Below are 55,270 nucleotides of genomic sequence, written 5' to 3'. Positions count from 1 at the left end.
GCGGCAGTGCTCTCCACGGTCACGTGTGCTCCTCCGTCGGTCCGGCCCCCGGGGTTGCCGGTGGGCCAGTGCGGCTCACCTGTTCTCGACCACCGGGCACGGGGTGGGTGCCACTCGACCGGGAACAGGCGTGACAGGTGCCCCGGCGAGCGCCCTGCAAGAGGCACGTTACCCAGTGCTCCACATCTCTGTGAAACCCCTCTGACCTGCGATTTTGCTTGGATTTCCAAGTAAATCGGGGAAGGCGTCGAAGGTGCGCTGGTCACAGCCTCGCAGGAGGCCGGAGCAACGGCACGTTATCCCGGCCACCCCGGGCACGGGAAGGGTCGAGTTTCGTGCCCGGAAGTGGTACACCGCGCAGGGTGAGCGGGGGTGCGGCCGGAGCCGGCCGGGTCAGCCGGCGGTCACGCCTTCGATGCTGCCCGTGCCGGCGTTCTCCGTGCCGGCGTCTCCGGTGCCGCCGTCTCCGGTACCGCCGTCCCCGGTGCCGCCGTCTCCGGTACCGCCGTCCCCGGTGCCGCCGTCCCCGACACCGCCGTCCCCGGTACCGCCGTCCCCGGTACCGCCCGGCTGGCTCGGCGGCGTCGACGACGGCGGGACGCTCGGCGCCTCCGTCTCCGTCTGCGGCGCCGAAGGCATCGTGGGCGGCGTGTACGGCTGGTCCCAGTTCCCGCCGGATCCCGTGCCCGGGTCGGTCTCGGTCTCCGTGCCCGGGTCGGTGGTCTCCTCGGTCGCCTCTTCGCTCGGGCTCTCGCTGGCCTTCTCGTCCTCGGTGCTCCGCGTCACGGACGGGGACGGGTCGGTCTTGCCACCGCCCCCACCGCCGCCGCCGCCGCTGTTCAGCGCCAGCGCCACACCCGCCGCGACGGCGATCACCGCGAACACCGCCAGGATCCACAGCTTGCCGCGACCGCTGCCCTTGTTGCCGTGGCCCTCGAAGCCGCCGTCGTCCCCGCCGCCGTACCCGGCGGGCAGGATGGGCTGCGGGATCGCCGCCGTGCCGGAGACGTCCGGGTGCGGCATCACGGTCGTGCCCGCGAAACCGGCCGCCGGGGTGCGCGGGCCCTCGTGCATCTCCACCGGGCCGGTGTTCCAGGTGCCGGTGTGGCCGCCCTGCTCGTAGAGCATCTGCAGCGCGTACTGGATCAGCCCGCGCATCTCCTCGGCCGTCTGGAAACGGTCGTCGGGCTCCTTGGCGAGGGAGCGCATGACCAGCCCGTCCAGTTCCGGCGGGCAGGCGTCCGAGGCCTCCGACGGGGGCGTGGGGATGTCCTGGACGTGCTGGTAGACCACCGACAGCGGCGTCTCACCGGTGAAGGGGGGCCGCAGCGCCAGCAGTTCGTACATCAGGCAGCCGGTGGCGTACAGGTCGGACCGGTGGTCGACGGCCTTGCCGAGGGCCTGCTCCGGGGAGAGGTACTGCGGGGTGCCCATGACCATGCCGGTCTGGGTCATCGTCGTGGACGCGCCGTGCAGCGCGCGGGCGATGCCGAAGTCCATCACCTTCACGGCGCCGTTGTGGGTGATGATGACGTTGGCCGGCTTGATGTCGCGGTGCACGATGCCGTGCTGGTGCGAGTAGGCGAGCGCCTCCAGGACACCGGAGACGATGATCAGCGCCTGCTCGGGGCCCGGGGCCTCGGCGTTCATCAGCAGGTCGCGGATGGTGCGGCCCTCGACCAGCTCCATCACGATGTACGGCACCGACTGGCCGCCGACGACGTCCTCGCCGGAGTCGTACACGGCGACGATCGCGTGGTGGTTGAGACCGGCCACCGACTGCGCCTCGCGCGTGAAGCGCGCCTTGGAGACGGGGTCCTCGGCGAGGTCGGCGCGCAGCAGTTTGACGGCGACCGTGCGCCCGAGGCGTACGTCCTCGGCGGCGAACACCTCGGCCATGCCGCCCCGGCCGAGCCGGTGGGTCAGCCGGTACCGGCCGTCGCCGACGAGCCCGCCGTTGCCCCAGTTGTCCGGCGCGTCCGAGATGCCGCCGCCAGTCGCCTCGGGGTCGGACGGGCCCTGAGCGCGCTGCTGCTGTGCCATCAGTCCTCGCCGTCGTTTCTGCCCGCGGTGCGCGCGGTGTTGTTACGGTCTTCGTCGGCCACGCTACAGCCTCAGCGTGTGCCCCCGGTCCGGGACGGGCTGCCAGGACCGGCACGAGACGGACCGGCCATGAAACCCTCACTCCGTACTGTCGTGCAAATCCCGTGTACCGGCAGCACGTCCCCTGTAACGCTTCCGCGACGCTTCGTTCGCGTACGGTCACGGAACGGGCACCGCGCTTGACGTGTCAGTGGCCTGCGGCAGACTTGGCCGGGAATAGCGCATCGGATCCACGACGGATCGGTCACGGACGGCGGTGCCGGAGAGGCTACGGGGGAAGCGGAACATGAGCCAGCACGGCGCACAGGGCCGAGGTGCGGGGCGGGCGCTCGCCGGCGGACGCTACCAACTGCGGGACCTGCTCGGCCAGGGCGGCATGGCCTCGGTCCACCTCGCCTACGACAGCGTGCTCGACCGCCAGGTCGCCATCAAGACGCTGCACACGGAACTCGGCCGGGAACAGGCCTTCCGCGAGCGCTTCCGCCGTGAGGCCCAGTCCGTGGCGAAGCTCACGCACACCAACATCGTCTCGGTCTTCGACACCGGCGAGGACGACGTGGACGGCATGACGACGCCGTACATCGTCATGGAGTACGTCGAGGGCCGCCCGCTGGGGTCCGTGCTCGACGAGGACGTGCGGCAGCAGGGTGCGATGCCCGCCGACAAGGCGCTGAGGATCACCGCGGACGTCCTGGCGGCCCTGGAGATCAGCCACGAGATGGGGCTGGTCCACCGCGACATCAAGCCGGGCAACGTGATGATGACCAAGCGCGGCGTGGTCAAGGTCATGGACTTCGGCATCGCCCGCGCCATGCAGTCCGGCGTGACGTCGATGACACAGACCGGCATGGTCGTCGGCACCCCGCAGTACCTCTCCCCGGAGCAGGCGCTCGGCCGGGGCGTGGACGCCCGCTCCGACCTGTACTCGGTCGGCATCATGCTGTTCCAGCTGGTCACCGGGCGGCTGCCGTTCGACGCGGACTCGCCGCTGGCCATCGCGTACGCGCATGTGCAGGAGGAGCCGCCGGTCGCGTCCTCGATCAACCGTTCGCTGCCGCCGGCCGTGGACGCGCTGATCACCCGTGCGCTGAAGAAGAACCCGAACGAACGTTTCCCCAGTGCGGAGTCCATGCGCGGGGAGTGCCTGCGGGTGGCGCAGTCCTTCCACGCGGCCCCGCCGAGCATCGTCCCCGGTACGCAGGCGCAGAGCGGCGCGGGCGTCGGCTCCGCGGTGTTCCCGCCGGTCGACCAGGCCACCCCGGCGCCCGCCGGCACCGTGCAGACGCCGTACCAGCCGGCGCCGGCGCCCCACCCGTACGGCGCCCCGGTGCCGCACGCGCCCTCCCCGGCGTACGGCTATCCGCAGCAGGGCGGCTACCAGGCGCCCGCCCCGTCGCCGTACGCGCCCCAGCCGACGCCGCAGACCCCGCCGCCGTACGACATCACGCCCCAGGCGTCCGGCCCGGGCGGCTCGGGCGGCTCGGGCGGCGGCCGGAACAGGCAGGTGATCATCGGATCGATCGTCGTCGCGCTCGTCGCCGTCGGCGGCCTGGTCGCGGCGCTGCTGATGAACGGCGGCGAGGAGGATCCGCAGGCCGGCGGCGGCGCCTCGGCGTCGGCGACCAAGGCGGAGGGCTACCGCGGGCCGGACACGTCGAAGAAGATCGACAAGGAGGAGTGCGAGGAGCCGGAGGAGTCGTTCAACGACCCCGACATGGTCCGGATGCCGAACCTCAAGTACAAGTACATCGGGTCCGTGAAGGAGTGCTTCCAGGCCGCCGGCTGGAGCAGCATCAAGATCCTGAAGGTGGACGAGAACACCTACGGCGAGGGCTCCGTGCGGGAGCAGTACCCGCCGGCGGGCTCGGACGTCGATCCCGAGAACATGCCCGAGATCACGCTCAAGGTCTCGACGGGCAACCCTCCGTCCTGAACCCCGGCCGTACGCGGCACGGCGAAGGGGCCCGGCAGCGGATGCCGGGCCCCTTCGTGTCGTCCGTGTCGTTCCTCTCGTTCGGGCGGGGTCGGTGGGGCGGTTACAGGTACGGACCGCCCGAGCGGCCGCCCGGGTGCGGGTCCTCCAGGCCGTCGCCGACACCCGGCGGGAGGGCGCGTCGCATCTGCTCCAGCTGGGCGCGCGCGGCCATCTGCTGGGCGAACAGCGTGGTCTGGATGCCGTGGAACAGGCCCTCCAGCCAGCCCACCAGCTGGGCCTGCGCGATCCGCAGCTCGGCGTCGCTCGGGGTGGTCTCGTCCGTGAAGGGCAGGGAGAGCCGCTCCAGCTCCTCGACCAGCTCCGGGGCCAGGCCGTCCTCCAGTTCCTTCACCGAACTGGCGTGGATCTCCTTGAGGCGGACCCGGCTGGCCTCGTCCAGGGGGGCCGCGCGCACCTCCTCCAGCAGCTGCTTGATCATGCTGCCGATCCGCATGACCTTCGCCGGCTGCTCCACCTGCTCCGTGAGCGGGGTCTCGCGCGAGTCCTCGTCCCCGGTGCCGCCGCCGAGCGCCATGCCGTCCTGGCCGACGACCAGGATCTGCGGATTCTCCGGTGACCGTTCGTTCCTCGGCATCTCCATGCCGCCATTGTCGCGCACGCCCGTCCCCCGCTCGGGCGGTGCCCCCGGAAGCGGGGTTCCTCCGGGGGGTCCACCCGACGGCCGTATTCGGAATGCCGGAATCACCCGGGAATGACAGGCTGTTGGGCGTCCATCCGGCCCATCTTGCCGACGGTGTGACCGAGCACCGGTCGGCGCGGGAGGTCACGGTCGTGACTTCATGGCTGCGTGTAGCGGGGGCGACGGTCGTTCTGGCCGCGGGGGCGGCGGTGATGCCGTACGGCCCGGTCACGGCGCCCCTCGGCGCGGGGGCGGCGTACGGGATCGGCGGCGCCGTTCCCGCGTCCCCGTCCCCCTCACCCCCGGCGCCGTCCTCGGCGTCACCCTCTTCACATTCTTCGCCGCCCTCTTCGTCGCGCTCCGGAAAGCCGTCGCGGTCCGGGGACCGGCCGGGCGAGGACCACGACCGGCCGGGCGAGGACCACGACCGGCCGGACGGGGGCCACGACCGGCCGGGGCGGCACGAGGCGGCCGAGCGGGAGTCGCGGGAGCGGGAGCGCGGCGACCGGGACGGGGCGGACGGCGCCGGCGCCGTGCCGCGGAGGCACGGGCACGCCGAGGACGTGGGCGACTGGCCCGACGCGGCCGGCGTGCTGCGCCCGGGGGACGCCGGGGCCGGTCCCCGGGCGCCCGGCGGGGGCGACACCGTCCCGCGGACACCGGCTTCGCCGGCGGCGGTCCCGGTGCCCTCCACGACCTCGCGGGCGGCGGAGCCGAACGCGGCCGCCTCCACCGGGCCCGTCCTGCGCATCCTGCCGCTCGGCAGCGGGCTGATGCTCATCGGACTCGGCTTCGGCCTCGCCGTCGTGGCCCTGCGCATGCGCCAGGGGCGCGGCGCCTCCTGAACACCGGGCGGATCCCCGTCGGGAGCCGGGCGGGCCCCCGCCCGGCTCGCCGGACTCAGTCGGGCGTGACCAGCAGGACCTTGCCGATGTGGCCGCTCTCCTCCACGATCCGGTGAGCGGTGGCCGCGTCCGGCATCGGGATCTCACGGTCGATGACGGGGCGGACCCGGCCGCCGGCGACGAGCGGCCAGACGTGTTCGCGCACGGCCGCCACGATCGCCGCCTTCTCCTCCAGGGGCCGGGCGCGCAGCGAGGTCGCGCTGACGGCGGCGCGCTTGCCGAGGAGGGCGCCGATGTTCAGCTCCCCCTTCGTACCGCCCTGCATTCCGATGATGGCGAGCCGACCGTTGACGGCGAGGGCCCGGACGTTGCGGTCCAGGTACTTGGCGCCCATGTTGTCGAGGATGACGTCCGCGCCGGCGCCGTCGGTGGCCTTCTTCAGCTCGGCGACGAAGTCCTGCTCGCGGTAGTTGATCAGGATGTCGGCGCCGAGCTCGGCGCAGCGCTCCAGCTTCTCCGTGGTGCCGGCGGTGACGGCGACCCGCGCGCCGACGGCCTTGGCGAGCTGGATCGCCATGGTGCCGATGCCGCTGGAGCCGCCGTGCACGAGGAGGGTCTCACCGGGGCGGAGGTGGGCCACCATGAAGACGTTGGACCAGACCGTGCAGACGACCTCCGGGAGCGCGGCGGCCTGGTCGACGGTGAGCCCCTGGGGGACGGGCAGCAGCTGCCCGGCCGGGACGGCGACCTTCTCCGCGTAGCCGCCGCCGGCGAGCAGCGCGCAGACCTCGTCGCCGACGGCCCATCCGCTGACCCCGTCACCGAGCGCGGCGATCCGTCCGGAGCATTCGAGACCGGGGTGGGGGGAGGCGCCGGGCGGGGGGTCGTAGAAGCCCTGCCGCTGGAGGATGTCGGCCCGGTTGACGGCACCGGCCACCACCTCGACCAGGACCTCGCCGGGACCGGCCACGGGGTCGGGGACCTCGTCCCACACCAGCGCCTCGGGCCCACCGGGTTCGGGAATCGTGATCGCGTACATGAAGGGACGGTACCCCTGGGACGGGAGTGCGTGCCGGACCGAGCCGTTCGGAAATCCGTGTGCGGGAGCGATGAGTTTGCGCGACCGTGAAGGTCTGTCCATGCGTAGCCCAGGCATGCGGAAGGACCCCCAGCATGAGCACGCAGACCTCCGGCCCGGCGATCGAGACCGCCGGTCTGGTCAAGACCTTCGGCGAGACACGGGCCGTCGACGGCGTCGATCTCGTCGTGCCGGCCGGCACGGTGTACGGGGTCCTCGGACCGAACGGCGCCGGCAAGACCACCACCGTGAAGATGCTCGCCACCCTGTTGCGGCCCGACGGCGGCGAGGCCCATGTCTTCGGGCACGACATCGTGCGCGAGGCCGACGAGGTGCGCGGCCGGGTGAGCCTCACCGGCCAGTACGCGTCCGTGGACGAGGACCTCACCGGCACCGAGAACCTGGTCCTGCTGGGCCGGCTCCTCGGCCACCGCAAGCCCGCCGCCCGCACCCGCGCCGCCCAGCTCCTGGAGGCCTTCGGGCTCACGGACGCGGCCGGGAAGCAGGTCAAGCACTACTCGGGCGGCATGCGGCGCCGCATCGACATCGCCGCGTCCATCCTCAACACCCCCGACCTGCTGTTCCTCGACGAGCCGACGACCGGCCTGGACCCGCGCAGCCGCAACCAGGTGTGGGACATCGTGCGCGCGGTGGTCGCCCAGGGCACGACGGTGCTGCTGACCACGCAGTACCTGGACGAGGCCGACCAGCTGGCGTCCCGGATCGCCGTCATCGACCGCGGCAGGGTGATCGCCGAGGGCACCAAGGGCGAGCTGAAGGCGTCCGTCGGCGCCGGGTCCGTCCATCTGCGGCTGCGGGACGCCGAGCAGCGGCCGCTCGCCGCCGACCTGCTGCGCCGCGCCCTCGACGCGCGGGTGCAGCCCGAGCCCGACCCGGTGGCGCTGACCGCCCGCCTCGCCGCGGGTCACGACACGGCCGCCGAGCAGGCCGCCCGCGCGCTGAGCGAACTGTCCCGCGCCGGCGTCACCGTCGACAACTTCTCGCTCGGCCAGCCCAGCCTGGACGAGGTGTTCCTGGCCCTCACCGGCCATGACACGGGCGAATCCGACCAGCACGACTCCCACGACCCGAAGGACGAGGTGGCGGCATGAGCACCACGACGACCACCGAGAGCACCGAACTCGCCCCGGTGCGCACCGACTCCCTCGCCGAACTGCTGGTCGCCAAGGAGCGCCCGCCGCGGCCCAGCGCCTGGTCGGCCTCGCTGACCTTCGGCTGGCGGGCGATCCTGAAGATCAAACACGTGCCGGAGCAGCTGTTCGACGTGACGGCGTTCCCGATCATGATGGTGCTGATGTACACGTACCTGTTCGGCGGGGCGCTGGCCGGTTCGCCGAAGGAGTACATCCAGTTCCTGCTGCCGGGGATCCTGGTGATGTCGGTCGTGATGATCACCATGTACACCGGCGTCTCGGTCAACACGGACATCGAGAAGGGCGTCTTCGACCGGTTCCGCAGCCTGCCGATCTGGCGGCCGTCGACGATGGTCGGCTATCTGCTCGGCGACGCCCTGCGCTACACCATCGCGTCCGTCGTGATGCTGACCGTCGGCATGATCCTCGGCTACCGCGCCGACGGCGGGGTGGTCGGAGTGCTCGCCGGGATCGCGCTGCTGGTGCTGTTCTCGTTCGCCTTCTCGTGGATCTGGACCATGTTCGGGCTGATGCTGCGCACCGAGAAGTCGGTGATGGGCGTCAGCATGATGGTGATCTTCCCGCTCACCTTCCTGTCCAACGTCTTCGTCGACCCGCGCACCATGCCGGGCTGGCTCCAGGCGTTCGTCAACAACAGCCCCGTCACCCACCTGGCGTCCGCGGTGCGCGGGCTGATGGCGGGTGACTGGCCGGCCGACGAGATCGCCTGGACGCTGGGCTGGTCCGGACTGTTCGTGGTGGTCTTCGGACCGGTCACGATGCGGCTCTACAACAGGAAGTAGACGCGGTCGTGCGGCCGGAGGCAGCCGGCCTCAGCCGCGGAACGGACGGACGTCGGGCGCGATCTGTGTGCCCGGCGTCGCCCGCACGATCGTGATCAGCCGGTCCGTCAGCTCCAGCGTCCCGACGTCCTGATCGTCGTAGCCGAGCACCCGGTGTCCGCGTACGACGCTCACCACCAGGTCGCCGATCTCCCGGGGCACCTTGCCCACCTCGGCCTTTATGACCGGTCGTTCGACGATGTCGAGCCCGGAGCCCTGCTGGATGAGGTCCTCCATGACCATGCCGGCCGAAGGACTGAGCACGGACAGACCGAGCAGCCGCCCGGCCGCGCTGGCGCTGGTGATGACCGCGTCGGCGCCCGACTGCTTCAGCAGCGGGGCGTTCTCCTCCTCGCGCACCGCGGCCACGATCTTCGCGCCCCGGTTGAGCTGCCGTGCCGTCAGCGTCACGAGGACCGCCGTGTCGTCGCGCTGCGTCGCGATGATGATCTGCCGGGCCCGCTGCACCTCGGCCCGCTTCAGCACCTCGCTGCGCGTGGCGTCCCCTATGACGCCCGCGTAGCCGTCCGCCGTGGCCGCGTCGATCGCCTTCTCGCTGGGGTCGACGACCACGACCTGCTCCTTCCTGAGCCCGGTCGCGCAGACGGTCTTGATCGCGGACCTGCCCTTGGTGCCGAACCCGACGACGACGGTGTGATCGCGCAACGCGGACCTCCAGCGGTTCAGTCGCCACTCCTCCCGCGTGCGTTCGGTGAGGGCCTCGAGGGTGGTGCCGACCAGGATGATCAGGAACAGCACGCGCAGCGGCGTGATGACGAAGATGTTGGTGAGCCGGGCGCCGTCGCTGACCGGCGTGATGTCGCCGTACCCGGTGGTGGAGAGGGTGACGGTCGCGTAGTAGAACGCGTCGAGGAGATCGATGGATCCGTTGGAGTTGTCGTTGTAGCCGTCGCGGTCGGCGTACACGACGAGCGCCGTCACCACCAGTACCACCAGGGCCCACGAGAGCCGTTTGGCCACTTGGCGGACCGGGTGCTCCACCAGTTTCCTCGGGAGTTTCACCCGGTGGGTCACCAGGTGTTCGTCCGCCTGGCGAGCGATGGCGTCCTGGCCCGGAAGTTTCACGTGAAACACCCCCCGATTCCCCCGGACGTCCAGGGCAGGTCGAGCAGTTCCGTCTCCTGGCCGGGCCGTGCTCCGCCGGGCGGCACGACGGCGAGCGCGTCGGCCGCCGCGATGCCGCGCAGCATGGCCGGACCGTTGTAGAGCAGCGGCAGTGCACGGTCGCCGCGCAGGGCGACGGGAATCAGCCGGGTGTCGTGCGGGTGCCCCTGCACTCCGTTCCGCAGCGGCAGCGTGTACGACTCGGGGGCGGGGCGGGCCGCGAGGGTGCGCAGCAGGGGTTCGGCGAGGGTGAGCAGGCCGGACACGGCGGCGAGGGGGTTGCCGGGCAGGCCGACGAGGTGCCGGCCGTCCTTGGTGCGGGCCAGGAGCATGGGGTGGCCGGGGCGCACCTTGACGCCGTCCACGAGGAGTTCGGCCCCGATGCGGCGCAGCGTGGGGTGCACGTGGTCGACCGGGCCCGCGGCGGTGCCGCCGGTGGTGACGACGACATCGGCGTCGGACGCCGTGATGGCCTCGTACAGCGCCTGCTCGGTGTCGCCGATCCGGCGTACGGAGGTCACCTCCGCGCCGAGCGCGCGCAGCCAGGGCGGCAGCAGCGGGCCGAGTGCGTCCCGGATCAGCCCGTCGTGCGGCAGGCCCTCGCCGAGCAGTTCGTCGCCGAGGACGAAAACGTCGGCACGGGGGCGGGGGACGGCGGTGAGCGTGTCGTATCCGGCGGCGGCGGCCATGCCCAGGACGGGCGGGGTCACCGGTGTGCCCACGGGCAGCAGCTGGTCGCCGCTGCGGCACTCCTGGCCGCGGGGGCGGATGTCCTGGCCGTGGGTGACCGTGTGCGGCGGCCGGGCGGCGGCGGTGACGTGCAGTCGGCCCTTGTCGTCGGTGCGGCCGTGTTCGCTGCGGAGCACGGCGGTGGTGTCCGGGGGGATGCGGGCGCCGGTGGCGATGCGGACGGCCTCGCCGTCGGTGAGCGGCGTGTGCGTGGCGTACCCGGCGAGGACGCCCTCGTCCCGTACGGACCAGGGGCCGGGGCCGGACACCGCCCAGCCGTCCATCGCGGAGGTGTCGAAGGAGGGCAGGTCGGTGAGGGCGGTGAGGGGGGCGGCGAGGGTGAGGCCCAGGGCGGAGGCCAGGGGGACGGCGACCGGGGTCAGGCAGCCGGTGCGACCGCCGTGGCGCGGGGCGCGTTCGGCGATGGCGCGGGCGTCGGGCCAGGCGGTGGCGTCGTGGTGCGGGTGCGGGGGGCGGGGGGTGCCCGTGGTGCCGCCGGGGTTCTTCCTCACGAGGGCGAGCGCCTCCTCGACGTCGAGGTCGTCGACGTTCTGGTCGGTCCGGGCGGCGCGCGGGGTCATCAGGCGTCCGGTCGGGTGTCGGGGGTTTCGGGGGTGGCGTCGGGGGTTTCCTCGTCGGCCCAGCGCAGGGCGAGTGCCGCGGCCTTGCGGGCCGCCTCGGCGACGGCCTCCCGGTCGCCGCCCGCCCGTGCGGCCGCGTAACCGACGAGGAAGGTGGTCAGCGGCGCGGCGGGCCGGGCCACCCCGTGGGCGGCGTCGCGGGCGAGGTCGAGCAGTACGCCGGTGTCGACGTCCAGGTCGATGCCCAGCTCGTCCTTGACTGCGGAGATCCATTCATCCAACACGTGTCCATGCTCCCTGATGCGTGCCCTGGCAGTGGCGATGTCGTCCCAGGTGTCGCAGTCGAAGGACGCCACCGGGTCGGAGATACGGGTGAGGTCGAGCGAACCGGTCAGCCGCCGCAGGGGCAGTCCGGTCAGTTCGCCGTGCCGGCCGGTGAGCGCGGCCAGCCCTCGGCGCAGGGCCCCGGTCCGGTACGCGGCGACGAGCGGCTGGTCCCGGCCCTCGGAGTCGGTCAGCAGCACGCCGTCGGCGGTGCCGTGCCGGAGGGGCGTCAGCAGCCCCCGCACCGTGCGGTGGCCGAGGAACGGCAGGTCGGCGGAGAGCACGACGACCTGGCCGGCCGTGGTGTGCCGGAGCCCCGCGGCGAGCGCGGCCAGGGGCCCGCCGCCGGGAGGCTCCTCCCGGGCCCAGACCACGGGCCGGGAGGTGGGGCGGGGGCCGGCGACGACCACAGTGGTCCGGGCGTCGGCGCAGGCGGTGAGCACCCGGTCGAGCAGCGCCCGTCCGCCTACCCGCACCCCGGGCTTGTCCGCGCCGCCGAGCCGCCGTGCGGCGCCGCCGGCGAGCACGACGGCGTCGTACGCGGAGTCGGGTTCCCCGAAGGGGCCGTCGGGAGGATCACCGGAGGGACCGCCGGGTGGCTGATGCTCGGTCACCCTCCGAGTATGCGTGCCCCCCGCGATCACAGGGAACGCGGGGGCGTCGAGACGCGGTCGGGGAGCCCGGCGACTCGAAGCGGGCTCACAGCGTCCGCAGCAGCACCGCCGGTTGTTCGACGCAGTCCGCCACGTACCGCAGGAAGCCCCCCGCGGTGCCGCCGTCGCAGACCCGGTGGTCGAAGGTGAGCGAGAGCTGCACGACCTGCCGCACCGCCAGCTCGCCCTCGTGCACCCAGGGCCTGGGGACGATGCGGCCGACGCCGAGCATGGCGGCCTCGGGGTGGTTGATGATCGGCGTGGAGCCGTCGACGCCGAACACGCCGTAGTTGTTCAACGTGAAGGTGCCGCCGGTGAGTTCCGCGGGCGTCAACGTGCCGGACCGGGCCGCTCCGGTCAGCCGGGCGAACTCGGCCGTGAGCGACTCGGCGTCCCGCGCGTGCGCGTCCCGGACGACGGGGACGACCAGCCCCCGGTCGGTCTGCGCGGCGAATCCGAGGTGCACGTCCGCGTACCGGACGATCTCCCTGGCCCCGGTGTCCACCGAGGAGTTGAGCTCGGGGAAGCGGGCGAGCGCGGCGGTGCAGATCCGGGCCAGCAGGGCGATGACGGATATCTTCGGCCCGCCGGCCGCGTTCATGGCGGCCCGCGTGCGCATCAGTTCGGTCGCGTCGGCGTCCACCCAGCAGGTCGCGTCGGGGATCTCGGTGCGGCTGCGGGAGAGCTTGTCGGCGACGGTCCCGCGGATGCCCTTGAGGGGGACACGGGTGACGCCCGGGGACTCCGCGCCCGGCGCCGGCACGCCCGCCCGGTCGGTCCGCGGGCCCGGTTCACCGGCCGCCGTACCCGTACGGCCCTGGGCGGCGGCGCGCAGGGCGTACTCCACGTCCGCGCGGAGGATCAGCCCCTCGGGTCCGGAGCCGGTCATCTCCCGCAGGTCCAGGCCGTTCTGCCGGGCCAGCCTGCGCACCAGGGGCGAGATCACGGGGACGGGGCCGTCCACCGCGCCCGGGGCACGGGTCCGTGCGCCGGTGGGCTCCCCGCTCCTGACCCGCCCGTTCGCCGCGGGGGCCGCGGATGCGGCAGGGGCCGCGGGGGTCACCCGCGGCGGACGGACGCGGCGGCGCCGGGCCGGTGCCTGGGCGGTGCCGTAACCGACCAGGACGTTGCCGGAGCCCTCGGTGGCCGGGGCCCGGTCGCGCGCCTCCCCGGATCGGTCGGGGCCCGCGTCCCCGGCCGGCCCGCCGTCGGCCGGCTCGCCCACCGCCACCGTCAGCAGCGGGGCGCCGACCGGCAGTTCCGTGCCCTCCGCGCCGAAGCGGGCCGTGACGACACCGCTGTACGGACAGGGCACGTCCACCATCGCCTTGGCCGTCTCGACCTCGACGACCGGCTGGTCCACGGTGACGACGTCCCCGACCTCGACCAGCCAGCGCACGATCTCCGCCTCGGTGAGCCCCTCCCCGAGGTCGGGCAGCTTGAACTCCAGCACCTGTGCCATCAGCTCTCGGCCTCCCATTGCAGACGCCCCACGGCGTCCAGGATCCGGTCCACGCCGGGCAGGTGGTGGCGCTCCAGCATCGGCGGCGGGTACGGCAGGTCGAACCCGGCCACACGCAGCACCGGCGCCTCCAGGTGGTGGAAGCAGCGCTCCGTGACCCGGGCCGCGATCTCCCCGCCCGGACCGCCGAAGCCACCCGACTCGTGGACGACGACCGCGCGTCCCGTCCGTCGTACCGAGGCGCACACCGTCTCGTCGTCGAACGGCACCAGGGAGCGCAGATCGACCACTTCGAGGTCCCAGCCCTCGGCCCGGGCCGCCTCGGCCGCCTCCGTGCAGACGGGCAGCGACGGCCCGTACGTGATGAGCGTGGCGCTCCGCCCCGAGCGCCGCACCACCGCACGGCCTATCGGTTCGACGGCCGTCGGCTCCTCGGGGTTCCAGGCGTCCTTCGACCAGTAGAGCCGCTTGGGCTCCAGGAAGACGACCGGGTCGTCGGAGGCGATGGCGGCGCGCAGCAGTCCGTAGGCGTCGGCGACGGTGGCGGGCGTGACGACGTGGAGCCCCGGAGTCGCCATGTAGTACGCCTCGGAGGAGTCGCTGTGGTGCTCGACGCCGCCGATGCCGCCGCCGTAGGGGACGCGGACGGTGAGCGGCAGGGGCATCCTCCCGCGCGTGCGGTTGCGCATCTTCGCGACGTGCGAGACGAGTTGCTCGAACGCCGGGTAGGCGAACGCGTCGAACTGCATCTCCACGACCGGGCGCAGCCCGTACATGGCCATGCCGACGGCCGTGCCGAGGATGCCCGCCTCGGCCAGCGGGGTGTCCGTGCAGCGGTCCGCGCCGAACTCCTCGGCGAGTCCGTCGGTGACCCGGAAGACACCACCGAGGGTGCCGACGTCCTCGCCCATGACGTGCACGGACGGGTCGGCGGCCATGGCGTCGCGCAGGGCGCGCGTGAGGGCCTGCGCCATGGTGGCCGGCTTGACGGCGACGGTGGTCATCGCTGCGCCCCTTCCGGCTCGGCCTCGGCCGCCAGCTCGGCCCGCAGCTGCTCCCGCTGCTCGAGGAGCTGGGGGGTGGGTTCGGCGTAGACGTGGGCGAAGAGGTCCATGGGGTCCAGCGCCGGGTCCTCGTTCATGCGGGCGCGCAGGGAGGCGGCCAGGGTCTCGGCGTCCTGGCGGGCGGCCTCGACGCCGGCCTCGTCGAGCAGGCCGCGCCCGGTCAGCTCGCGCTCCAGCAGGGAGATCGGATCGTGCCGCTTCCAGGTCTCGACCTCGGCGTCACCGCGGTAGCGGGTGGCGTCGTCGGCGTTGGTGTGGGCCTCCACCCGGTACGTGATCGCCTCGACCAGGGTCGGGCCGCCGCCCGCGCGGGCGCGGCGTACGGCGTCGGCGAGGACCTCGTGCACGGCGGCGGCGTCGTTGCCGTCCACCAGGCGGCCGGGCATGCCGTAGCCGACGGCCTTGTGGGCCAGTGACGGGGCCGCGGTCTGTTTGGCGAGCGGTACGGAGATCGCGAAGCCGTTGTTCTGGACGAGGAAGACCACCGGGGTCTGCCAGACGGCCGCGAAGTTCAGCGCCTCGTGGAAGTCGCCCTCGCTGGTGCCGCCGTCGCCGACCATGGCGAGCGCGACCACGTCGTCGCCCCTGAGGCGGGCGGCGTGCGCCAGCCCGACGGCGTGCGGCAGCTGGGTGGCGAGCGGGGTGCTCAGCGGGGCCACGCGGTGCTCGTGGGGGTCGTAGCCGGTGTGCCAGTCGCCGCGCAGCAGGGTGAGGGCCTCGACGGGGTCCACCCCGCGCGCGATCACCGCGAGGGTGTCGCGGTAGCTCGGGAAGAGCCAGTCACGCTCCTCGAGGACGAGCGCGGCGGCGACCTCGCAGGCCTCCTGACCGGTGCTGGAGGGGTAGACCGCGAGACGGCCCTGCTTGGTGAGGGCGGTGGCCTGCGCGTTGTAACGGCGGCCCTTCACCAGCTCCGCGTACAGCCGGCGCAGCAGCTCCGGGGCGGCCTCGGCGGCCTTCTCGGTGCCGAGCACGCGGTACGGCTCCGCGTCGGGCAGCAGCGGCGCGGGGTCGGTACGGGGCTGCCAGGCGGGCGGCGGGGTCGGCCGGTAGGCCCCCCGCTGCTCCATGACCGTCATACGGCACCTCCTCGTGGGATGTCGGAGGCGCGGCGTCTGTGACGCGCCTCACCAACCGATTGTTCGGTCGTCGGCGCATTTTGGCTACGGGTGGCACCAGGCTGTGGACAAACGGTTCTCCACAACCTGAGATGGGTGCAGGACGTCCACGGCGGAGAGGTGGGGGCGGGTGGCATCTGAACAAATGGCCGAGGGCCGGGAGGGGGACGGGCCGCTCGCTCCGGCGCGGCCCCTGGACGCCATCGACCAGGACATCCTGCGGATGCTCCAGGCGGACGGCCGCGCGTCCGTACGCTCGGTCGCCGAGCGGGTCCACGTCTCCCGCGCGAACGCGTACGCGCGGATCAACCGGCTGGTCGAGGACGGTGTCATCCGCGGTTTCGGGGCCCGCGTCAACCATGAGCGGGCCGGTCACGGGACGTCCGCGTACATCACCCTGAAGATCGTCCAGAACACCTGGCGCACGGTCCGCGAGCAGCTCCGGCAGCTTCCGGGCGCCTCGCACATCGCGCTGGTGGGAGGCGATTTCGACGTCCTGCTGCTGGTGCACACCCCCGACAACCGGGCGCTGCGCGAACTGGTGCTCACCCGGCTCCAGGCGATCCCCGAGGTGCTGAGCACGCGCACCCTGCTGGTGTTCGAGGAGGAGGACCTGGAACCGCAGGGGTGAGCGGCCCCGGCCGAAGGGCCCCGGGGACGGGCTCAGGGCGCCTTGCGCAGCCCTCCGAAGGCCAGCTGGGCCACCGCGTCGGCCACCTCGCGCTCGCTCATGCCGCGCCCGTCCGGCCGGTACCACTCCACGATCGAGTTGATCATGCCGAAGACCAGCCGGGTCACCAGGCGCACCTCTATGTCCTCGCGCACGTCCCCGTCGGCCGCCGCGGCCTTCAGCAGCGCCGCGACCCGGTGGTCGAACTCGCGCCGCCGCTCCAGCGCCCACCGCTCGGTGTCCGTGTTGCCGCGCACCCGCAGCAGCAGCGTCACGTACGGCAGCTCGGCGATCAGCACCTCGACCATGCGCCGTACGACGTACTCCAGCCGTTCGGCGGCGCGTCCCGCGCGCGCGTGCTCCTCGTCGAGGATGGCGAAGAGCCCGTCCAGGGCCCGGCTCACCGCGCGGCGCAGCAGTTCCTCCTTGCCGGCCACATGGTGGTAGATCGACGACTTGGAGATGCCGGCGGCCCTGGAGAGGTGCTCCATGGAGGTGCCGTCGTAGCCGCGCTCGTTGAACACCTGGACGGCGACGGACAGCAGCGTCTCCGGGGTGTACGTGTCGCGTCTGGCGGTGGTCATGAGGAGCCTTCCCGCTGGTCCGAGGCGTAGGCGTGGCGGTACAGGGCGAGGGAGGGCGCGTAGCGGCCGGACGGATCGCACGCGTGCAGGTTGTCCAGCACGGAGCAGGCCCAGCCGCCGCCGAGCCTGCGGCTCCACTCCAGCGGGCCCAGCGGGTAGTTCACGCCCAGGCGCATCGCGGTGTCGATGTCGTCCTCGGTGGCGACGCCCTTGGCCACGGCGTCGTGCGCGAGGTCGATGATCCGGGCCACCGTCCGCGCGACGACCATTCCGGGGACGTCCCCGATGACGCTGACCTTCTTGCCGAGCGCCTGGAACAGCCCGGTGGCCTCGGCGACGGTCACCGGGGAGGTGTTCGGGGCGTGCGCCAGGGCGATCCGCGTGGCCTTGCGGTAGTCGAGGGCGAGGTCGAAGTAGACGACGTCGCGGAACTCCACGGAGGTCTGGCCGTCGGCGAGCACCAGCTGGCCGCCGCCGGGCAGCACCAGACGGGTGCCGTTGTCCTCGTCCTCCTCGCGCACCTCGATGCCCGCCTCGCGGATCAGGGCGAGCAGCTCCGAGGCGGGCCCCAGACCGCCCTCGGCGACCACGTACGCGGGCGGTTCGGCGGGCTCCGCGGTGTGCGGCTCGGGACGCTCGGCGCCCTCCCGGTGGTCGTACCAGCCGCGGCCGGTCTTGCGGCCCAGGCGGCCGGACTCGACCAGACGGCGCTGGGCGAGCGAGGGGGTGAAGCGGACGTCCTGGAAGAAGGACCGCCACACCGAGTGGGTGACGGACTCGTTGACGTCCTGCCCGATCAGGTCGGTCAGTTCGAAGGCGCCCATCCGGAAGCCGCCGGACTCGCGCAGCACCGCGTCGATGGTGGCCGGATCGGCGCCCTGGGACTCGTACACCGCGAAGGCCTCGGCGTAGAAGGGGCGGGCGAGGCGGTTGACGATGAAGCCGGGGGTGTCGGCGCAGGCGACGGGCGTCTTGCCCCAGGCGCGGGCCGTCTCGTACGCGCGCGTGGCGTACGAGACGTCGGTGGCGAAACCGGAGACGACCTCGACCAGCGGCAGCAGCGGCGCGGGGTTGAAGAAGTGCAGGCCCACGAAGCGGCCGGGCACGCGCAGGGCGCCGCCGATCGCGGTGACCGACAGGGAGGAGGTGTTGGTGGCGAGCAGGCAGTCGTCGGAGACGACGTCCTCCAGCGCGCGCAGCAGCTCCTGCTTGACGTCCAGGCGCTCCAGTACGGCCTCGACGACCAGGACGCAGTCGGCGAGATCGGCGAGTCCGCCGACGGGCCGCAGACGGGCACGGGCCGCGTCCCGCTCGGCGGCGGTGAGACGCTCCTTCTCCACCAGTCGGTCGAGCCGGGCGCCGATCGCGTCGGCCGCCTCGCGGGCCCGGCCGTCGACGGCGTCGTACAGCCGCACGGGATGGCCCGCGACCAGCGCGACCTGGGCGATTCCCTGGCCCATGGTGCCGGCGCCGACCACGGCCACGGGACTGCTGAGGTCGAGTGCTGTCATGTGCGCGATCCTCCCGCACGGGGTTTTCCACAGATGCGGCGGACCCCCTTGTCCCGACCGATCGTTCGGTTACTCTAACCCTGACCGCCCGTTCTGACTACGTTTCCGCACAGGTCCACGAGCTCGACGACGAGTTCCTGAGACGAGGAGTTGGTCCCGCATGGCCGCCGCACTCACGGCGCACGAGCTGATCGCCCGGCACCGTCCCACCCTGGACCAGGCGCTGGAAACGATCCACACGCGCGCGTACTGGTCCCCGCACCCCGAGCACCCCAAGGCGTACGGGGAGCACGGCAGCCTGGACACGGCGGCGGGCAAGGCCGCCTTCGACGCCCTGATCGGCACCCGCCTCGACCTCGGCCAGCCCGGCACGGACGGCTGGGTGGACGGTGAGACCTCCCCGTACGGCATCGAGCTGGGCGTGAGCTACCCGCACGCGGACCCGGACGAACTGCTGCCCGCCATGCGAGCCGGGATGCGGGCCTGGCGCGACGCGGGCGCGGAGACCCGCGCGATGGTCTGCCTGGAGATCCTCAAGCGGATCAGCGACCGGACGATGGAGTTCGCCCAGGCGGTCATGCACACTTCCGGCCAGGCGTTCATGATGGCGTTCCAGGCCGGCGGCCCGCACGCGCAGGACCGCGGCCTGGAGGCGGTGGCCTACGCGTACGCGGAACAGGTCCGCACGCCCGGCACCGCGGAGTGGACCAAGCCGCAGGGCAGGCGCGACCCGCTCGCGCTCACCAAGGAGTTCGTCCCGGTCCCCAGGGGCGTCGCACTGCTCATCGGCTGCAACACCTTCCCGACGTGGAACGGCTACCCGGGCCTGTTCGCCTCCCTGGCCACCGGCAACGCGGTCCTGGTCAAACCGCACCCCCGCGCGGTGCTGCCGCTCGCGCTCACCGTCCAGGTCGCCCGCCGGACGCTCACCGACGCCGGCTTCGACCCGAACCTGGTGGCCCTCGCCGCCGAGCGGCCCGGCGAGGGCATCGCCAAGACCCTCGCCACCCGCCCCGAGATCCGGATCGTCGACTACACCGGCTCCACCGAGTTCGGCGAATGGCTGGAGGGCAACGCGCGCCAGGCGCAGGTGTACACCGAGAAGGCCGGCGTCAACTCGGTGCTCGTGGAGTCGACCGCCGACTACCGGGGGATGCTGGCCAACCTGGCGTTCTCCCTGTCGCTGTACAGCGGCCAGATGTGCACCACCCCGCAGAACCTGCTGATCCCGCGCGGGGGCATCACCACCGACCAGGGCCCCAAGTCCTTCGACGAGGTCGTCGCCGACCTCGCGAAGGCGGTCGACGGCCTGCTCGGCGACGACGCACGCGCGAACGCGCTGCTGGGCGCGATCGTCAACCCGGACGTCAAGGCCCGCCTGGAGGCCGCCGCCGGTCTCGGCGAGGTCGCCCTCGCCTCCCGGGAGATCGCCCACCCGGATTTCCCGGGCGCGGTGGTGCGCACGCCGGTGATCGTGAAGCTCGACGGCGCCAAGCCGGACGACGAGGCCGCCTGCATGAGCGAGTGCTTCGGCCCGGTCTCCTTCGCCGTCGCCGTCGACTCGGCCGACGACGCGGTGGAGCTGCTGCGGCGCACGATCCGCGAGAAGGGCGCCATGACGGTCGGCGCGTACACGACCTCCCCGGAGGTCGAGGAAGCCGTGCGGGAGGTCTGCCTGGAGGAGGCCGCCCAGCTCTCCCTGAACCTCACCGGCGGGGTGTACGTGAACCAGACGGCCGCCTTCTCCGACTTCCACGGCTCCGGCGGCAACCCGGCGGCCAACGCGGCCCTGTGCGACGGGGCGTTCGTGGCCAACCGGTTCCGGGTGGTCGAGGTGCGCCGGGAGGCCTAGGGAGCGTGAGGTGCGCCCCCGGTGGCGCTCCAGTGGTACAGCGTCATGGCCACACTGGTCGCGAGGTTGTAGCTGGAGACCTGGGGGCGCATCGGCAGCGCCACCAGATGGTCGGCCCGCGCACGGAGTTCCGCCGACAGTCCGCTGCGCTCGGAGCCGAAGGCGAGCAGCGCGTCGTCCGGCAGCTTCAGCGAACGGATGTCCTCGCCCTCCGGGTCGAGCGCGAAGACCGGCCCGGGCGGCAGCTCCTCCACGGCCAGCCGCTCCACGGCGGTGGCGAAGTGCAGCCCCGCCCCGCCGCGTACGACGGTGGGGTGCCAGGGGTCGAGCGTGCCGGTGGTGACGACCCCGGTCGCCCCGAAGCCGGCGGCCAGCCGGATCACCGCGCCCGCGTTGCCGAGGTTGCGTGGACTGTCCAGGACCACCACGGGCGCGGTGCGCGGGGTGCGGGCCAGCTCCCCGAGGTTGTCCGCGCGGGAGGGACGTACGGCCAGGGCGGCCACGGCGGTGGGGTGCGGACGCGGCACAAGGGCGGCGTACGTCTCGTGGGGCACCTCGGTCAGCAGCTCCGCCAGCGTGTCCCGCACGTCCCCGGCCAGTTCGTCGGCGAGCGCGAGCGCGCCGGCCCGGTCCGCGGTGAGCGCGAGCCGGACCCCGGCCCCGAAGCGCACGGCGTGCTTGAGGGCGTGGAAACCGTCGAGCAGCACGGCGGTGCCGGCCAGACGGCGCCAGGCGGAGACGAGGTCGGCCGGGGTCTCGGGAGCGGGGTCGGTCATGGCGTGCAGCCTACGTGTGCCGCCCCGGCGCTCCGCCCGGTGCCGGGGCGGCCTCCGCCGGGTCCTTCCCGGCCGGGAGGCCGGCCGGGGGCCGCGGCCGCGGAGCCGGCGCCCCGCGCGGGCGCAGCCGCCCGCGCGCGCGTGCCGCGAGGTTGCCGAGGCGGCGCAGGAAGGCCGTCGGCAGGAAGACCGCGTCCGCCGCGATCATCGCCAGGGAGAAGAAGGGCAGTCCGAGCACGACGGCGATCACCGCGTGCTCCGTGATCATGAGGGCCAGCAGGACGTTCTTGATCCGCCGGTTGAACAGCGTGAACGGGAAGGCGACCTGTACGGCGACCGTCCCGTAGGTCACCAGCATCACCATCGTGCCGCTGGCCGACAGCAGGTCCGCGAGGGCCGGCCAGGGGGAGAAGTACTCCAGGTGCAGCGGGTAGTAGACGGCGGTGCCGTCCTGCCAGCGGGAGCCCTGGACCTTGTACCAGCCGGCCGTGGCGTAGATCAGACACGCCTCGGCCATGATCACCAGCAGCGCGCCGTTGTGCACGACGTTCACGACGACGTCCAGCAGGATCCGCGGCTGCCGGGTCCTCGCGCGGCACCCGGTCAGCCACCACAGCGCCTGCGCGAGCCACACGGCCCACAGCAGCGCCGGTATGAACCGGTCGCCGTCCATCCGGCCCGCCAGCGTCGCCAGGAGCAGCAGGAAGCCCAGCACGCCCCACAGCGGCGGGCCGACCCGGTCGCGCGGCCGCTCGCCCCGCGCGCGAGCCCCGGCCGCGTGGCGCGCACGCCGCGCGTCCAGGGACCAGACCTGACCGCAGCGCGTGAACACCAGGTAGATCGACATCAGGTGCAGGACGTTGTCGCCGCCGTCCCCCATGAAGACGCTGCGGTTCTGCAGCGCCAGCACGCCCACCATGAACAGCACCGACATGGTGCGGGTGCGCCAGCCGAGCAGCAGGAGGAAGCTCGACAGCACGGCGAGCGCGTAGACGGCCTCGAACCAGACCTGGCTGTCCGACCACAGCAGCGGCGTGAAGGCGCCGTTCACCGCGACCAGCTGATCGGCGAGGTCCCAGCTCCAGGGCCCGTCGGGGCCGTACAGCTCCTGGCGGTGGGGGAACTCGCGCAGCAGGAACAGCAGCCAGGTCAGGCTGAAGCCGATGCGGATCACGGCGGTCTGGTGGGGGCCGAGCGCGGCGTCGGTGACGCGGGCGACCGCGCGGGACAGGGCCGGCGAACCGCGGGTCATCCCACGCCTCCCCGGGTCTCCTCCTCGGGCAGCGACCACCAGGACAGCGTGCGGTACACGGGTGTGATGGACACCTCCTCCCCGCTCCACTCGGGCGGCGGCACCTGGGCGGTCCGTGAGCGGATCTGGACGCGCTCGACGGCGCCGCCCGGACCGGCGGCGTCCGCGCGGTCGAGGCGCAGTACCGCGATCCGGCGCAGATACGTCTCGGACAGCGCCCCGCGCAGGCCCACCGGCCGGTTGTCGTCGTCGTGCGTGGCGACGAAGAGGTCCCAGGCGCGGCGCAGCTCGTTCTGCTGGGTGTGGCTGGGCAGGAGGTTGCCGTCGATGGCGCGGCCGTCCTGTGCGGACAGGTCGTACCAGCCGGTGGTCCGTGTCCCCCCGTCCGCCGTACGGATCTCGGCACGCACCTGGACGGCGATGTCCTGCTGCAACGGGTTCGGCGCGAACAGCTTCCAGTTCTGCTCGAACTCCGGGTAGATCCAGTTCTCGACCGTCTCGCCGTGCTCCTTGCTGACCGTGTTCGCCGGCGCGACGTGCAGGAACGTCATGCCGAGGTGGACACAGACCACGACCGCGACGACCGCGAGCACCACCGCGGCGCCGATCCGGTAGCCCGGGGAGAGCGCGGCCGCCCCGGCGCGGGGCCCGGCGGGCGGGCCGGTGTGTGGACCGGTGGGCGGGCCGGCGGGGGCGCACGGCACGGGCGGGCCGTCCACGGGCCGACCGGGGCCGGGCGGAGGGGTCCGGAGCCCCGGCGGTTCCCCCGGCGCCGCGGGGCCGGGCAGGGCGGGGCACGGATCGGGCGCACCCCGCCCGGCAGGCCCGTGCCGGGCGTCCGAGCCCTTGTCGTACGCGTTCATCCCGCCCCGATCCGCCGATCCCGGTCCGTCACCGCTTCCACCCCGCCACGAGGGCCCGACACCGCGCCGCCGCGTCGCACGGAACGGTACTCAGCACCGGCCCCCCGGGCACAGTCCCGCCGGGATCCCGTTCCCCGCCCGTCTCCGCACCGCGGTCCGAACCCCGTTGTCCACAGGCGGCCCCCGCAGGTTATCCACAGCGGTTGACACCTCGCGGCGCCCGTCTCACCATGGAATCGCACGAACCGAACGATCGGTCGGGAGCGTGCTCCGGGAAGCATCCAGTCGAGGGGGACCTCATGGCGACAGCAGCCGCCCGCGATACGGCCGGCAGCCAGGCGTACGACACACCGGCCGGCACCGACGACACCGCCGGCCACGCGCGCGCCTTCGACGCGGCCGTCGCCGCCGACGAGCGGATCGAGCCGCGCGACTGGATGCCGGACGCCTACCGGGCCACGCTCGTCCGGCAGATCGCCCAGCACGCGCACTCCGAGATCATCGGCATGCAGCCGGAGGCCAACTGGATCACTCGCGCGCCCTCCCTGCGCCGCAAGGCGATCCTGATGGCCAAGGTGCAGGACGAGGCCGGGCACGGCCTGTACCTGTACAGCGCCGCCGAGACCCTCGGCGCCAGCCGTGACGAGCTGCTCGACAAGCTCCACTCCGGCCGCCAGAAATACTCCTCGATCTTCAACTACCCGACGCTGACCTGGGCGGACGTCGGCGCCATCGGCTGGCTGGTGGACGGAGCGGCGATCACCAACCAGGTGCCCCTGTGCCGCTGCTCCTACGGCCCGTACGCGCGCGCGATGGTCCGCATCTGCAAGGAGGAGTCCTTCCACCAGCGCCAGGGCTACGAGCTGCTGCTGGCCCTCAGCAAGGGCACGCCGGAGCAGCACGCGATGGCACAGGACGCGGTGGACCGCTGGTGGTGGCCGTCACTGATGATGTTCGGCCCGCCCGACGACGAGTCCCAGCACTCCGCGCAGTCGATGGCCTGGAAGATCAAGCGGCACTCCAACGACGAGCTGCGCCAGCGGTTCGTCGACATCTGCGTCCCCCAGGCCGAGTCGCTCGGCCTGACGCTTCCCGACCCGGACCTGAGGTGGAACGAGGAGCGCGGGCACCATGACTTCGGCGCGATCGACTGGTCGGAGTTCTGGGACGTCCTCAAGGGCAACGGCCCGTGCAACGAACAGCGGCTGAACCGGCGCAGGCAGGCCCACGAGGAGGGCGCCTGGGTCAGGGAGGCCGCGGCGGCCCACGCCGCCAAGCACACGAACGGCGAGACAGGAGCTGTGCGAGCATGACCCACACCGACTGGCCCCTGTGGGAGGTCTTCGTGCGTTCGCGCCGCGGACTGTCCCACACCCACGCCGGCAGCCTGCACGCGCCGGACGCGGAGCTCGCCCTGCGCAACGCCCGCGACCTGTACACCCGGCGCGGCGAGGGCGTCTCGATCTGGGTCGTCCCGTCGTCCGCGGTCACCGCCTCCTCACCCGACGAGAAGGACCCGTTCTTCGAACCGGCCGCCGACAAGCCCTACCGGCACCCGACGTTCTACGAGATCCCCGAGGGGGTGCGGCACCTGTGACGACGACCCCCGCCGAGGACACCGCCGCCCGCACGGCCGCCGCGCTCGCCCTCGGCGACGACGCGCTGGTGCTCTCCCACCGCCTGGGCGAGTGGGCCGGCCACGCCCCCGTGCTGGAGGAGGAGCTCGCCCTCGCCAACATCGCGCTGGACCTGCTGGGCCAGGCCCGGGTGCTGCTGTCGATGGCGGGCGACGAGGACGAGCTGGCCTATCTGCGCGAGGAGCGCGCTTTCCGCAACCTCCAGCTGGTGGAACAGCCCAACGGCGACTTCGCCCACACCATCGCCCGCCAGCTGTACTTCTCCGCCCACCAGTACCTCCTCTACGGCGAACTCGCCTCCGGCGACGGGCCGTTCGCCCCGCTGGCCGGCAAGGCGGTCAAGGAGACCGCCTACCACCGCGACCACGCCGAGCAGTGGACGCTGCGGCTCGGCGACGGCACGGACGAGAGCCGTGCGCGGATGCAGCGGGCCGTGGACGCGCTGTGGCGCCACACCGGCGAGATGTTCCAGCCCGTCGAGGGCCTGGACGTCGACTGGCCCGGCCTGGAGGCGGCCTGGCTGGAGCGGATCGGCGAGGTGCTGCGCCGGGCCACCCTCACGGTGCCCGAGGGCCCGCGCACGGGAGCGTGGGCGGCCGGTGCGGGCCGTCAGGGCCTGCACACCGAGCCCTTCGGCCGGATGCTCGCCGAGATGCAGCACCTGCACCGCAGCCATCCGGGGGCGACATGGTGACCACCCTCACCCCGCTGGAGGCCGAACTCCTGGAGCTCGCCGGTTCGGTACCCGACCCCGAACTGCCCGTGCTGACCCTGCGCGAGCTGGGCGTCGTGCGCGCCGTGCACGCGCACGGCACGGACACCGTCGAGGTCGAGCTGACCCCGACGTACACCGGCTGTCCGGCCGTCGAGGCGATGAGCCTGGACATCGAGCGGGTGCTGCGCGAGCACGGAGTGCGCGAGGTCACCGTGCGCAGGGTGCTCGCGCCCGCCTGGTCGACCGACGACATCACGGACGAAGGACGCCGCAAGCTGCGGGAGTTCGGCATCGCCCCACCGCGCGCACGCGCGGCCTCCGGACCGGTCGGGGTGGAGCTGGGGCCGACGCGCACCCGCGCGCCCCGGCCGGAGGACCAATCGCTGCCCGTCCACTGTCCGCACTGCGGCTCCGCCGAGACCGAACTGCTCAGCCGTTTCTCGTCCACCGCGTGCAAGGCGCTGCGCCGCTGCCTGGCCTGCCGTGAACCGTTCGACCACTTCAAGGAGTTGTGATGGCCCGCTTCCACCGGCTCCGGGTGGCCGCGGTCGACCGGCTCACCGACGACTCCGTCGCCCTCACCCTCACCGTCCCCCCGCACCTGGCCGAGGAGTACCGGTACGCCCCCGGCCAGCACCTGGCCCTGCGGCGCGTCGCGGACGGCCAGGACATCCGGCGCACCTACTCCATCTGCTCCCCCGCGCCCGACGGCGAGGCGCCGAGCACCCTCCGGATCGGCGTGCGGCTGGTCGAGGGCGGCGCATTCTCCACGTACGCGCTCAAGGAGATCGCCCTCGGCCACGAGCTGGAGGTGATGACCCCGGCCGGCCGCTTCACCCTCCCTCCCGCGCCCGGCCGGTACGCGGCGATCGTCGGCGGCAGCGGCATCACGCCGGTGCTGTCGATCGTCTCGACCCTGCTCGCGCGCGAGCCGCGGGCCCGGTTCTGCCTGATCCGCAGCGACCGGACGGCCGCCTCGACGATGTTCCTGGAGGAGGTCGCCGACCTGAAGGACCGCTACCCCGAGCGACTCCAGCTGGTGACCGTGCTCTCCCGGGAGGAGCAGCAGGCGGGACTGCCGTCCGGCCGGCTGGACCGGGAGCGGCTGACCGGGCTGCTGCCGGCCCTGCTGCCCGTGGGAGAGGTGGACGGCTGGTTCCTGTGCGGACCGTACGGACTGGTCGAAGGAGCCGACCGGGCACTGCGCGGACTGGGCGTGCCGCGCTCCCGCATCCACCAGGAGATCTTCCACGTGGACGCCGGTACGGCGGCCGTCGCCACCGCGCCCGCGCCCGCGCACAGCACGGTCACCGCCCGGCTCGACGGACGCGGCGGGACCTGGCCCGTCCAGGACGGCGAGTCCCTGCTGGACACGGTGCTGCGCAACCGGCCCGACGCGCCCTACGCCTGCAGGGGCGGGGTGTGCGGCACCTGCCGCGCCCTCCTCGTCTCGGGTGAGGTGCGGATGGACCGCAACTTCGCGCTGGAGTCGGAGGAGACGGAGGCGGGCTATGTCCTGGCCTGCCAGTCGCACCCGGTGACGGAGCGGGTGGAGCTGGACTTCGACCGGTAGGCACCCCGGCCCGCGTCGCCCGCCCCGGCCGGTGTCCGGCGGGCCGGGACCGCGGGGAACCCGCCGGGGCACCTCACCTCACCCGGCAGGACGGCGGGCGGCGGACGTTCGCCGGGGGCGTTACAGCACGTGCCCCGGCGCCCCCTCGTCGGTGACGACGGGGCGTCCGGCGGCCTCCCACACCTGCATGCCGCCCTCCACGTTCACGGCGTCGACGCCCTGCTGGACCAGGTACATGGCGACCTGCGCCGACCGTCCGCCGGAACGGCAGACGACGTGCACCCGGCCGTCCTGCGGGGCGGCCTCGGTCAGCTCGCCGTAGCGGGCCACGAACTCGCTGATGGGGATGTGCAGCGCCCCCGCGGCGTGACCGGCCTTCCACTCGTCGTCCTCGCGGACGTCCAGCAGGAAGTCGCCGTCCTTGAGGTCCGCGACCCGGACCGTGGGCACACCAGCTCCAAAACTCATGCCCCCGACGCTACCCGACCGGGCGGGTACCGGCTCAGGCCAGCAGCGCCGCCAGCTCCGCCTCGCGTTCGGCCACCTGGGTCCGCAGCTGCTCGGCGATCTCCTCGAGCAGCCGGTCGGGGTCGTCCGGGGCGAGGCGGAGCATCGAGCCGATGGCGCCGTCCTCCAGCTCCCTGGCGACCAGCGTGAGCATTTCCTTGCGCCGGGCGAGCCATTCGAGGCGGGCGTAGAGCTCCTCACCCGCGCTCGGAACGCGCTTCAGCTCCGGTCCCGCGGCCCACTCCTCGGCGAGTTCGCGCAGCTCGGCCTCGCTGCCGCGGGCGTAGGCGGCGTTGACGCGGGTGATGAACTCCTCACGGCGCGCGCGTTCCTTCTCCTCCTGCGCCAGGTCCGGATGGGCCTTGCGGGCGAGGTCGCGGTAGAGCTTGCGGGCCTCCTCGCTGGGCCGCACCCGCTGCGGAGGCCGCACCGGCTGGTCGGTGAGCATGGCGGTGGCCTCCGGGAAGAGACCGTCACCGTCCATCCAGCCGTTGAGCAGCTCCTCGACGCCGGGGATGGGCATCAGCCGGGCGCGCGCCTCGTCGGCCCGGCGCCGGTCCTCGGGGTCGCCGCTGCGGGCTGCCCTGGCCTCCAGGATCCTGGCCTCCAGCTCCTCGAGCCGGGCGTACACCGGGCCGAGCTTCTGTTCGTGCAGCCGGGAGAAGTTCTCGACCTCGACGCGGAAGGTCTCCACGGCGATCTCGAACTCGATCAGCGCCTGCTCGGCCGCGCGCACGGCCTGCTCCAGCCGCTCCTCGGGCCGCGCCGCACCACCACCGCCGGGGGCCCGCTCCGCGCCGGCGCCGCCACTCTGCTCACCTTCCGAGGTCGTCACCCCGACAGCGTAGGCCACCCGCCGAACGGCACGCTCCGTCGCGGCGGCGCACTTCCCGGCCGAGGGCTCGCGCCTGTCCCGGACACCCGCTCACACCCCCGTCTCCGCCGCGATCCGTCCCGACCGCACCGCGGTCACCAGGTCCGTGTGGTCCGCCTCGGTGCGGTCTGCGTAGGCGACGGCGAAGGCCGCCACCGCCTCGTCCAGCTCGTCGTTCTTGCCGCAGTAGCCGGCGATCAGACGGGGGTCGGCGCTGTGGGAGTGGGCGCGGGCCAGCAGGGCGCCGGTCATCCGGGCGTAGTCGTCGACCTGGTCGGCGGCCAGCGCGGCCGGATCGACGCTGCCCTTGCGGTTGCGGAACTGGCGCACCTGGTAGGGGCGGCCGTCGACCGTCGTCCAGCCCAGCAGACTGTCGCTCACGACCTGCATCCGCTTCTGCCCGTGGACCACCCGCATGCCCTCGTGGTCTTCCTCGGGGACGTCGAACCCCACCGCCGCCAGATGCGGCACCAGCGCCGAGGGGCGGGCCTCCTTCACCTGGAGGACCAGGGACTCGCCCCGGTGGTCGAGGAGCAGCACCACGTACGAGCGGGTGCCCACGCTGCCGGTGCCGACGACGCGGAACGCCACGTCGTGCACCGCGTGTCGGGCCAGCAGCGGGTGGCGGTCCGGCGGGAGCGTGCCGAGGTACTGCTCCAGCGAGGCGGCCACCGCGGCGGCCTCGCCGTCCGGTATGCGGCGCAGCACCGGCGGCGCGTCGACGAAGCGGCGCCCGCCGTCCTCGGTCGTCTCGGTGGACTTGGCCGCGAACCGGCCGCTGGTGTTCGCGCGGGCCTTCTCGGAGACCCGCTCCAGGGTGCCCAGCAGGTCGTGGGCGTCGGTGTGGGAGACCAGCTCTTCGTCCGCGATGGCGTTCCAGGCGTCCAGCGCCGGCAGCTTGGACAGCAGCCGCATCGTGCGGCGGTAGGCGCCCGCGGCGTCGTGGGCCGCGGCGCGGCAGGTGTCCTCGTCCGCGCCGGCCTCGCGCCCGGCGAGCACCAGGGAGGCGGCGAGCCGCTTGAGGTCCCATTCCCAGGGCCCGTGCACCGTCTCGTCGAAGTCGTTCAGGTCGATGACCAGTCCGCCGCGCGCGTCGCCGTAGAGGCCGAAGTTCGCCGCATGGGCGTCGCCGCAGATCTGGGCGCCGATGCGGGTGACCGGCGTGCGGGCCAGGTCGTACGCCATGAGGCCCGCCGATCCGCGCAGGAAGGCGAACGGTGTCGCCGCCATCCTGCCCACCCTGATCGGTGCGAGCCCGGGCAGCCGGCCCCGGCTGGACTCCTCGACGGCGCTCACGGCGTCGGGGCGGGAGGCGTCCGGGACGAAGGTGGCGTGTGCCGCGCGGGGCACCTGCCCGCGCAGGGCCTTGCCCTCGCTCCGGGGGCTTCCCCCGGCGGGCCACTCGGCGAATCCCGGCACCCGCGGCAGCCGCCGCACCGGGGCCGTACCGCCGGTTCCCGTCCTGCCGTCCGTACCCGCCACACCACCCGTCCCGACCGTGCCGGCAGACTCACGAGCCCCGGACATCCCGGCGACAGATTCAGCCACGGCGACCGCCTCCCCGTACCCCTGACGTGCCGTACACACGCGTCGACATCGATCGTGCCGACCGTACCGCCGGTGGCCGAAAAGCGTCAGACCCTGTGGACAACTCACCCGGTGTGGAAAAACCCAGGTCCTGGCCGGCTTCCGCCACCCCGTCCGCCGTCAGCGGCAGCCGCCCCTCGGTGAGCAGTCGCCCGGCGCGGTCGTGGGAGAGGTCCGGCCGGGCCGGCACGGCCGCACCCGGCAGCATGCGGGGAACAGCACGGTGACCCGGCGCTCCGCGTCCTGCCGCTCTTGGGGCCGAAGTGGAAGTACCGCGCGCGCCCTTGGCCGCTCCGGCCCGCTCCGGCCCGCTCCGGCCCGCTCCGGCCCGCTCCAGGATCTCCCCCGGGGTCGCCGAGGTGCAGCCGCGTTCGTCGAAGACGGCCGCGGCCGCCTCCAGGACGGTCCGCCGGGTGCGGATCGCGCACCCCTGTCGCACCATCGGGTGCCTCCTGGTCCGGGTGGAGCTCATGGATCTCCCGGTTCGCACCGGACGGTCGGTGTGAGGCCGCCGGGAAGCCGCCGCGCGGTCCGTCGTACTGGTGCGGGCGCGCGGGCTCGTCCCCGGCGAGACGATATGGATCACCCTTGGAAAAAAACCGACTCGTCCGTACCTTAGTGCGAGCCGACCGGGGGTTCGATCTTCGTTCCCGGGAGGCTCCTCACGCCGCAACCGGATTCCTGGAGCGCACCCATGGAGGACCAGACCGGACAGCGGGGCTCGCCCGCGAACACCGCCGTCGGACCCGGTGCCCGCACCCGCGTCACGACGGAGCTCGCCCACCGCCCCCGCGCGGCGGACGTCTTCCCGGTCGAGTGGGTCCGGCTCTCCGACGTCCGCTTCCGTGTCACCGCCCGCTGGCCCGCCGACCACGCCTTCTTCGGCCCCGTCGACGACCGCCACCAGGATCCGATGATCGTCGGTGAAACGTTGCGCCAGACCTCGATGGCCCTCGCCCACGCGGAGTTCGGCGTCCCCGTCGACGCCCACTTCGTCATGCGGGACCTGGACATCTCCACCGACCCGGCCCGGCTGCTGCTCGCGGACGCGGACGAGCCGGTCACCGTCGACGTCGTCTGCTCCGAGGTCCGCCGCCGGGGCCGGGGACTGGGCAGCATGCGCACGACGATGGAGTTCCGCCGCGCGGGACGCCTCGTCGCCCGGGGCACCGGCAGCACCGGCTGCACCTCCCCGGCCGCCTACCGGCGCCTGCGGGAACGCCGACCGGCCCTCCAGGCTGACCCGGTACCGCTGCCGGAACCGGTGTCGCCCGAACTGGTGGGCCGCCGCCGCGCGGAGGACGTGGTCCTCGCCCCCGCGGACCGGCCCGGCTCCTGGCTGCTGCGCGCGCACACCGGACACCCGGTCCTCTTCCCGCGCCCCAACGACCACGTCCCCGGCATGGTCCTGTTCGAGGCGGCCCGCCAGACCGCGACCGCGGCGTCGGGCCGGCTGCCCTTCCTGCCGTCCGAACTGTCCGTCTCCTTCAGCCGCTACGCCGAACTGGACAGCCCCTGCCGGCTCGACACCGAAGTGCTCGACAAGGGCGCGGACGAGGTGATGGTGCGGGTGTCGGGTACCCAGGCCGGCCGGCCCGTCTTCGCCGCCACCCTGATCTGCGTGCCCACACCCTCGACACGGTCCCTGCCGTGACCGTCAACTTCCTGATCACCGGTGCGACGGGCTTCATCGGCAGCCGGGTCGCGGCAGCGGCCCGCGGGCGCCCCGACGTCCGCGTCCGCGTACTGTCCGGCCGTACGCCGACCGGACGGCCGGACTCCAGGACGGTCCCCGGTGACCTCGCCGACCCGCGCACCCTGCACGGCGGTTGCGCCGGCGTCGACGTCCTCGTCCACTGCGCCTCCCGTGTGGGCGGCGCCCCGGAGTCCGCCGCCGCGGTCAACGACCTCGGCACCAAGGCCCTGGTGGAGGAGGCCGTACGCAGCGGAGTGCGCCGGATCGTCTACGTGAGCACCGCCGCCGTCCACGGCCGGGGCCCCTTCCGGGGGACACGGCCCGGCGAAGCCCCGATCGCACCCGTCTCCGCCACCAGCCGCACCCGCGCGGCGGCCGAACGGCACGTCCTCGCCGCGGACGGCCTGGTGCTGCGCCCGCATCTGGTGCACGGCGAGGGCGACCGCTGGGTGATCCCCGGACTGGTGGGGCTGCTGCGGGAGTTGTCCGCGACCGTGTCCGGCTGCGAGGCGCTCCAGTCGATGATCGACGTCGACACCCTGGGCCGGGCGGTCGTCGCCGCGGCCCTGTCCCCCCGCCACGGCCCCGGCGCCCACTACGTGGCCCACCCGGAGCCCGTCCCCACCTCGGAGCTGCTCACGGCCGTGTGCGAGCGGGTGGAACGGCCCGGCGACGGCGCCCGGGTGGACATGGCCACCGCCCGCGCCCGGGCCGCCGGGGTCCCGCGCGCCCTGCATCACCTGGACATGCTCGCCGTGGACCACTGGTTCGCGGACGACGGCTTCTGGAAGGACCTGGACTGCTCACCGGGTGAGGGCTTCGCCCGTACGTTCGCGCGGTCGGCGCCCTGGTACCGGTCGTACGTGACGGCCGGGCGGTAGGAAACCCGCCTGGTCCGTCCGCCCGGTCACGCCCGCAGATAGGCCAGCACCGCGAGGACCCGCCGATGCGTCTCGTCCGTCATCGGCAGGTCCAGCTTCGTGAAGATGCTGCCGATGTGCTTGCCGACGGCGGCCTCCGACACCACCAGCTCACGGGCGATCGCACCGTTGGACTTGCCCTGCGCTATCAGCGCCAGCACCTCCCGCTCCCGCGGGGACAGCCGCTCCAGCGGGTCACGGCGGTGGCGCAGCAGCTGCCGTACGACCTCGGGGTCGATCACCGTGCCGCCGTCCGCGACCTGGCTCAGCGCGGTCACGAACTCCTCGATCTGGCCGACCCGGTCCTTGAGCAGATAGCCGATGCCGGTGCCGTCGCCGGAGTCGAGCAGGTCGGAGGCGTACCGGCGCTGCACGTACTGGCTGAGCACGAGAACGGGCAGCGTGGGCCGCTCGGCGCGCAACCGCACGGCCGCGCGCAGGCCCTCGTCCTGGAAGCCCGGGGGCATCCGGACGTCCGTCACCACGACGTCGGGTTCGTGCCCGCCGACCCCGGCGACCAGTGCCTCTGCGTCGCCGACCGCCGCGACGACCTCGTGTCCGCACCGCTGGAGCAGCCCGATCAGGCCCTCCCGCAGCAGCACGCTGTCCTCGGCCAGCACCACGCGCAGTGCCCGGCCTTCTGTCAGGGGGAGCAGGGGACGCAAGGGATCTCCACACGCAGCAGGGTCGGTCCACCCACTGGACTGGACAGGGTGAGTCTGCCATCGAGCACCGACACCCGGTCGGCGAGTCCGGTCAGCCCGCTGCCCGCGCCTGCCCGTGCGCCGCCCCGCCCGTCGTCGCGGACCTCCAGCAGCAGCCGTCCGTCGCGGTGCCCCCCGTCCACCCGCGCGCGGCTCGCCCCGCTGTGCCGGGCGACGTTGGCGAGCGCCTCGCACACCACGAAGTACGCGGCGGCCTCGACCGGTGTGGGCAGCCGGCCGGACAGCTCCAGGTTCACGTCCACGGGTACGGCGGACCGGTCGGCGGCGTCGGCGACCGCGGCCCCGAGCCCGTAGTCGGCGAGGACCTGGGGGTGGATGCCGTGGATGAGCTCCCGCAGCTCCTGAAGCGCCCGGCCCGCCTCGTCGTGGGCCCGGGCGAGCCGGTCGGCGAGCGGCCCGGGCGGCGCGTCCAGGCGGGCCAGGCCCAACGTCATCGTCAGGGCGACCAGACGCTGCTGGGCCCCGTCGTGCAGATCGCGCTCGATACGCCGCCGTTCCGCCTCGAAGGCCTCCACCAGCCGCACCCGGGACCGGGTCAGTTCGGTCACCCGGGCGTCCAGGCCGGTCTCGCGCGGGGCGATCAGCAGCCGGGTCAGCCCCGCGCGGGCGCCCGCCGCGGCACCCAGCAGGTAGGTGCCCAGGGCGAGCAGGACGATCCCGAGCAGGGCGACGCCGGCCGCCGCCGGCCAGGTGGTGACCGTCCACTGTTTGAGGACCTTCGCCTCCGTGCCGTCCCCGGCCGTGGCCATCAGCAGCGGGGTGGCGGTCACGGCCGCCGGGAGGAGCAGGCCGGCCGCGAGCGCGAGGGCGTCGACCGGCCACAGCAGACCCGCGAACAGCAGGGCGTGACCGAGCTCCCGCCAGGTGGCCCGCTCCCGCAGCCGGGCGGTCAGCCAGACCCGCAGGCCGGGGGCGGCGGGCGGCAGGTGCGGGTCGGGCGCCGGATCGCGGTCGACCAGCCGCAGCCGCCACCGCTCCAGCCGGGCCACCGGTATGCCCGCGAGGGCGGTGCCGAGCAACAGCACGAGCCCCACCAGGACGAGTGCGAGCACCCCGCCGGCCACCACCGACACCACGATGCCCACGAGCACGACCGCGCCGGTCACCGCGCCGGTGAGCAGATATCCGGCCGCGCGCCACGGCCACGGTGACAACGCGTAACCGGGACGGGACATGGCCTGCCAGGGATTCCGAGGCTGCATGCGGATCACCGTAGAAGCCGGCGCCGCACCGGGCCATCGGCCCGGACGGAGCTTTCGGGGTAGGCCTGGCCCTACCTTTTCTCTCGCCCCTGCCGCACTGCGCCGACCGGCTCCCGGACGGTTTCGTGTCCCCCGGACGATCAGCCCGGCAACGGCCGGGCCCGGACAGGGGAGTGGGGCACATGAGCCAGAGGAACGGCGACGCGGTCGTCCTGCGTCGGGTGAGCCGGCGGTACGGGTCGGGCGACGGCGCGGTGAGCGCGCTGGACGAGGTCTCCCTCACCTTCCCGCGCGGGAGTTTCACCGCCGTGATGGGCCCGTCCGGCTCCGGCAAGTCGACGCTGCTGCAGTGCGCCGCCGGGCTCGACCGGCCCACCTCGGGCTCGGTCACCGTCGGCGGCACCGAACTGACCGGGCTCGGTGAGCGACGGCTGACCCTGCTGCGCCGCGAGCGCGTCGGCTTCGTCTTCCAGGCGTTCAACCTGCTGCCGGCGCTGACCGCCGAGCAGAACGTCGCCCTCCCGCTGCGGCTGGCCGGCCGGCGCGTGCCGCGGGCCCGGATCCGTGAGGCGCTCCACCAGGTCGGTCTCGGCGACCGCGCCCGGCACCGGCCGGCCGAGCTGTCCGGCGGGCAGCAGCAACGGGTCGCGCTGGCCCGCGCCCTGATCACCCGTCCCGATGTGCTGTTCGCCGACGAGCCGACCGGCGCGCTGGACTCCCGCGCCGGCCGCGAGGTGCTCACGCTGCTGCGCGGCATGGCCGACCGCGAGGGGCAGACGGTCGTCATGGTGACCCACGACCCGGTGGCCGCCTCCCGCGCCGACCGCGTGGTCTTCCTGGTCGACGGCCGCGTCCACGGTGAGCCGGCCGGAGCGGACGCCGACGCCGTCGCCGCGCGGATGGCCGCTCTGGAGGCCGCGCCGTGCTGAGCCTCGCCCTGCACACCCTGCGTGCCCGGTGGACCTCCTTCGCCGGCGGTTTCACCGCCCTCGCGCTGGGCGTGGCCCTCCTCACCGTCATGGGGCTCGCCCTCGCCTCCTCCCTGGACGCCCCCGCGCGGGGGCCGGAGCGGTTCGCCGCCGCCCCGGTCGTGGTCAAGGGCGCGGACACCCTGCGCGTACCGACGCCGAACGGCGAGCGGACCGAGGAACTGGCGCACCCGCGCGCGGTGCCGGCGACGACCGTCGCGAAGCTGCGCCGGCTCGGCACGGTCGTCGAGGACCGCTCCTACCCCGTCCGCGCCGAAGGCGGCCCCGGCGAGCTGACCGGCCACCCCTGGTCCACCGCCGCGTTCGCCCCGTACGAGATCGAGACGGGTCGTGCGCCCCGCGCGGACGACGAGGTGGTCGTCAGCGGCGACTGGGCGCGGCCCGGCACCCGGGTGCGCACGGAGCACGGCACCGTACGGGTCGTGGGCACCGTGGCCGACCGCGGCTTCGAGCACGCCGTCTTCCACACCGACGCGCGCGCCGCCGAGCTGTCCCCGGCCGTCGTCCAGCTGGTCGTGGACGCCGGCCCGGCGGCCGTGCGGGAGACGGTGCGCGAAGCTCCGGGCGTCCGGGTCCTCACCGGGGACGACCGCCGGTACGCCGACGCGGATCCCGGGCGCGACGGCGAGGCGCTGACCGCGATGAACGCCCTGTTCGGCACGGCGGGCGGCGTCTCCGCCTTCGTCTCGGTGTTCGTGGTGGCGTCCACCTTCGCCTTCACGGTCGACCGGCGGCGCCGCGAGTTCGGGCTGCTGCGCACCGCGGGGGCCACCCCGGGCCAGCTGCGGCGCACGGTGCTCTGCGAGGCCCTGCTGGTCGGGGCGCTCGCCTCGGCCGCCGGCTGCGCGCTCGGCGGGTGCGCGGCGCCCTCACTGGCCGCGTGGGTGGTCGACGTGGAGCTGGCGCCGGGCTGGTTCACCATCGGCGACGCGCACTGGCCGTACCACATGGCGTTCTGGACGGGGCTCCTCGTCGCCCTGAGCGGTGCCGTCGCGGCCTCCTGGCGGGCGGGGCGCACGAGCCCCGTCCAGGCGCTGCGCGAGGCGTCCGCCGACAGCCGGGGCATGGCGCGGGGGCGGTGGCTGTGCGGCGCGGCCGTGCTGCTGACCGCCGGGGTGACGCTCGCCGTGGCGCTGCTCGACGATCCGGGCGACCTGCTGCACCGCAAGACCTACGTCAGCCGGCCCATGCTGCTGATCACCGCCGCCGCGCTGCTCGCCCCTCCGGTGATACGCCCGCTGACCCGGCTGCTTGCCTGGCTCCCGGCCCGGCTGCCGGGGGCGGTCGGCATGCTGGTGCGCGAGAACGCGGCCGCCGGGGCGCGCCGTACGGCCGCGGTCGCGGCGCCCGTGCTGGTCACGGTCGCCCTCACGGGCTCGCTGCTCGGCGCCACCGCCACCCTGGACCGGGCCGGGGCCGCCGAGACGCGGGAGCGGACCACCGCGGCGTTCGTCGTCACGGCCGCGGGTGGCGGGGCCTTCGACGAGCGGACCCTGGACCGGCTGCGCGCGGTGCCCGGCGCGCGGGTGTCGGCGAGCGCGCCGAGCGCGGTGTACGTCCTGGAGGAGGACGTGGCGCTGGTCAGGTCCGAGGCCCGGGCCGTCGACCCCGGGGCGCTGGCGGACACCGCACGGCTGCCGCTCACCGCGGGGAAGGTCACCGACCTCGACGACGGCTCGGTCGTCGTCAACGAGGAGTGGGAGCGGCACACGGTCGGGCAGCGCGTACGGGTGTGGCTCGGGGACGGCACGGAGCGGACGCTGCGGATCGCCGCGGTGATGGCCACCGGCACCGGCGACAACGGCGTCTACGTCACCCGGGCCAACGCGCCGGGCGCGCGCGTGGACCGGGTGGACATCGCCCTCGCGGACGGTGCCGACGCGCGCGCGGTGGCCGCCGGGCTGGAGCGGGCGGTGCGGCCCGCCGGCGGCCAGGTCCGCACCGGGGACCGGTGGGCGGCCGCCTCGGACCCCGGGAGCGGACGCACCACCCGTCACGGCCTCCTGCTGGTCCTCGGCATCGCCCTGCTCTACACGGGCGTCTCCCTGGTCAACACCATGGCCATGGCGACCTCCGACCGGGTGCGCGACCTCGCGGTCCTGCGGCTGGCCGGAGCCACGCGAGGGCAGGTGCTGCGCATGGCGGTCGCGGAGTCGCTGACGGTGGTCGCGGCCGGCGCGGTCCTGGGCCTGACCGTGGCCGCGCTCGACCTGGCCGGTATGTGGGGGGCCCTGACCCTGCTCTCGGCCCCCGCGGCGGTCGCTCTCCCCTGGTCCGCCCTGGCCGCCGTCACGGCCGCCTGCACCGTGCTCGCCACGGTCTCCGCGGTCGTCCCCACCGCCCTCGCCCTGCGCCGGCCCGCACTGGAGTCGGCGGCCGTCCGCGAGTGAGCCCCGCGAAGCCCGCTCCGGCACCGGCGGGCGCCCGCGAGTGAGCCCGCGAGGCCCGCTCCGGGTGTCCGCCGGCGCCCTCCCCCGTCCTCTTCCGAAGGCCTTCCGGAGACCCTCGCCCCACGGCCCCCGGGAGGGCCCGCACACCGCTCCGCGACGAAAAGGATCATGAGATGTTCCTCACACGCCACCCCACCCCGAGCACGCGAAACGGGCGGCATCCGATGGATGCCGCCCGTCCGACGGTGTGCGCGAGGGGGGAGTTGAACCCCCACGCCCTTGCGGGCACTGGAACCTGAATCCAGCGCGTCTGCCTATTCCGCCACCCGCGCATTGGGTGTGTCTTCCGCGCCTTGCCCCTTGGGGCCCTGCGCCTTCCGACACCGAGAACATTAGCACGCTGGTCGGGATGGATTCACATCCCTTTCCCCGCGGCCGCCCCGCCGCCCCCGACGGGCCCGGATCCCCGGGCCGGCACCCCCGCGGCCTCCGGTGTCACGACGGCGAACGCCTCACGTATCAACCTCGTACCGGTGGTCCCCGTCTGTCCGGGAGCCGGACGGAGTCCACAGCCGGGTGCGGGACACTGGTCTTCGGCCCCCTCTACGATCCATGGCAGAACGACGCTCACGAGCACGGCCGAAGGAGTTCGAAGAGGGGCTCCGGAGGGAACTTCGTCAGGCGTCGACACCCGTCGACCGGGCCGACAGGGGGAACCAGCCGATCGACCGGCGCGTGGATACGATCAGTAAGCAGTACCAGGTAGGCGGCGCACGAAACGGTGCGCCGGGCAGTGCACAGGACGGCAGCGACGGAGGAGGTGCCCCATGGGAGTCCTGAAGAAGTTCGAGCAGCGTCTCGAAGGTCTGGTCAACGGCACCTTCGCCAAGGTGTTCAAGTCCGAGGTGCAGCCCGTGGAGATCGCGGGAGCGCTCCAGCGGGAGTGCGACAACAACGCCACCATCTGGAACCGCGACCGCACCGTCGTACCCAACGACTTCATCGTCGAACTGAGCACCCCGGACTTCGAGCGGCTCAGCCCGTACTCCGGCCAGCTCGGCGACGAGCTCGCCGGCATGGTGCGCGACTACGCCAAGCAGCAGCGCTACACCTTCATGGGTCCCATCAAGGTGCACCTGGAGAAGGCGGACGACCTCGACACCGGCCTGTACCGGGTCCGCAGCCGCACGCTCGCCTCCTCCTCCGGCCAGACCCCCGGCGGCGCACCGCCGGCCGGCCGGCCCGGCGGCTACGGCTACCCGCCGGCAGGCCCCGCGGGCGCCCCGCCCAGCGGCTACGGCTACCCGCCGGCAGGCCCCGCGGGCGCCCCGCCCATGCCGGCCGCACCGCCGCCCGGCGGCGGTTACGGCTACCCGCAGCCGGCGGGCGGCCACCGGCCCCCCGCCACCCCCGCGGCCGGCGGACGCACCCGCTACTGGGTCGAGATCAACGGAACCCGCCACCAGATCTCCCGCCCCACCCTCGTGATGGGCCGCAGCACCGAAGCCGACGTGCGGATCGACGACCCCGGCGTCTCCCGCCGGCACTGCGAGATCCGGACCGGAACGCCCTCGACGATCCAGGATCTCGGATCCACCAACGGCATCGTGGTGGACGGGCAGCACACCACCCGCGCTACGCTCCGCGACGGCTCGCGGATCGTCGTGGGCAGCACCACCGTTATCTATAGGCAAGCCGAAGGGTGAAGCGGGGGCAATGTCAGAGCTGACCCTCACGGTCATGCGGCTGGGGTTCCTGGCCGTACTGTGGCTGTTCGTGATCGTGGCCGTGCAGGTCATCCGGAGTGACCTGTTCGGCACTCGCGTCACCCAGCGCGGAGCACGGCGGGACGTCGGCCGGGCGCAGCAGGCCGCCGCCCGCCAGGCGCCGCCACCACAGCGCCAGCAGTCCGGCGGCGGACGCCGCGGCCGCAACACCCCCACCAAGCTGGTCGTGACCGAGGGCACCCTCACCGGCACCACCGTCGCCCTCCAGGGCCAGACCATCACCCTGGGCCGGGCGCACGACAGCACGATCGTGCTGGACGACGACTACGCCTCCAGCCGCCATGCCAGGATCTACCCGGACCGCGACGGCCAGTGGATCGTCGAGGACCTGGGCTCCACCAACGGCACCTACCTGGACCGGACCCGGCTGACGACCCCCACGCCGATTTCGCTGGGCGCACCGATCCGCATCGGCAAGACCGTCATCGAGCTGCGGAAGTAGTGCTACACCAATGAATGAGCGCGAGCGGAGCGAGCACGCGGCGGGGGGCCCCACCCAGGGCCCCGGCGCGCTCCCGACCGGAGGGTGGGCAGTGTGGCTCGACACGACCGGCTGTACCCGGAGCCGACTGGCGAGGTGCGCATGAGTCTCTCTCTGCGCTTCGCCGCCGGATCGCACAAAGGCATGATCCGGGAGGGCAACGAGGACTCCGGTTACGCCGGTCCGCGGCTGCTCGCCATCGCCGACGGCATGGGCGGCGCCGCCGCCGGCGAGGTCGCCTCCTCCGAGGCGATCTCCACCATCGTCGCCCTCGACGACGACGTCCCCGGCTCCGACCTGCTCACCTCGCTCGGCACCGCCGTCCAGCGCGCCAACGACCAGCTGCGCATGATGGTCGAGGAGGACCCCCAGCTCGAGGGCATGGGCACCACCCTGACCGCCCTGCTGTGGACCGGTCAGCGCCTCGGCATGGTGCACGTCGGCGACTCCCGCGCCTACCTCCTGCGCGACGGCGTCCTCACCCAGATCACCCAGGACCACACCTGGGTGCAGCGTCTGGTCGACGAGGGCCGGATCACCGAGGAGGAGGCCACCACCCACCCGCAGCGCTCCCTGCTCATGCGGGCCCTCGGCAGCGGCGAACACGTCGAACCCGACCTGTCCATCCGCGAGGTCCGGGCCGGCGACCGGTACCTGATCTGTTCCGACGGCCTCTCCGGCGTGGTCTCCCACCAGACCCTCGAAGAGGCCCTGGCCAGCTACCAGGGCCCCGAGGAGACCGTCCAGCACCTGATCGAACTGGCCCTGCGCGGCGGCGGCCCCGACAACATCACCGTGATCGTCGCCGACGTCCTGGACCTCGACACCGGCGACACCCTCGCCGGGCAGCTGTCCGACACCCCGGTCGTGGTCGGCGCCGTGGCCGAGAACCAGAACCAGTCGCACGACAACGGCATCATGCAGACCCCCGCCGGCCGCGCCTCCGGCCTCGGCCGCCGACGCCAGGACGGCGGGGGCGAGTTCGGCCCGCCCGGCAGCGGCGACATCACCGGCTTCATCCCCACCGACGGCTTCGCCTACGGCGACGACGACTTCGTCAAGCCCCGCAAGAACCGCCGCTGGCTCAAGCGGTCCGTCTACAGCCTGCTCGCGCTCGCCGTCCTCGGCGGCGGCCTGTACGGCGGCTGGCGCTGGACCCAGACGCAGTACTACGTCGGCGTCGAGGGCGAGCACGTCGCGCTGTACCGGGGCATCAACCAGGACCTGGCCTGGGTGTCCCTCTCCAGGATCGAGAAGGACCACCCCGAGATCGAACTCAAGTACCTGCCGCCCTACCAGCGCAAGCTGGTCGAGGCGACCATCGCCGAAGGCGACCTCTACGGCGCCCGCGCGAAGATCGAAGAACTGTCGGTACAGGCCTCCGCGTGCAAGAAGCAGGCCGAACGGCGCGCCGCCGAGAGCGAGAAGAACGCGAAGACCGGCGAGGGCGAGGCCGGAGGCACCACGGGAACCACACCCGCCTCCTTCACGTTCAAGGCCTCGCCTTCGCCGAACCCCTCGGGCTCGACGAAGGCCCCGGAGCAGTCCACGCCCCCGTCCACGACCGCCGCCCCCGCCCCCAGCCCCGGCCCCAGCCTCTCGGAGGAGGAGCAGAAGGTCGTCTCGCTGTGCGGTAAGCAGTAGGCAAGCCGTGAGAGGCCCTGTCACACGATGAGCAGTACTACCAACCCGTCGACGCAGCACACGTCCACGATCGGCGCGATCGGCGCACCCAGCCGCCGCAACACCGAGCTCGCGCTGCTGGTGTTCGCCGTCGTCATCCCGGTCTTCGCCTACGCCAACGTGGGGCTCGCCCTCGACGGCGAGATGCCCACCGGACTGCTGAGCTACGGCATCGGTCTCGGCCTGATGGCGGGCGTCGGCCACCTCGCCGTGCGGAAGTTCGCCCCGTACGCGGACCCGCTGATGCTGCCGCTGGCCACCCTGCTCAACGGCATCGGCCTGGTCGCCATCTGGCGCCTGGACCAGTCGAAGAAACTGCAGGCGCACAGCACGTTCGTCGAAGCGGCGCCGCGCCAGCTGATGTACTCCGCGCTCGGCGTCGCCCTGTTCGTGGCCGTGGTGTTCTTCCTCAAGGACCACCGCGTCCTGCAGCGCTACACCTACATCTCCATGGCCGGCGCGCTGATCCTGCTGCTCCTGCCGCTGGTCCCGGGCCTCGGCCACGACAACTTCGGTGCCAAGATCTGGATCAAGATCCCCGGTCTCGGCACCCTCCAGCCCGGCGAGTTCGCCAAGATCGTCCTCGCGGTCTTCTTCGCGGGCTACCTCATGGTCAAGCGCGACGCCCTGGCCCTCGCCAGCCGCCGCTTCATGGGGCTCTACCTGCCCCGCGGCCGCGACCTCGGCCCGATCATCGTCGTCTGGATCATCTCCATCCTGATCCTGGTCTTCGAGACCGACCTCGGCACCTCGCTGCTGTTCTTCGGCATGTTCGTGATCATGCTGTACGTCGCCACCGAGCGGACCAGCTGGATCGTCTTCGGCCTGCTGATGTCCGCGGTCGGCGCCGTCGGCGTGGCGAGCTTCGAACCGCACATCCAGACGCGTGTGCAGGCCTGGCTCGACCCGATGCGCGAGTTCGAGCTCAGCCGCGCCGGGGTCCAGGACGGCATCCTCCACTCCGAGCAGGCCATGCAGGCCCTGTGGGCCTTCGGCTCCGGCGGCACCCTCGGCACCGGCTGGGGCCAGGGCCACTCCGACCTCATCGGCTTCGCCGCCAACTCCGACTTCATCCTCGCCACCTTCGGCGAGGAGATCGGCCTGGCCGGCGTCATGGCGCTGCTCCTGCTCTACGCGCTGATCGTGGAGCGCGGCGTGCGCACCTCCCTCGCCGCCCGCGACCCGTTCGGCAAGCTGCTCGCCATCGGCCTGTCCGGCGCCTTCGCGCTCCAGGTCTTCGTCGTCGCCGGCGGCGTCATGGGCCTGATCCCGCTGACCGGTATGACGATGCCCTTCCTGGCGTACGGCGGTTCCTCCGTCATCGCCAACTGGGCCCTGATCGGCATCCTGCTCAGGATCAGCGACACCGCCCGCCGCCCGGCCCCCGCCCCCGCCACCAACCCCGACGCCGAGATGACCCAGGTGGTCCGCCCGTGAACAAACCCCTGCGCCGGGTCGCGATCTTCTGCGGCCTGCTCATCCTCGCCCTGCTCGTCCGGGGCAACTGGCTGCAGTACGTCCAGGCCGACGAGCTGGCCTCCGACGACGAGAACCGCCGCGTCAACATCGAGCGCTACGCCACCCCGCGCGGCAACATCATCGTCGACGGCAAGGCCATCACCGGGTCCGTCGAGTCCAAGAGCGGCGACTACAAGTTCAAGCGCACCTGGACCGACGGCGCCATGTGGGCCCCCGTCACCGGCTACTCCTCGCAGGCCTTCGGCTCCAACCAGCTGGAGAAGCTGGAGGACGGCATCCTCACGGGCAACGACGACCGGCTCTTCTTCCGCAACACCCTCGACATGATCACGGGCAAGCCGAAGGAGGGCGGCAGCGTCGTCACCACCCTCAGCGCCGCCGCGCAGAAGGCCGCGTACAAGGGCCTCGGCGACAAGAAGGGCGCCGTCGCCGCGATCGACCCGGCGACCGGCAAGATCCTCGCGCTGGCCTCCACGCCGTCGTACGACCCGTCGAAGTTCGCCGGGACCTCCAACGAGGACGCCAAGGCCTGGAACGAAGTCCAGAAGAAGAACAACCCCGACGACCCGATGCTGAACCGGGCACTGCGCGAGACCTACTCGCCGGGCTCCACCTTCAAGGTGGTCACCGCCGCGGCGGCGCTGGAGGAGGGCCTGGTCGACGACATCGACGCCCCGACCGACACTCCGGAGCCGTGGATCATGCCGGGCACCACCACGCCCCTGCGCAACCACGGGAACATCCAATGTGAGAACGCCTCCCTGCGAGAGGCCCTCCGGGTCTCCTGCAACAGCGTCTTCGGCAAGCTCAGCCACGAGGTCACCAACGAGAAGATGATCGAGTACGCGGAGAAGTTCGGTTTCAACGAAGCCGAACTGGACACCCCCGTCCGCGCCGCCGAGAGCGTCTTCCCCGAGGACAACCCGTCGCAGAACGCCATGGCCGGCATCGGCCAGGCCTCCAACCGCGCCACCCCGCTCCAGATGGCCATGGTCACCGCGGCCATCGCCAACGACGGCAAGCTGATGAAGCCGTACATGGTCGACCAGCTCAAGGCCGCGAACCTGGACACCATCGAGACGACCGAACCGCAGGAGCTGTCCCAGCCCCTCTCCTCGGAGAACGCCCAGAAGATCCAGGAGATGATGGAGACCGTCGTCGAGGAGGGCACCGGAGGCAACGCCAGGATCGACGGCGTCACCGTCGGCGGCAAGACCGGTACCGCCGAGCGCGGCGTCAACAACAGCGGCAAGCCCTACGCCTGGTTCATCTCGTACGCCAAGACCGACGGGGGCTCCCCGGTCGCCGTCGCCGTCGTCGTCGAGGACAGCAACGCGACCGGTGCCGACATCAGCGGTGGCGGCCTGGCCGCACCGATCGCCAAGGCCGTCATGGAGGCGGTCCTCAAGGGCAAGCAGTGACCCCCGTCACGTCCGCTTCACATCGGTGCACGTTGCGGTACCGGTCCCGTATCGGCTGACGCACTTGGCCAGGTCACACAAAAAGAGCCGGGTACGGTAGGCCCGGACGGCAGCCTCCGGCGGCACGCGTGTGCCGCCCGGGACCGACGGAGAGGGCTGGTAGTAGCTATGGAAGAGCCGCGTCGCCTCGGCGGCCGGTACGAGCTGGGCCCGGTGCTCGGCCGTGGTGGCATGGCGGAGGTTTATCACGCGCATGACACCAGGCTCGGACGCCAGGTGGCGGTGAAGACGCTGCGCGCGGACCTCGCGCGCGACCCGTCCTTCCAGGCCCGGTTCCGCCGGGAGGCCCAGTCGGCCGCCTCGCTCAACCATCCCGCGATCGTCGCGGTCTACGACACGGGCGAGGACTACATCGACAACGTGTCGATCCCGTACATCGTCATGGAGTACGTCGACGGCTCCACGCTCCGCGAGCTCCTGCACAGCGGCCGCAAGCTGCTGCCGGAGCGGACGCTGGAGATGACCATCGGCATCCTCCAGGCCCTGGAGTACTCCCACCGGGCGGGCATCGTCCACCGCGACATCAAGCCGGCCAACGTCATGCTGACGCGCAACGGCCAGGTCAAGGTCATGGACTTCGGCATCGCCCGCGCGATGGGCGACTCCGGCATGACGATGACCCAGACCGCGGCCGTCATCGGCACCGCGCAGTACCTCTCGCCGGAGCAGGCCAAGGGCGAGCAGGTCGACGCGCGGTCCGACCTGTACTCCACCGGCTGCCTGCTGTACGAACTGCTGACCGTCCGGCCGCCCTTCGTGGGCGACTCCCCGGTCGCGGTCGCCTACCAGCACGTACGGGAGGAACCGCAGCCGCCGAGCGTCTTCGACCCCGAGATCACGCCCGAGATGGACGCGATCGTGCTGAAGGCACTGGTCAAGGACCCCGACTACCGGTACCAGTCGGCCGACGAGATGCGCGCCGACATCGAGGCCTGCCTCGACGGCCAGCCCGTCGCGGCGACCGCCGCCCTGGGCGCGGTCGGCTACGGCGGCTACCCCGACGACCAGCCGACGACGGCCCTGCGCCAGGACGCCGGCGCCGGGGCGGCCACCTCGATGCTGCCGCCCGTGAACCCGGACGACGGCGGCTTCGGCTACGACGACCGCCAGGGCCGCAGGCGCCAGCCGAAGAAGAACAACACCTCGACGATATTGCTGGTCGTGGCGGGTGTCCTGGTCCTCATCGGTGCGATCCTGATCGGCCGCTGGGCCATCAGCGGCAGCGGCGGCGTGGACAACGGCACGGTCGCGACCCCGAACTTCGTCGGCGAGACCAAAGCGGACGCCGAACAGCAAGCCGTCAACAGCGACTTGCAGCTCACCTTCAAAGAGGAGCCCTGCGAGGACCAGAGCAAGGGCAAGATCTGCTCCCAGGACCCCGAGGCGGGCACCAAGATCGACAAGGACACCACCGTCACCCTGACGGTCTCCACCGGCGCGCCGAAGGTCGAGGTCCCGGACGTCGAGGGCCTCACCTACGACGACGCGGAGGAGACCCTGAAGGAGAAGGGCTTCGAGGTCGAGAAGCAGACCGAGGAGTCCACCCAGACGCCGGACACGGTGCTCTCCCAGGACCCCGCGGGCGGCGCCTCGCAGGAGAAGGGCTCCACGGTCACGCTCACCGTCGCCAAGGAGACGGCCCAGGTGACCGTCCCCAACCTCCTGGGCAAGACCCCCGACGTGGCCAAGCAGCTGCTGGAGTCCAAGGGGCTGGTGCTCGGAGCCCAGACGGAGGAGGAGTCCACGGCCCAGGCCGAGGGGACCGTCTTCGAGCAGAGCTTCGCCCCGGGCACGGACGTCGACCGCGGCAGCACGATCACGATCAAGATCGCCAAGGCTCCGCAGAACGAGACGTTCGCCATGCCGAAGGTCACCCAGATGACGGTCGCCCAGGCCAAGCAGATCCTCGCCCAGGCGGGCCTGCAGCTCGAGAGGGTCCAGGGCGGAGGCGACGACAACGCCGTGGTGTTCCAGAGCAGCCCCTCGGAGGGCCAGCAGGTCAAGAAGGGCGACAAGGTCACCCTGATCGCCATCGGCGGCCAGCAGGGCGACAACAGGGGCAACAACGGCGGCGGCTTCTTCGGCGGCCTCACCGGCGGCGAGGACGACTGACACCCGGCACCCGCACGACGGAAGCCCCGGCCCTCTCCGCATGAGGGCCGGGGCTTCCTTCATGGACCCGCACTGCACACGCGTCCCCGCTTCGCTCGTGCCTCCGCGTGCCACCACTCGTTGATCGGGTGGGGCGGGACATCTGGAGTTCTGCCCCGACCACGAAACCGAAAAGGGCAGAAGATGATCAACGAATCCGCGCTGCTGGAGTCGAAGACCTTGCGCAACAGCGTGTTGGACCGCACGTAGGTCCTCGACAGGGTCAAGGCCCTGTCGCTGCTGCCGGACGGCATGCATGTGACGACGGCGATGGTGGCGGCGTACTTCGAGGTCACGATCGAAGCCGTCCGACAACTGACCAAGCGCCACCGTGAAGAGCTCGAAGTCAATGGAATGGCGGTACTCCGAGGCTCTGACCTGCGAAAGTTCGAGAGTGACAACATGTCACTCTCACTGGCGAGTTATCCACAGGCCCGTCGGAGCCTCACCATCTACTCGCGTCGTGGTGTCCTCAACGTCGCCATGCTCCTCCGCGACAGCCACGTCGCCCGTCAGGTGCGCACATACCTGCTCGACATGGAGCGCCTGGCCCGCACACAGCCTGTGGAAAACTTTTCGCGACCCGACACCGTCCCGCTCGACGACCGCATCGACCAGCGGATCACCCACATCCTCGGCACGACGGTCGTGCCGATGTTCAACGCTCTGATCGCCACATCCGGTGAACACCGCCGCGAGCTCATCGCGCTCCGCGAGGACATCGAGAACGTCGAGCGCACGCTGTGCCGGCACCACCGGCGGATCAGCGCCCTGGAGGGGGAGATCCCGGCGGACCGGGTCAGGGACTCCATCGCGGCCATGACCTGGCAGGCGTTCGAACGCCATGTGGCCGGTCTGCTGCGCCGGGACGGCTGCGGTGACGTCGTCGTACGACAGCCCCACATCGACCGGGGCATCGACATCACCGCACGCACGGCCGACGGCCGCACCGTCGCCGTCCAGTGCAAGAACCGGGCGGGCCACCGCCCCGTGCCGAGCTCGGACATGCAGAGGTTCGCCGGCGCCGCACGGGCCGTCGAACGCGTCGATGTCGCCCTGTTCGTCACCACGTCCTACTTCAGCCACGAGGCCCGGGTGATCGTCGACCTGAGCGGGGTCCTCACCCTGGACCGTGCGGAACTGGAGGCGTGGAGCGCCGGAGCACGGCTGAAGGCGCCGCGCTAGGCCCATGGGCAGGAGGCCCGAAGCCGCAAAGGGAAGTTGCGGCTTCGGGCCTTCGTCATGGTAGGAAACCGACCCCTTCGGCAGGGGGATTCAGCGCAGTTCCTCCGGCGGTGTCCGCTCCTCGTCCACCTTCTCCGTGCGGACCAGCTCGCCCCACACGACGTACCGGTACTTGCTGGTGTACACCGGCGTGCAGGTCGTCAGCGTGATGTAGTGGCCGGCCTTCTTCCTGCCGGACTCCTCGGGGATCTTCCCGATCACGTCGACGTTGTACTTCGAGGTCTCGGGGAGGATGCCGTAGACCTTGTAGACGTACCACGTGTCCTTCGTCTCGAAGACGATCGGATCGCCCTTCTCGATCTTGTGGATGCCGTGGAACTTCGCGCCGTGCCCGTCGCGGTGGGCGGCGAGGGAGAAGTTGCCCTTCTTGCCGGAGGTCGGCAGGGTCGCCTTCACGGGGTCGGTGTAGTAGCCGGCGACGCCGTCGTTGAGGACCTTCATCGTCGTGCCCTTCTCGACGAGGATCTCGTCACCGCTCATCGCGGGCACGTGCAGGAAGCCGATGCCGTCCTTGCTGTCGAAGGTGGCGGGACCGCCGCTGCCACCGCCGCCGCCGGACTCCCGGGACCAGGAGTCCCGGACCTTGTCCGCCTGCTGGTTCGCCGCGCGGTCGGCGACGACGTTCGTCCACCACAGCGAGTAGACGACGAACAGACCGAGCACCAGGCCCGCGGTGATGAGGAGCTCCCCGAAGAAGCTGACGACCATCGCCACCGGCCCCATGCGGCGGCGCCCCGCAGGGGGCGAGGACGCGGGCGCGTCGGCGTGCTCTTCGGTGTCGTCGGCGGTCGATGCCACGTTCCCTCTGCCCTTAACTGACGAGCGCATCCGGCTTGCCCTTGCTGCGCGGCCGTTCCTCGACCATCTTGCCCCAGACGATCAAGCGGTACTTGCTGGTGAACTCCGGTGTGCAGGTGGTCAGCGTGATGTAGCGGCCGGGCCCGGTGAAGCCCGAGTCCTTCGGCACCGGATCGAGGACGCTCACGTTGCTCGGTGGCGTCACCGGCAGTATCGACGCCATCTTGTAGACGAAGTACTCGTCCCGCGTCTCGACGACGATCGGGTCGCCCGGCTCCAGCCGGTTGATGTACCGGAACGGTTCCCCGTGCGTGTTGCGGTGGCCCGCGAGTCCGAAGTTGCCGGTCTTCGCGTCCGGCATAGCCGTCTTCAGCGCGCCCTCCGCGTAGTGCCCCACCATGCCGCGGTCGAGCACCTTCTTGCTGCTGATGCCCTCCGCGATCGGCACCACCACGTCCAGCTTGGGGATGTGCAGCAGCGCGAAGCCCTCCCCCGGCTCGAACGCCCCCGGCTTGCGCTCGCCGCTCTCCCAGTCCTTCTGGAGGTCGCTGACCTCCTGGCCGGCCTGTGCCTGCGCCCGCACGTTCGTCCACCACAGCTGGTAAGTCACGAAGAGCAGCATCAACACCCCGCAGGTGATGAACACCTCCCCGATCGCCCGGCTCGCGACGACCGCCGGGCTCGCTTTGCTCGCCCGCGCCCGCCGCCGCGCCTCCACCCTCGACAGCGGCGCCCGTGACGCCCCCTCGGACGCCTCTGACGCCGCTTCCCGCCCCGCGCCCGCGCCGGGGCCCTCCACGGCCTTGCGAGAGCCTCCACGGCGCCCGTGGCGCTTCCTGGCGGCCTTCCTGCGGGCCGCACGCCCGCCCGGTGCCGCTAAAGCCGACGCGGGCTCCTCACGCTCCGTCCGCTCCGGCGGCTCGGGGATCCGCAGCGCCACCGTCTCCTCGTCGACCGGCGGCAGGTACGCGGTGTCCCCGGAAGCGCCGCCGTAGGAGTCGGGCGCCGTGCCGTCGTACCAACCGCCCCCGTACGCACCCGGCTCCCCGTACGGCTGCCCGCCGTACGGGGTGCCCTGCTCGCCGGCGCCGCCATGGGCGTCGGACTCGCGCTCGGGGCGCAGCGCGGTCACGCCGAGGACCTGCCCACCACCGGGGCGAGCCCCGCCGACCTCGCCACCGCGCCGTCGTCGCCGCACTCCACCAGCCAGTTGGCCAGCATCCGGTGGCCGTGTTCGGTCAGCACCGACTCGGGGTGGAACTGCACGCCCTCGACCAGGAGTTCACGGTGCCTCAGTCCCATCACCATGCCGTCCGGCGTCCTGGCCGTGACCTCCAGCTCGGCCGGCACCGTGGCCGGTTCGGCGGCCAGCGAGTGATAGCGGGTGGCCGTGAACGGGGAGGGCAGGCCCGCGAAGACGCCCTTGCCCCCGTGCTCCACCGGCGAGGTCTTGCCGTGCAGCAGTTCGGGCGCCCGGCCCACCACACCGCCGTACGCCACCTGCATCGACTGCATGCCGAGGCAGACGCCGAACACCGGCACCCCGGTGGACGCGCAGTGCCGCACCATGTCCACACAGACGCCGGCCTCCTCGGGAGTGCCCGGGCCCGGCGACAGCAGCACTCCGTCGAAACCTCCCCCACTCTCGGCTCCGCTCGAGCGGGAGGCGCCCCCACGGACGTGCGCCGTCGACACCTCGTCGTTGCGCAGCACCTCGCACTCGGCGCCCAGCTGGTACAGGTACTGGACCAGGTTGAAGACGAAACTGTCGTAGTTGTCGACGACGAGAATGCGCGCGCTCACTGGTTGTCCACCGTCACATCGTTGAAGGGCAGCAGCGGCTCGGCCCACGGGAAGACGTACTGGAAGAGGACGTAGACCACGGCGACGATCAGCACCAGTGAAATGAGTGCCCGCACCCATCCGTTGCCCGGCAGATGCCGCCAGATCCAGCTGTACATGCCGTCCCTTCCGTCGTACCACGGCACCAGACCCACGCCGTACGCCAACAGACTAACGGCGCGCCCCCTCCGGTTTCCCGGTCTCCGGAGGCTGCGGGGGATCAGGACGGGCCGGGCCGCGTGCACCCACGAGTACGTGGATCGGGGCCGATCGCCTCGATGCCCGGCATGTTCCACGTGAAACCGGGACGGGCCGCTACTCCACGGGCTTCGCGTAGTGCAGGTCCACCGTGCCCGAGTAACCGGGCAGGGTCACGGTCCCGTTGTCCTCGACCTGCCAGCCGAGCCCGTAGACGTTGACGTACACCATGTAGTTCTGGATCGCCGGCGAGGCGCTGAGCGCCTTCTTCAGCTTCCCGGGGTCACCGACCGCCGTGATCTTGTACGGCGGCGAGTAGACGCGGCCCTGCAGGATCAGGGTGTTGCCCACACAGCGCACCGCGCTGGTGGAGATCAGCCGCTGGTCCATGACCTTGATGCCCTCGGCGCCGCCCTCCCACATCGCGTTCACCACGGCCTGCAGGTCCTGCTGGTGGATGACCAGATAGTCGGGCTGCGGCTCGGGATAGCCGGGAAGCCTGGCGGTGGCGTCCGGCGGCGCGTCGTTGAGGGTGACCGTGATCGCCTCACCCTCGAGCTTCTGCGTGCCGGCACGCTTCTCCAGGTCGGCGAGCTTGTCGTCCTCCGCCTCGGTGCTGCCGTCGTCACGTTCCGCGAGGGACTCCACGTCCTCGCGCAACGCGCCGTTGGACTCCTCCAGCTCGCCGTTCTTGCGACTGCGCTCGTGGATCAGGTCGGAGAGCTTCAGCAGCGAGGCGTCCGTGCGGATGTTGGTGCCCTTGGCCGTGTCGAAGCTGGTGAAGAAGATGAGTCCCGCCAGGGCGAAGACGCCCGCGGTGAGGATCCGCACGGGCCTCGGACGGCGCCGGCGGACAGGACTGGATTCCTTCCCGGGAAAGTCGGCAGAATTGCTCAACGTACCCTTATCTCCTTCGGCGCCGCGGAAGCACTACGCTAACGGACGCCCGGGGGAGCGCTCAGAGTCCCCTTGTACGCTGCTCCGAGCCCGACCCAGTTCCCTGCGCGGCCACGCAGCGCATCGACAGGAGAGACCCTCGTGCCGAAGTCACGTATCCGCAAGAAGGCCGACTACACGCCGCCGCCGGCGAAGCAGACGACCGCGATCAAGCTGACCAACCGCGCCTGGGTCGCGCCGGTGATGCTGGCCCTGTTCCTCATCGGGCTGGCCTGGATCGTCGTCTTCTACGTCACCGACGGTTCGCTGCCCATCGACGCCCTGGGCAACTGGAACATCGTGGTGGGCTTCGGCTTCATCGCCGCCGGATTCGGCGTCTCCACCCAGTGGAAGTGACGCTCGCCGAACGGTGATCGTTCCCTGCCCGGAGCTGTCGAACAGCTCCGGGCAGGGTCGCCCTCCGAGTTATCCACACCCCTTGTCCACATGTGGATAGCAGACCTGATCTGTGGATAACTTTCGAAACGTTGACACCGGTGCGACAGACGCACCGGTAACCGAGAATCTGTTCGCATACCGCTTGAGCTGGGGAAACACTGGCCGCCGCCCCAGCGCGAAACCCCCTTTACACCCTGTGCACAAGATCCGCCACTGACTGTGGACAACTCGGCGCTCAGGTAAGCTGCGCCGTCCTCAACAGGGTCATCAGGACGACCGCGGCCAGCACCAGCGCACACGTGCCGTACTGCACCAGCGCCCGCCGCTCCCGCGGAGCGTGCACCATGGCGTACCCGACCACGACACCGGCGACGAGTCCGCCGACGTGGGCCTGCCAGGCGATGTTGCCCCAGCCGAATGTGATGATCACATTGATCACCAGCAGGGCGATGATCGGGCGCATGTCGTAGTTGAGCCGGCGCATCAGTACGGCGGTCGCGCCGAACAGTCCGAAGATCGCACCCGAGGCGCCGAGCGAGGCCGTGGTCCCCGCGGCCAGCAGATAGGTCAGCGCACTGCCCGCCAGGCCGGAGACCAGGTAGAGCGCCAGATAGCGGGCCCGGCCCAGAGCCTGCTCCAGGGGCCCGCCGAGCCACCACAGACCGAGCATGTTGAAGGCGATGTGCCAGATCTCCTCGTGCGTGAACATCGAGGTGAACAGGCGGTACCACTCGCCCTCGGCCACCCCCTCGGTGGGCATGAACGGTGCCGGCGGCCAGACGCCGACCAGTACGAGGGGATCCAGCAGGGACGGCCGGGCCTGCACGGCGATGAACACCGCGAGATTGATCCCGAGGAGGATCTTGGTGATCAGCCGGGGGTCCGCGGCGACGGCTCCGCCGGCGAGCGTGCGGGGCACGGAGGCCGCGGGCGCGTGTCCCGTGCCCGAGCCTCTGCGGACGCACTCCGGGCACTGGAACCCGACCGCGGCGTCGACCATGCACGCGGGGCAGATCGGACGCTCGCACCGGGTGCAGCGGACACCGGTCTCGCGGTCCGGGTGGCGATAACAGACGGGGACGCGCTGGGCGTCCTGCGGGCTGCCGGCAGCCTGGTCGTCCATGGGATCCCCTAGGTCGTGTGGAAAAGCCCCGCCCCGCCCATCCTTACGGATGAGCGGGGCGATTGGTTCCCTTCGAGGGCCTGCGCGCCCCGGGGGGACGAGGTGCTCAGCCCTCGTGGATCTCGACGGACTCGATCACCACGTCGTTCACCGGGCGGTCGGTGCGCGGGTTGGTCGGCGCGGACGCGATGGCGTCGATGACCTTCTGGCTGGCGGCGTCGGTGACCTCGCCGAAGATGGTGTGCTTGCGGTTCAGCCAGGCCGTCGGGGCGACGGTGATGAAGAACTGCGAGCCGTTGGTGCCCGGGCCGGCGTTGGCCATCGCCAGCAGGTAGGGCTTGTCGAAGCGCAGGTCCGGGTGGAACTCGTCCTCGAACTGGTAACCGGGACCACCGGTGCCGTTGCCCAGCGGGTCTCCGCCCTGGATCATGAAACCGCTGATCACCCGGTGGAAGACCGTGCCGTCGTAGAGCTTGTCCGTGGACTTCGCACCGGTCTGCGGGTGGGTCCACTCCCGCTCGCCCTTGGCGAGCTCGACGAAGTTCTTGACCGTGATCGGCGCCTGGTTCGGGAAGAGCCGAACCTGGATGTCGCCGTGATTGGTCTTCAGGGTGGCGTTGAGCTGCTCAGCCACGATGTGCCTTCCGTTGTCTTTCCGTGACTCCCTGATCCTCGCACGGACGGGGCGCGCAGTCGCCCGACGCCCGTTCACAGGTGGACGACCAGGCCTTTCCGCTTGCGGAAAACCGGACGAACGGTCCCGTGCCGGGGGCGCGGGGCGGCGATCCGTGGCATTGTCGACGACAAGCTCCCGTTGCCCCGGATACATCCGTTATCGCAGTCCATATCAGTGTCGATCACGTTCACCGGCACCCGGATGCCCGTCCGCGCATGCCGCGCGGCGACCCGGCAGGCATGATCCGTAAAAGGGTGGAAAGTCGAAATACCGTACGCCACCGAGGAGGAGGAACCCGTGACCCGCATCGACAGCGTGCGCGCCGCGACCGGTTCGGCGAAGGACAGCGTGCTGCACGCCGCGGAAGTGGTGGCGCCCTACGCCGACACGGCCAAGGTCAGGGCCGCGCACTACGCGCAGGAGGCCCGCGTACGGCTCGCCCCCGTGGTGACGCAGGCGGCCGGCCATGCCCGCGTCCAGTACGGCGCCCATGTGCAGCCCTATCTGGAACAGGCCCGGACGCATGTGCCGCCGAAGGTCGACCAGGCCGCCCACCAGGCTGTCGACCGCACCCGCAAGGCCGCCCGACAGGCGGCGGAGTACTCCCGTCCGAGGATCGAGCAGGTGGTGGCCGTCGCCGGGCCCGCGAGGGACGAGGCCGCGGCTCGTGGTGCGGCCGCGCTGGTCGCGCTGCGCGGTCAGGTTTCGGCACAGCAGATCCAGAAGCTGGTCCGCAAACAGCGGCGGCGGGCGAAGGCCGGCCGTGCCGCGAGGATGATCCTGATTCTGGGTGCCGTGGCGGGCGGGGCCGTCGCCGCCTGGAAGTGGTGGGACAAGCAGGCCAACCCGGACTGGCTGGTGGAGCCGCCGGCCGCGACGGACGCGTCGTCGGGATCGACGAAGCTGACGTCGGTGGACGGCAGTGGGACCACGCTCGACCCGGAGGTCGAGACCAAGGAGGCCGAGGAGGAAGCC

The 55,270-nt window shown here is 72.4% G+C and carries 51 protein-coding genes and 1 tRNA gene (2 of these 52 cut by a window edge); 24 read left to right on the top strand and 28 right to left on the bottom strand.

The features are described 5' to 3' along the window. Both pdhA (ACZ8ZB_RS17290) and ACZ8ZB_RS17285 read right to left on the bottom strand, forming a co-directional pair. Positions 1-23: the start of a pyruvate dehydrogenase (acetyl-transferring) E1 component subunit alpha gene (gene pdhA / locus ACZ8ZB_RS17290; protein ID WP_470738595.1), read on the bottom strand. The gene continues 1,183 nt to the left of window position 1, outside the view; only the first 23 of its 1,206 coding nucleotides appear in the window; it begins with the start codon at positions 21-23; its stop codon lies off the left edge, out of view. A gap of 370 nt (positions 24-393) precedes the next feature. After that, positions 394-2,043 carry a protein kinase domain-containing protein gene (locus tag ACZ8ZB_RS17285; RefSeq protein WP_470738594.1) on the bottom strand — a complete coding sequence of 550 codons (1,650 nt, stop codon included), beginning with the start codon at positions 2,041-2,043 and terminating at the stop codon, positions 394-396. Positions 2,044-2,389: 346 nt separating this feature from the next. Between ACZ8ZB_RS17285 and ACZ8ZB_RS17280 the strand changes: the two genes are divergently transcribed. Next, positions 2,390-4,036, top strand: coding sequence for a protein kinase domain-containing protein (locus ACZ8ZB_RS17280; RefSeq protein ID WP_470738593.1), 1,647 nt, complete (start codon positions 2,390-2,392; stop codon positions 4,034-4,036). A 103-nt stretch (positions 4,037-4,139) separates the two neighbouring features. Here the strand turns inward: ACZ8ZB_RS17280 and ACZ8ZB_RS17275 are convergent, their stop codons facing one another. Then, positions 4,140-4,679, bottom strand: a complete 540-nt coding sequence (locus ACZ8ZB_RS17275; protein ID WP_470738592.1) for a bacterial proteasome activator family protein — start codon at positions 4,677-4,679, stop codon at positions 4,140-4,142. Positions 4,680-4,870: 191 nt separating this feature from the next. Between ACZ8ZB_RS17275 and ACZ8ZB_RS17270 the strand changes: the two genes are divergently transcribed. Further along, positions 4,871-5,563 (top strand): hypothetical protein, encoded by a 693-nt coding sequence (locus ACZ8ZB_RS17270; protein ID WP_470738591.1) that lies wholly within the window; start codon positions 4,871-4,873, stop codon positions 5,561-5,563. A gap of 55 nt (positions 5,564-5,618) precedes the next feature. Here ACZ8ZB_RS17270 and ACZ8ZB_RS17265 read toward each other — a convergent pair whose 3' ends face one another. Beyond that, positions 5,619-6,602, bottom strand: a complete 984-nt coding sequence (locus ACZ8ZB_RS17265; RefSeq protein WP_470738590.1) for an NAD(P)H-quinone oxidoreductase — start codon at positions 6,600-6,602, stop codon at positions 5,619-5,621. A 134-nt stretch (positions 6,603-6,736) separates the two neighbouring features. Between ACZ8ZB_RS17265 and ACZ8ZB_RS17260 the strand changes: the two genes are divergently transcribed. Both ACZ8ZB_RS17260 and ACZ8ZB_RS17255 read left to right on the top strand, forming a co-directional pair. Further along, entirely contained in the window at positions 6,737-7,753 is a 1,017-nt protein-coding gene (locus ACZ8ZB_RS17260) for an ATP-binding cassette domain-containing protein (RefSeq protein WP_470738589.1), read from the top strand. Beyond that, a complete protein-coding gene (locus ACZ8ZB_RS17255) occupies positions 7,750-8,598 on the top strand; it encodes an ABC transporter permease (RefSeq protein WP_470738588.1) in 849 nt (282 codons plus the stop codon). Before ACZ8ZB_RS17260 ends, ACZ8ZB_RS17255 begins: the two co-directional genes overlap by 4 nt. Before the next feature lie 30 nt (positions 8,599-8,628). Here ACZ8ZB_RS17255 and ACZ8ZB_RS17250 read toward each other — a convergent pair whose 3' ends face one another. The 6 genes from ACZ8ZB_RS17250 to pdhA (ACZ8ZB_RS17225) form a co-directional block, all read right to left on the bottom strand. Then, positions 8,629-9,723 (bottom strand): potassium channel family protein, encoded by a 1,095-nt coding sequence (locus ACZ8ZB_RS17250; RefSeq protein ID WP_470738587.1) that lies wholly within the window; start codon positions 9,721-9,723, stop codon positions 8,629-8,631. Next, positions 9,720-11,072: a molybdopterin molybdotransferase MoeA gene (locus ACZ8ZB_RS17245; RefSeq protein WP_470738586.1), complete on the bottom strand. Its 1,353-nt coding sequence runs from the start codon at positions 11,070-11,072 to the stop codon at positions 9,720-9,722. Before ACZ8ZB_RS17245 ends, ACZ8ZB_RS17250 begins: the two co-directional genes overlap by 4 nt. After that, the gene (locus ACZ8ZB_RS17240; RefSeq protein ID WP_470738585.1) at positions 11,072-12,010 is read right to left on the bottom strand and encodes an NTP transferase domain-containing protein; all 939 of its coding nucleotides are present in this window, start codon (positions 12,008-12,010) and stop codon (positions 11,072-11,074) included. The genes ACZ8ZB_RS17245 and ACZ8ZB_RS17240 overlap by 1 nt, the downstream gene beginning before the upstream one ends. An 85-nt stretch (positions 12,011-12,095) precedes the next feature. Then, positions 12,096-13,511 (bottom strand): dihydrolipoamide acetyltransferase family protein, encoded by a 1,416-nt coding sequence (locus ACZ8ZB_RS17235; protein WP_470738584.1) that lies wholly within the window; start codon positions 13,509-13,511, stop codon positions 12,096-12,098. Continuing rightward, on the bottom strand, positions 13,511-14,515 hold the full coding sequence (locus ACZ8ZB_RS17230) for an alpha-ketoacid dehydrogenase subunit beta (RefSeq protein ID WP_470738583.1): 1,005 nt from the start codon (positions 14,513-14,515) through the stop codon (positions 13,511-13,513). Before ACZ8ZB_RS17230 ends, ACZ8ZB_RS17235 begins: the two co-directional genes overlap by 1 nt. Then, positions 14,512-15,654 (bottom strand): pyruvate dehydrogenase (acetyl-transferring) E1 component subunit alpha, encoded by a 1,143-nt coding sequence (gene pdhA, locus ACZ8ZB_RS17225; RefSeq protein ID WP_470738582.1) that lies wholly within the window; start codon positions 15,652-15,654, stop codon positions 14,512-14,514. The genes ACZ8ZB_RS17230 and pdhA (ACZ8ZB_RS17225) overlap by 4 nt, the downstream gene beginning before the upstream one ends. Positions 15,655-15,838: 184 nt before the next feature. On the opposite strand from pdhA (ACZ8ZB_RS17225), the gene ACZ8ZB_RS17220 reads away from it, so the two are divergent. Then, positions 15,839-16,324, top strand: a complete 486-nt coding sequence (locus ACZ8ZB_RS17220; protein WP_470741513.1) for an Lrp/AsnC family transcriptional regulator — start codon at positions 15,839-15,841, stop codon at positions 16,322-16,324. Between the two features lie 32 nt (positions 16,325-16,356). Here ACZ8ZB_RS17220 and ACZ8ZB_RS17215 read toward each other — a convergent pair whose 3' ends face one another. Then, a complete protein-coding gene (locus ACZ8ZB_RS17215; RefSeq protein WP_470738581.1) occupies positions 16,357-16,947 on the bottom strand; it encodes a TetR/AcrR family transcriptional regulator in 591 nt (196 codons plus the stop codon). Then, a complete protein-coding gene (locus ACZ8ZB_RS17210) occupies positions 16,944-18,458 on the bottom strand; it encodes a 3-hydroxyacyl-CoA dehydrogenase (protein ID WP_470738580.1) in 1,515 nt (504 codons plus the stop codon). The genes ACZ8ZB_RS17215 and ACZ8ZB_RS17210 overlap by 4 nt, the downstream gene beginning before the upstream one ends. 160 nt (positions 18,459-18,618) lie before the next feature. Between ACZ8ZB_RS17210 and paaN the strand changes: the two genes are divergently transcribed. After that, on the top strand, positions 18,619-20,310 hold the full coding sequence (paaN, locus tag ACZ8ZB_RS17205) for a phenylacetic acid degradation protein PaaN (protein ID WP_470738579.1): 1,692 nt from the start codon (positions 18,619-18,621) through the stop codon (positions 20,308-20,310). Here paaN and ACZ8ZB_RS17200 read toward each other — a convergent pair. Genes ACZ8ZB_RS17200 through ACZ8ZB_RS17190 form a run of 3 tightly spaced genes read right to left on the bottom strand, consistent with a single transcriptional unit; the run spans position 20,307 to position 23,201 of the window. Further along, positions 20,307-21,086 (bottom strand): TrmH family RNA methyltransferase, encoded by a 780-nt coding sequence (locus tag ACZ8ZB_RS17200; protein ID WP_470738578.1) that lies wholly within the window; start codon positions 21,084-21,086, stop codon positions 20,307-20,309. The genes paaN and ACZ8ZB_RS17200 overlap by 4 nt on opposite strands. A 10-nt stretch (positions 21,087-21,096) precedes the next feature. Further along, complete coding sequence (locus ACZ8ZB_RS17195) at positions 21,097-22,338, bottom strand: HTTM domain-containing protein (RefSeq protein WP_470738577.1); 1,242 nt, start codon at positions 22,336-22,338, stop codon at positions 21,097-21,099. After that, positions 22,335-23,201, bottom strand: a complete 867-nt coding sequence (locus ACZ8ZB_RS17190; RefSeq protein WP_470738576.1) for a DUF5819 family protein — start codon at positions 23,199-23,201, stop codon at positions 22,335-22,337. Before ACZ8ZB_RS17190 ends, ACZ8ZB_RS17195 begins: the two co-directional genes overlap by 4 nt. 299 nt (positions 23,202-23,500) lie before the next feature. Here ACZ8ZB_RS17190 and paaA point away from each other — a divergent pair, with 299 nt between their 5' ends. Genes paaA through ACZ8ZB_RS17165 form a run of 5 tightly spaced genes read left to right on the top strand, consistent with a single transcriptional unit; the run spans position 23,501 to position 27,126 of the window. After that, entirely contained in the window at positions 23,501-24,514 is a 1,014-nt protein-coding gene (gene paaA / locus ACZ8ZB_RS17185) for a 1,2-phenylacetyl-CoA epoxidase subunit PaaA (protein ID WP_470738575.1), read from the top strand. Next, a complete protein-coding gene (gene paaB, locus ACZ8ZB_RS17180; protein ID WP_030820009.1) occupies positions 24,511-24,798 on the top strand; it encodes a 1,2-phenylacetyl-CoA epoxidase subunit PaaB in 288 nt (95 codons plus the stop codon). The genes paaA and paaB overlap by 4 nt, the downstream gene beginning before the upstream one ends. Beyond that, the gene (paaC, locus tag ACZ8ZB_RS17175) at positions 24,795-25,532 is read left to right on the top strand and encodes a 1,2-phenylacetyl-CoA epoxidase subunit PaaC (RefSeq protein ID WP_470738574.1); all 738 of its coding nucleotides are present in this window, start codon (positions 24,795-24,797) and stop codon (positions 25,530-25,532) included. Before paaB ends, paaC begins: the two co-directional genes overlap by 4 nt. Beyond that, on the top strand, positions 25,526-26,068 hold the full coding sequence (paaD, locus tag ACZ8ZB_RS17170; RefSeq protein ID WP_470738573.1) for a 1,2-phenylacetyl-CoA epoxidase subunit PaaD: 543 nt from the start codon (positions 25,526-25,528) through the stop codon (positions 26,066-26,068). The genes paaC and paaD overlap by 7 nt, the downstream gene beginning before the upstream one ends. Then, complete coding sequence (locus ACZ8ZB_RS17165) at positions 26,068-27,126, top strand: 2Fe-2S iron-sulfur cluster-binding protein (RefSeq protein ID WP_470738572.1); 1,059 nt, start codon at positions 26,068-26,070, stop codon at positions 27,124-27,126. The genes paaD and ACZ8ZB_RS17165 overlap by 1 nt, the downstream gene beginning before the upstream one ends. A 120-nt stretch (positions 27,127-27,246) precedes the next feature. Here the strand turns inward: ACZ8ZB_RS17165 and ACZ8ZB_RS17160 are convergent, their stop codons facing one another. The 3 genes from ACZ8ZB_RS17160 to ACZ8ZB_RS17150 form a co-directional block, all read right to left on the bottom strand. Next, positions 27,247-27,576: a rhodanese-like domain-containing protein gene (locus ACZ8ZB_RS17160; RefSeq protein WP_470741512.1), complete on the bottom strand. Its 330-nt coding sequence runs from the start codon at positions 27,574-27,576 to the stop codon at positions 27,247-27,249. A gap of 52 nt (positions 27,577-27,628) precedes the next feature. Beyond that, a complete protein-coding gene (locus ACZ8ZB_RS17155) occupies positions 27,629-28,468 on the bottom strand; it encodes a hypothetical protein (RefSeq protein ID WP_470738571.1) in 840 nt (279 codons plus the stop codon). Between the two features lie 90 nt (positions 28,469-28,558). Further along, complete coding sequence (locus tag ACZ8ZB_RS17150; protein ID WP_470741511.1) at positions 28,559-30,034, bottom strand: DUF2252 domain-containing protein; 1,476 nt, start codon at positions 30,032-30,034, stop codon at positions 28,559-28,561. 754 nt (positions 30,035-30,788) lie between these two features. On the opposite strand from ACZ8ZB_RS17150, the gene ACZ8ZB_RS17145 reads away from it, so the two are divergent. Beyond that, positions 30,789-31,748, top strand: coding sequence for a ScbA/BarX family gamma-butyrolactone biosynthesis protein (locus ACZ8ZB_RS17145; protein ID WP_470738570.1), 960 nt, complete (start codon positions 30,789-30,791; stop codon positions 31,746-31,748). Continuing rightward, the gene (locus ACZ8ZB_RS17140) at positions 31,745-32,671 is read left to right on the top strand and encodes an NAD-dependent epimerase/dehydratase family protein (RefSeq protein ID WP_470738569.1); all 927 of its coding nucleotides are present in this window, start codon (positions 31,745-31,747) and stop codon (positions 32,669-32,671) included. Before ACZ8ZB_RS17145 ends, ACZ8ZB_RS17140 begins: the two co-directional genes overlap by 4 nt. A 26-nt stretch (positions 32,672-32,697) precedes the next feature. Here ACZ8ZB_RS17140 and ACZ8ZB_RS17135 read toward each other — a convergent pair whose 3' ends face one another. Then, positions 32,698-33,330 carry a response regulator transcription factor gene (locus ACZ8ZB_RS17135; protein ID WP_470741510.1) on the bottom strand — a complete coding sequence of 211 codons (633 nt, stop codon included), beginning with the start codon at positions 33,328-33,330 and terminating at the stop codon, positions 32,698-32,700. A 23-nt stretch (positions 33,331-33,353) separates the two neighbouring features. Next, positions 33,354-34,637, bottom strand: coding sequence for a sensor histidine kinase (locus ACZ8ZB_RS17130; RefSeq protein WP_470738568.1), 1,284 nt, complete (start codon positions 34,635-34,637; stop codon positions 33,354-33,356). A gap of 182 nt (positions 34,638-34,819) precedes the next feature. Here ACZ8ZB_RS17130 and ACZ8ZB_RS17125 point away from each other — a divergent pair, with 182 nt between their 5' ends. Both ACZ8ZB_RS17125 and ACZ8ZB_RS17120 read left to right on the top strand, forming a co-directional pair. Continuing rightward, positions 34,820-35,566, top strand: coding sequence for an ABC transporter ATP-binding protein (locus ACZ8ZB_RS17125; RefSeq protein ID WP_470738567.1), 747 nt, complete (start codon positions 34,820-34,822; stop codon positions 35,564-35,566). Then, positions 35,560-38,016 (top strand): ABC transporter permease, encoded by a 2,457-nt coding sequence (locus tag ACZ8ZB_RS17120; protein WP_470738566.1) that lies wholly within the window; start codon positions 35,560-35,562, stop codon positions 38,014-38,016. The genes ACZ8ZB_RS17125 and ACZ8ZB_RS17120 overlap by 7 nt, the downstream gene beginning before the upstream one ends. Positions 38,017-38,264: 248 nt before the next feature. Here the strand turns inward: ACZ8ZB_RS17120 and ACZ8ZB_RS17115 are convergent. Next, a tRNA-Leu gene (locus ACZ8ZB_RS17115) sits at positions 38,265-38,348 on the bottom strand. Between the two features lie 495 nt (positions 38,349-38,843). Between ACZ8ZB_RS17115 and ACZ8ZB_RS17110 the strand changes: the two genes are divergently transcribed. From ACZ8ZB_RS17110 to ACZ8ZB_RS17080, 7 genes are all read left to right on the top strand, one after another. Beyond that, positions 38,844-39,722, top strand: a complete 879-nt coding sequence (locus tag ACZ8ZB_RS17110; RefSeq protein ID WP_470738565.1) for an FhaA domain-containing protein — start codon at positions 38,844-38,846, stop codon at positions 39,720-39,722. A 10-nt stretch (positions 39,723-39,732) separates the two neighbouring features. Then, positions 39,733-40,245 (top strand): FHA domain-containing protein FhaB/FipA, encoded by a 513-nt coding sequence (locus tag ACZ8ZB_RS17105; protein ID WP_470738564.1) that lies wholly within the window; start codon positions 39,733-39,735, stop codon positions 40,243-40,245. Between the two features lie 141 nt (positions 40,246-40,386). Beyond that, positions 40,387-41,928, top strand: coding sequence for a Stp1/IreP family PP2C-type Ser/Thr phosphatase (locus ACZ8ZB_RS17100; protein WP_470738563.1), 1,542 nt, complete (start codon positions 40,387-40,389; stop codon positions 41,926-41,928). Positions 41,929-41,955: 27 nt separating this feature from the next. After that, the gene (locus ACZ8ZB_RS17095) at positions 41,956-43,404 is read left to right on the top strand and encodes an FtsW/RodA/SpoVE family cell cycle protein (protein WP_470738562.1); all 1,449 of its coding nucleotides are present in this window, start codon (positions 41,956-41,958) and stop codon (positions 43,402-43,404) included. Next, positions 43,401-44,867 (top strand): peptidoglycan D,D-transpeptidase FtsI family protein, encoded by a 1,467-nt coding sequence (locus ACZ8ZB_RS17090; RefSeq protein WP_470738561.1) that lies wholly within the window; start codon positions 43,401-43,403, stop codon positions 44,865-44,867. The genes ACZ8ZB_RS17095 and ACZ8ZB_RS17090 overlap by 4 nt, the downstream gene beginning before the upstream one ends. A 168-nt stretch (positions 44,868-45,035) precedes the next feature. Beyond that, complete coding sequence (gene pknB / locus ACZ8ZB_RS17085) at positions 45,036-47,039, top strand: Stk1 family PASTA domain-containing Ser/Thr kinase (protein ID WP_470738560.1); 2,004 nt, start codon at positions 45,036-45,038, stop codon at positions 47,037-47,039. 441 nt (positions 47,040-47,480) lie between these two features. Next, the gene (locus ACZ8ZB_RS17080; RefSeq protein WP_470738559.1) at positions 47,481-48,263 is read left to right on the top strand and encodes a restriction endonuclease; all 783 of its coding nucleotides are present in this window, start codon (positions 47,481-47,483) and stop codon (positions 48,261-48,263) included. Between the two features lie 90 nt (positions 48,264-48,353). On the opposite strand, the gene ACZ8ZB_RS17075 is transcribed toward ACZ8ZB_RS17080, so the two are convergent. From ACZ8ZB_RS17075 to ACZ8ZB_RS17055, 5 genes are all read right to left on the bottom strand, one after another. Then, positions 48,354-49,121 carry a class E sortase gene (locus tag ACZ8ZB_RS17075; protein ID WP_470738558.1) on the bottom strand — a complete coding sequence of 256 codons (768 nt, stop codon included), beginning with the start codon at positions 49,119-49,121 and terminating at the stop codon, positions 48,354-48,356. Between the two features lie 13 nt (positions 49,122-49,134). Further along, positions 49,135-50,253: a class E sortase gene (locus ACZ8ZB_RS17070; protein ID WP_470738557.1), complete on the bottom strand. Its 1,119-nt coding sequence runs from the start codon at positions 50,251-50,253 to the stop codon at positions 49,135-49,137. Beyond that, positions 50,250-50,924 (bottom strand): aminodeoxychorismate/anthranilate synthase component II, encoded by a 675-nt coding sequence (locus ACZ8ZB_RS17065; protein WP_470738556.1) that lies wholly within the window; start codon positions 50,922-50,924, stop codon positions 50,250-50,252. The genes ACZ8ZB_RS17070 and ACZ8ZB_RS17065 overlap by 4 nt, the downstream gene beginning before the upstream one ends. Next, complete coding sequence (locus ACZ8ZB_RS17060; protein WP_185931086.1) at positions 50,921-51,082, bottom strand: hypothetical protein; 162 nt, start codon at positions 51,080-51,082, stop codon at positions 50,921-50,923. The genes ACZ8ZB_RS17065 and ACZ8ZB_RS17060 overlap by 4 nt, the downstream gene beginning before the upstream one ends. Before the next feature lie 196 nt (positions 51,083-51,278). After that, positions 51,279-52,058, bottom strand: coding sequence for a DUF881 domain-containing protein (locus ACZ8ZB_RS17055; protein ID WP_470738555.1), 780 nt, complete (start codon positions 52,056-52,058; stop codon positions 51,279-51,281). A gap of 141 nt (positions 52,059-52,199) precedes the next feature. Here ACZ8ZB_RS17055 and crgA point away from each other — a divergent pair, with 141 nt between their 5' ends. Further along, positions 52,200-52,454, top strand: a complete 255-nt coding sequence (crgA, locus tag ACZ8ZB_RS17050; RefSeq protein ID WP_053635432.1) for a cell division protein CrgA — start codon at positions 52,200-52,202, stop codon at positions 52,452-52,454. 277 nt (positions 52,455-52,731) lie between these two features. Here the strand turns inward: crgA and ACZ8ZB_RS17045 are convergent, their stop codons facing one another. Then, positions 52,732-53,619: a rhomboid family intramembrane serine protease gene (locus ACZ8ZB_RS17045; RefSeq protein ID WP_470738554.1), complete on the bottom strand. Its 888-nt coding sequence runs from the start codon at positions 53,617-53,619 to the stop codon at positions 52,732-52,734. A 106-nt stretch (positions 53,620-53,725) separates the two neighbouring features. Then, positions 53,726-54,253, bottom strand: coding sequence for a peptidylprolyl isomerase (locus tag ACZ8ZB_RS17040; RefSeq protein ID WP_030820063.1), 528 nt, complete (start codon positions 54,251-54,253; stop codon positions 53,726-53,728). Between the two features lie 339 nt (positions 54,254-54,592). Here ACZ8ZB_RS17040 and ACZ8ZB_RS17035 point away from each other — a divergent pair, with 339 nt between their 5' ends. Beyond that, a protein-coding gene (locus ACZ8ZB_RS17035) for a DUF5324 family protein (protein WP_470738553.1) crosses the window boundary here: on the top strand, positions 54,593-55,270 show its 5' portion. The gene runs 24 nt beyond the window's last position; only the first 678 of its 702 coding nucleotides appear in the window; it begins with the start codon at positions 54,593-54,595; its stop codon lies beyond the right edge, outside the window.

This window comes from Streptomyces sp. 12E (assembly GCF_055633275.1).
Note: the sequence above shows the minus strand (reverse complement) of the source record. Positions and strands in the feature narration are given on the sequence as shown.

What these genes read in the sequence shown, in the direction of transcription:
- ACZ8ZB_RS17285 (WP_470738594.1), bottom strand. Translation starts at nt 2,043, where the DNA reads ATGGCACAGCAGCAGCGCGCTCAGGGCCCGTCCGACCCCGAGGCGACT.
- ACZ8ZB_RS17280 (WP_470738593.1), top strand. Translation starts at nt 2,390, where the DNA reads ATGAGCCAGCACGGCGCACAGGGCCGAGGTGCGGGGCGGGCGCTCGCC.
- ACZ8ZB_RS17275 (WP_470738592.1), bottom strand. Translation starts at nt 4,679, where the DNA reads ATGGAGATGCCGAGGAACGAACGGTCACCGGAGAATCCGCAGATCCTG.
- ACZ8ZB_RS17265 (WP_470738590.1), bottom strand. Translation starts at nt 6,602, where the DNA reads ATGTACGCGATCACGATTCCCGAACCCGGTGGGCCCGAGGCGCTGGTG.
- ACZ8ZB_RS17260 (WP_470738589.1), top strand. Translation starts at nt 6,737, where the DNA reads ATGAGCACGCAGACCTCCGGCCCGGCGATCGAGACCGCCGGTCTGGTC.
- ACZ8ZB_RS17255 (WP_470738588.1), top strand. Translation starts at nt 7,750, where the DNA reads ATGAGCACCACGACGACCACCGAGAGCACCGAACTCGCCCCGGTGCGC.
- ACZ8ZB_RS17245 (WP_470738586.1), bottom strand. Translation starts at nt 11,072, where the DNA reads ATGACCCCGCGCGCCGCCCGGACCGACCAGAACGTCGACGACCTCGAC.
- ACZ8ZB_RS17235 (WP_470738584.1), bottom strand. Translation starts at nt 13,511, where the DNA reads ATGGCACAGGTGCTGGAGTTCAAGCTGCCCGACCTCGGGGAGGGGCTC.
- ACZ8ZB_RS17230 (WP_470738583.1), bottom strand. Translation starts at nt 14,515, where the DNA reads ATGACCACCGTCGCCGTCAAGCCGGCCACCATGGCGCAGGCCCTCACG.
- pdhA (WP_470738582.1), bottom strand. Translation starts at nt 15,654, where the DNA reads ATGACGGTCATGGAGCAGCGGGGGGCCTACCGGCCGACCCCGCCGCCC.
- ACZ8ZB_RS17220 (WP_470741513.1), top strand. Translation starts at nt 15,839, where the DNA reads ATGGCCGAGGGCCGGGAGGGGGACGGGCCGCTCGCTCCGGCGCGGCCC.
- ACZ8ZB_RS17215 (WP_470738581.1), bottom strand. Translation starts at nt 16,947, where the DNA reads ATGACCACCGCCAGACGCGACACGTACACCCCGGAGACGCTGCTGTCC.
- ACZ8ZB_RS17210 (WP_470738580.1), bottom strand. Translation starts at nt 18,458, where the DNA reads ATGACAGCACTCGACCTCAGCAGTCCCGTGGCCGTGGTCGGCGCCGGC.
- paaN (WP_470738579.1), top strand. Translation starts at nt 18,619, where the DNA reads ATGGCCGCCGCACTCACGGCGCACGAGCTGATCGCCCGGCACCGTCCC.
- ACZ8ZB_RS17200 (WP_470738578.1), bottom strand. Translation starts at nt 21,086, where the DNA reads ATGACCGACCCCGCTCCCGAGACCCCGGCCGACCTCGTCTCCGCCTGG.
- ACZ8ZB_RS17195 (WP_470738577.1), bottom strand. Translation starts at nt 22,338, where the DNA reads ATGACCCGCGGTTCGCCGGCCCTGTCCCGCGCGGTCGCCCGCGTCACC.
- ACZ8ZB_RS17190 (WP_470738576.1), bottom strand. Translation starts at nt 23,201, where the DNA reads ATGAACGCGTACGACAAGGGCTCGGACGCCCGGCACGGGCCTGCCGGG.
- paaA (WP_470738575.1), top strand. Translation starts at nt 23,501, where the DNA reads ATGGCGACAGCAGCCGCCCGCGATACGGCCGGCAGCCAGGCGTACGAC.
- paaB (WP_030820009.1), top strand. Translation starts at nt 24,511, where the DNA reads ATGACCCACACCGACTGGCCCCTGTGGGAGGTCTTCGTGCGTTCGCGC.
- paaD (WP_470738573.1), top strand. Translation starts at nt 25,526, where the DNA reads ATGGTGACCACCCTCACCCCGCTGGAGGCCGAACTCCTGGAGCTCGCC.
- ACZ8ZB_RS17165 (WP_470738572.1), top strand. Translation starts at nt 26,068, where the DNA reads ATGGCCCGCTTCCACCGGCTCCGGGTGGCCGCGGTCGACCGGCTCACC.
- ACZ8ZB_RS17150 (WP_470741511.1), bottom strand. Translation starts at nt 30,034, where the DNA reads ATGTCCGGGGCTCGTGAGTCTGCCGGCACGGTCGGGACGGGTGGTGTG.
- ACZ8ZB_RS17145 (WP_470738570.1), top strand. Translation starts at nt 30,789, where the DNA reads ATGGAGGACCAGACCGGACAGCGGGGCTCGCCCGCGAACACCGCCGTC.
- ACZ8ZB_RS17130 (WP_470738568.1), bottom strand. Translation starts at nt 34,637, where the DNA reads ATGCAGCCTCGGAATCCCTGGCAGGCCATGTCCCGTCCCGGTTACGCG.
- ACZ8ZB_RS17125 (WP_470738567.1), top strand. Translation starts at nt 34,820, where the DNA reads ATGAGCCAGAGGAACGGCGACGCGGTCGTCCTGCGTCGGGTGAGCCGG.
- ACZ8ZB_RS17110 (WP_470738565.1), top strand. Translation starts at nt 38,844, where the DNA reads ATGGGAGTCCTGAAGAAGTTCGAGCAGCGTCTCGAAGGTCTGGTCAAC.
- ACZ8ZB_RS17105 (WP_470738564.1), top strand. Translation starts at nt 39,733, where the DNA reads ATGTCAGAGCTGACCCTCACGGTCATGCGGCTGGGGTTCCTGGCCGTA.
- ACZ8ZB_RS17100 (WP_470738563.1), top strand. Translation starts at nt 40,387, where the DNA reads ATGAGTCTCTCTCTGCGCTTCGCCGCCGGATCGCACAAAGGCATGATC.
- ACZ8ZB_RS17095 (WP_470738562.1), top strand. Translation starts at nt 41,956, where the DNA reads ATGAGCAGTACTACCAACCCGTCGACGCAGCACACGTCCACGATCGGC.
- pknB (WP_470738560.1), top strand. Translation starts at nt 45,036, where the DNA reads ATGGAAGAGCCGCGTCGCCTCGGCGGCCGGTACGAGCTGGGCCCGGTG.
- ACZ8ZB_RS17080 (WP_470738559.1), top strand. Translation starts at nt 47,481, where the DNA reads ATGTCACTCTCACTGGCGAGTTATCCACAGGCCCGTCGGAGCCTCACC.
- ACZ8ZB_RS17060 (WP_185931086.1), bottom strand. Translation starts at nt 51,082, where the DNA reads ATGTACAGCTGGATCTGGCGGCATCTGCCGGGCAACGGATGGGTGCGG.
- ACZ8ZB_RS17045 (WP_470738554.1), bottom strand. Translation starts at nt 53,619, where the DNA reads ATGGACGACCAGGCTGCCGGCAGCCCGCAGGACGCCCAGCGCGTCCCC.